Here is a 57,671-nt window from a genome sequence, read left to right as displayed (position 1 = left end):
CCCGTGTCCAGCTTCGCCGGCCTGACGCGCATGTGCGACGCGTGCGGCGCCAGCATTCCCGACTGGCTGAAGGCCCATTTCGACGGGCTGGACGACGATCCCGAAACCCGCAAGCTGCTGGCCGCCTCGGTCGCCGCCGAGACCTGCGCCCGCCTGCAGGAAGAAGGCTTCTCCGACTTCCACTTCTACACCCTGAACCGCGCCGACCTAGTCTATGCGATCTGCCGCGTCCTGGGCGTGCGTGAACAGAAGGCCGTGGCGTAAATGACCTCTCCCCTCACCCGCGCCCAACGCATCGCCGCCCTTCACCAGGCGGCCAAGGACCGGATTCTGGTCCTCGACGGCAGCTGGGGCGTGATGATCCAGCGTCGTGGCCTGACCGAGGCTGACTTCCGCGCCGACCGCTTCGTCGCCGCCAACGGCTATGACGAGAAGCACCAGATGAAGGGGAACAACGACATCCTCTGCATCACGCGGCCGGACATCATCTCGGACCTGCACGACCAGTATTACGCCGCGGGCGCCGACATCTCCGAGACCAACACCTTCTCCGGCACCACCATCGCTCAGGAGGACTACGCCCTGGACGCCCAGGCGGTGTGGGACATCAATCTGGAAGGGGCCAAACTGGCCCGCGCCGCCGCCGACCGCTGGACGGAGAAGGAGCCGCACAAGCCCCGTTTCGCCGCTGGCTCCATCGGCCCGCTGAACAAGATGCTGTCCATGTCGTCCGACGTGAACGACCCCGGCGCCCGCAGCGTGACCTTCGACCAGGTCTACGAGGCCTATCGCCATCAGGTGAAGGCGCTGAACGAGGGCGGGGTCGACCTCTATCTGATCGAGACCATCACCGACACGCTGAACTGCAAGGCGGCGATCAAGGCGATCAAGGATCTCGAGGACGAGGGCATGGACGCCCTGCCCATCTGGATCAGCGGCACCATCACCGACCGGTCGGGCCGCACCCTGTCGGGCCAGACGGCCGAGGCCTTCTGGAACAGCGTGCGCCACGCCAAGCCCTTCGCCGTGGGCTTCAACTGCGCCCTGGGCGCCGACCTGATGCGCCCCTTCATCGCCGAACTGAGCCGCGTCGCCGACACCCTGGTCGCCGCCTATCCCAACGCCGGCCTGCCCAACGCCATGGGCCAGTACGACGAGGAACCGCACGAGACCGCCCACTTCATCGAGGAATGGGCCGCCTCCGGCCTGGTCAACATCGTCGGCGGCTGCTGCGGCACCACGCCCGACCACATCAAACACGTCGCCGAGGAAGTCGCCCCGCTGAAGCCGCGCGAGATCCCTGAGCGCCCGGTGGCCCTGCGTCTGAGCGGGCTCGAACCGTTCGAGCTGGTGGCGTGATTGCGTCCGCGCCCGGATCATGCCCCATTGCTGCATCGCAGCATTGGGGGATGTGGCCATGAAGGGCAGCAGGCGTGAATTTCTGGCTCGGATCGCGGCGGTCGGCGGGACCGGCGCCCTCTATACGACCATGCGCATGCTTGGCCTGGTCGACGACGGCGTGGCCCATGCCCAGACGCCGGCTTTGGCCCCGGGATCCGGCGCCGGTCGTTCGGTCGTGATTTTGGGCGCCGGCCTGGCGGGCCTGAGCGCGGCTTACGAACTGGGCAAGGCCGGCTATTCGGTAAAGGTGCTGGAGGCCCGCGACCGCGTCGGCGGCCGCAACTGGTCGGTTCGAAACGGGGACCGGATCGCGCACCTGACCGGTCCGGACCAGATCTGCAGCTTCGACGACGGTCTCTACTTCAACGCGGGGGCGGGGCGGATCCCCAGCCACCACCAGGCGACCCTGGGCTATTGCCGGGAACTGGGCGTGGAGTTGGAGGTGATGGTCAATCAGTCCTTCTCGACGCGAATTCAATCCGACACGCTGAACGGCGGCAAGCCGCTGCAGATGCGTGAAGCCGCCTATGGCGTGCGAGGTCATGTCGCTTCTCTGCTGGCCAAGGCGGTCAGGAACGGCGGCGTCGACACGGCCCTGACCGGGGCCGACGTGGAACGGCTGGTCGACTCTCTCGTCGAATGGGGCGGCCTGGATCCCGATCTGGCCTTCACCCACGGCGACCGTCTCGGTTTCGAGATCGAACCGGCGGCAGGCGCCATATCCGGCAAGACCCGCGACGCCATGACCCTGGCGGCCCTGATGCATCCGCTGGCCTGGGGCGCGCCCGGCTTCACGGACGCCATGGACATGCAGGCGACCATGCTCCAACCCGTCGGGGGCATGGATCGCATCCCCGCAGCCTTCGCCGACCGACTGGGCGGCGCCGTCACCCTGAATGCGGAAGTAGTGCGACTGTCGCGTCGCGGCGACGGCGTGGAGATCGCCTGGCGGGACAAGCCCACGGGCGAGACCACGACGATCCGGGCAGACCATTGTCTCTGCACCATACCCTTCCCTGTGCTGAAGGATATCGCCAACGACTTCCCCGCCGCCAAGAAGGCGGCCATCGCCCGCACCAGCAACGGCGACGCCTTCAAGATCGCCTATCAGTCCCCACGTTTCTGGGAGACGGAGGCCCAGATCTACGGCGGGCTCAGCTTCTCGGACCGCGACACCTTCATGACCTGGTATCCGTCCGGCGGCTTCCACCGCCCGACCGGCGTGCTGGTCGCCGGCTACAGCTTCGGCCGCGGCGCGGTCGGCATGGGGGCGCGCTCCCTGGCCGAGCGTGACGACTACGCCCGACAATCGATCGAGCGGCTGCACCCCGGTCGTGGCGGCGCGATCAGCCGCCCCGTCTCGGTCAGCTGGGCGAATATTCCCTATTCAAAGGGGATAGCCGCTCATATGGCGGCGACCGACGCCGAGGCCTATGATCTGATGACCGCGCCGGAAGGGCCCTTCATCTTCGCCGGTGAACACCTGAGCCACGTCGGCGCCTGGCAACAGGGCGCATTCGTCAGCGCCTGGCGGGCCGTGGGCCAGATCGCCGAACAGACCCGCGCACGCGCGGCTTGAGTTGAAACCAGGAGCCTCACCGATGAAGACCGCTCTCGCCGCCCTTCCCCTCGTCGCCGTGCTGGCGTCCGCCCTGCCCGCCTCGTCGCAGGAGGTCGAACGCACCTATGCCTCGCCGCAAAGCATCATCGCCGCCACCTCGACAGTCCCCGCCGGATCGAAATTGGTCTTCCTGAGCGGCGCTCTGCCCGACGCCGCCGACCCAACCGCCGAACGCGGCACGATTGCCTATTACGGCGACACAGAAACCCAGACCGCCAGCGTCTTGTCCAAGATCGAAGCGACGCTGAAGGCCCAGGGGCTGGGCCTGGGCGACGTCGTCTCCATGACCGTCTATCTGGTCGGCGACCCGGCCAACGACGGCCGCATGGACTTCGCCGGAATGATGCGCGCCTACGGCAAGCATTTCGGCACGACCGATCAACCCCACCGTCCTTCGCGTTCGACCGTACAGGTCGCCGCCCTCGCCGCCCCCGGCTTCCTCGTCGAGATCGAGGTCACGGCGGCGAAGGCTCCGTCTTCCCAGTAAAGGCTGCCCCCTTGCGTCCCACCTTCATCAACGTCGGCGAACGAACCAACGTCACCGGCTCGGCCAAATTCCGCAAGCTGGTGGTCGAGGGCGACTATTCGGCCGCGCTGGACGTCGCCCGCCAGCAGGTCGAGGCCGGCGCCCAGGTCATCGACATCAACATGGACGAGGGCCTGCTGGACGGCGTCGTCGCCATGCGGACCTTCCTCAACCTGATCGCCGCCGAACCCGACATCGCCCGCGTGCCGGTGATGATCGACAGCTCCAAATGGGAGGTGATCGAGGCCGGGCTGAAGTGCGTTCAGGGCAAGCCCATCGTCAACTCCATCTCGATGAAGGAAGGCGAGCAGGCCTTCCGCGATCACGCGATCAAATGCCTGCGCTATGGCGCCGCCGTCGTGGTCATGGCCTTCGACGAGGTGGGCCAGGCCGACACCGCCGCCCGCAAGATCGAGATCTGCACCCGCGCCTATCGCATCCTGGTGGACGAGGTGGGCTTCCCGCCCGAGGACATCATCTTCGACCCCAATATCTTCGCCGTGGCGACGGGGATCGAGGAGCACGACAACTACGCCGTCGACTTCATCGAGGGCACGCGCGAGATCAAGCGCACCCTGCCCTATGCCCGCGTCTCGGGCGGGGTGTCGAACGTCTCGTTCAGCTTCCGCGGCAACGAGCCGGTGCGCCGGGCGATCCACAGCGTCTTCCTGTATCACGCCATCGCGGCGGGCATGGACATGGGCATCGTCAACGCCGGCGACCTGCCCGTCTACGACGACATCGACGCCGAACTGCGCGAGGCGGTCGAGGACGTGATCCTGAACCGGCCGCAGCGGACAAACGTCTCGAACACCGAGCGGCTGGTCGATATGGCCCCCCGCTACAAGGGCGAAAAGGGGCAGGCCCGCGTCGTCGATCTGAAATGGCGCGAACAGCCGGTCGCCGCCCGCATCGCCCACGCCCTGGTCCACGGCATCACCGAATTCATCGAGGCCGACACCGAGGAGGCCCGCCTGGGCGTCGAACGTCCGCTGCACGTCATCGAAGGCCCGCTGATGGACGGGATGAACGTGGTCGGCGACCTGTTCGGCTCGGGCAAGATGTTCCTGCCCCAGGTCGTGAAGTCCGCCCGGGTGATGAAACAGGCTGTCGCCTGGCTGGAACCCTTCATGGAGGCCGAGAAGGCCGGAAAGCCGCGCGAACAGGCCGGCCGGATCCTGATGGCCACGGTCAAGGGCGACGTCCACGACATCGGCAAGAACATCGTCGGCGTCGTGCTCCAGTGCAATAATTACGAGGTCATCGATCTCGGCGTCATGGTCCCGGCCGACCGGATCCTGGACGAGGCCAAGGCCCACAACGTCGACATCATCGGCCTGTCCGGCCTGATCACCCCGTCGCTGGACGAGATGGTCTTCGTCGGCGCCGAGATGGAGCGGCGCGGCTTCGACATCCCCCTGCTGATCGGGGGCGCCACCACCAGCCGCACCCATACGGCGGTCAAGATCGAGCCGGCCTATCGCCGGGGCTCGACCACCTATGTCGTCGACGCCAGCCGCGCGGTCAGCGTGGTCTCGGGGCTGCTGTCCAAGACCGACAGGGCCAGGAACGAGCAGGCGACCCGCGACGAATATGTCCGCATCCGCGAACAGTACGCCCGTGGTCAGGAGGTCAAGGCGCGCGCCACCCTGCCCCAGGCGCGCGACAACCGGTTCCGGATCGACCCGGCCCAGCCCATGCCCGGCAAGCCGGCCTTCATCGGCGTGCGCGCCTATGAGGCCTGGGATCTGCAGGATTTGGCCGACCACATCGACTGGACGCCCTTCTTCGCCAGCTGGGAGCTGATCGGCCGCTACCCGCTGATCCTGGAAGACGAGATCGTCGGCGAGGCCGCGCGCGACCTGTTCGAGGACGCCAAGGTCATGCTGAAGCGGATCATCGACGAGAAGTGGTTCACGGCCAAGGGCGTGGTCGGCTTCTGGCCCGCCCGCGCCGTCGGCGACGACGTCGCCGTCTTCGCCGACGAGAGCCGCGCCGAGGAGATCGCCCGCTTCCACACCCTGCGCCAGCAGATCAAGAAATCGAACGGCAAGCCGAACCTGGCCCTGTCCGACTTCGTCGCAGAAGAGGGCGAGGATTATATCGGCGCCTTCGCCGTCACAGCCGGCCACGGCGAACTGGAAGTCGCCAAACGGTTCAAGGACGCCGGCGACGACTATTCCGCCATCCTGGCCACGGCCCTGGCCGACCGCCTGGCCGAGGCCTTCGCCGAACGGCTGCACAAGGAGGTCCGCACCAGCCTGTGGGGCTACGCCGCCGACGAGGCGACCAGCGTCGACGCCCTGATCGCCGAACAGTACCAGGGCATCCGCCCCGCGCCCGGCTATCCGGCCCAGCCCGATCATACGGAAAAGGCCACCCTGTTCCGCCTGCTGCAGGCCGAGGACAACGCCGGCATGGCTCTGACCGAGAGCTTCGCCATGACGCCCCCGGCCTCGGTCTCGGGCCTCTATTTCGGCCATCCGGGCAGCCATTATTTCGGCGTCGGCAAGATCGACCTGGATCAGGTCGAGGACTACGCCCGTCGCAAGGGCTGGGACCTGGCCACGGCCGAACGCTGGCTGGCCCCGATCCTCAACTACGATCCCTACGCCCGCCAACGCGAAACGGCGGCCTGAGCGCGAGCCCGGACCGCCGTTCGAAACCCTCTGCCGCCGTGACGATCAGTTCGTCGCGGCGGGAGCCTCCAGGCCGACCTCGGCCGGAGTCGCCGGCGGGGTGGTGATATTGGCGCGGATCCGGCGGGCGGCGTGTTCGCAACGGCCCGGCAGACCATAGAATAGGCCGAAGGACTGGCTGCGCGCAGCCTCGTCCTGGCTGGCCAGAAGCGGCGCCCATTGCGCCTTGGCGGCGGCGGCGGCCTGTTGCGCGGCGGCCTTGGCGGCGGCGGTCTGACGCGGCTCGGCGGCGGCCAGAGCACTGCGGAAATCCTGGGCTTCGAGACGGCCCAGACGCACCAGTTCGACATCTTCCGGCGCGTGGTCGGTCAGGGTGTCGCCCAGATCGGCGTGACCGGTCACCAGGGCGTCGCACCAGGCCACCAGCGGATAATCCTGCGTCGGCGCGCCCCGCGGCAGCGGGTTCGCATAGGCGATCGCTTCGCGGACTTTCAGGGCATCTGCGGTCTCGGCGTTGCGGTTTCCGGTAACGATCGGACCGTCCTGATCCTGGGCCGAGGCGGAACCCGACGCGAACAGCGACAGGGCGGCGATACCGGAGACGAGGAGCTTCTGCATAATCTTCCTTGAGATGCGCCGCACGCGAGCGGCGATCATCAACGCTCGTCCGCCTCGATGGTTTTTCTACGGCGCCGCTTAAACGAAAAAGGCGGCGGAGCGTTGCTCCGCCGCCTCAGTCTTGTGTCGTTAACCAGCCTTAGAACTTGGCGGTCAGACCGACGTAGTAGCGACGACCCAAGACGTCATAGGTCGACGGGTCAGTGTTGGCCTGAACACCCGGCGAGTAGACGTTCGGCTGTTCGTCGGTGAGGTTGTTCACACCGGCGCGCAGCGAGACGTTGTCGTGGATGCTCCACGAACCGTTCAGGTCGAAGTAGTCGATGGCCGGCAGGGTGTCGGCGCCGTTGAAGATCTCCATCTCCCCGACGCGACGCCAACGGAGCCCGGCCCCGAAGGCGCCGTTGGACCAGTTGATCGTCGTCAGCGACTTCCATTCCGGGAAGGTGCGGCCGAACACGCTTGAAATCGTACCGGTGCGGTCCGTGAAGACGCCGCCAGCGACGACGTTGTCTTCATAGTTTTCCAGCCAGCTGACGATCGCATTGACATCGAGCGAACCCCACGCCGGAGCACCGGCATCGGCCAGATCGAAGCGCCAGTCGGCCTGGAAGTCGATGCCCGAGGTCTTCACCATACCGAGGTTGGCGTTGTTCTCGAACGTGTTGGTGATGTTGCCCGACAGCGGATCACGGCTGAACAGCTGGCAGTAGCTGTTGTTCGGATCGAACGTCGGGTTTTCACCGGTCGCGTTGAAGCAACCTTGCAGTTGTTGGTCGACCGTGATGGCGCCGATCGCGTCGGTGATTTCGATGTTATAGTAATCGACCGAGGTGGAGATGCCCGACAGCAGCGGTTGCGAGAACGGCGATTGCCAGACAACGCCGACCGACCAGCTGTCCGAGGTTTCTTCGAACAGATCCGGGTTGCCGCCGCTCACGCCTTGAACCTGCTCGTTCGAGTAGACGAAGGTCGCATAGTCTTCGGCACGAATGCCTTGAGCGACACACAGGGCTTGAATGGCCGCCGCGTTCGGATTGCCGGGCTGACGATAGCTACTGTTGACGTCACAGGGGTCACCCTCGATGCCGTCCGCCGAAGCCGCGCCGATGGCCGGGAAGCCGACGTTGACGGGCGAGAACAGTTCACCGATCGAGGGCGCGCGAACGGCGCGGTTGTAACCGCCGCGGACGCGCAGGCCGTCGATGATGGTCCAGTCCAGATCGGCGCGATAGGCGCTGGTGCCGCCCGTCAGATTGTAGTCAGCGTAACGATAGCCGACCGTCAGATCCAGAGCCTGGATGAAAGGCAGATCGGCGAGCAGCGGGATCAGGGCTTCACCGAACAGTTCGCGCGAACTCGTACCGCCCGACAGAGGCTGAGACGGGTTAAAGCCGGCGATTTCCGAACCACCGACATTGCCGCCGTCAGGCAAGCCGTCGGCGCCCAAGTGAGGCGTGACAGGGTTGATCTGAGCCAGCGAACCGTCGGCCTGGAAGTCGTAGTCGTCCTGGCGATATTGAACGCCGAAGGCGACGCGGACTTCACCAGCCGGCAGGTCGAAGGCCTTACCTTGCAGGGAGGCTTCAACGACGCGCTGTTCGGTGACCGTCTGGTTACGGGCCGAACGACCGATGAAGCTGACGCATTCGGCCGACAGGTTGGTCACACCGAACGGATCGAAGCCGCCAGCGCAGAGGCTAACGCCGCCGTCCGCAGCATCAAGCAACGCCTGGACGGAGGACCGCGAGACGTTGCCGCTCTGCGTGGTTACATTGCTGACCCGGCCGTAGGACGCATAGACGTCATAGGTCCAGGAGCTCTTCGGGACCTCTCCGCGGATACCCGTGGTCAGTTGGTACACATTGTACTCGTCCTTGGAGTGACGACCGCCCAGCGAGGTGAAGCGCTTGTTGAGCAAGAACGACGCATCCGGATCCGGGCGGGCGTTCAAGAAGGAACGTAGATCAGCGGTGATGAACGGGTTGGTCGACGGAACACGGAAGCCAGTGGCGTTCGCAGCCGGCGAAGCGGCCAGTTCGGAGTCGGCCACATACTGCGTGAACAGCGCGTTGACGTAAACTTCGGCGTTATCGTTGATGTGGTAATTGCCGCCGGCATAGGCGTTCCAGCGGTCAAGCGGCAGTTGCATATAGTTCAACGGGCCGGTGTTGAACGTGTAGTTCGCGCCCGGAGCCGTGTACTCGATGCCGGCACCTGCCGGGTTCTGGACATTGACCTTGCCGGTGTAGGCAAAGATCGAACCGTCGTCATTGAAACCAAGCTGGCCGCCCGGACCAACCGGGACGCCAAAGTAGGACGCCATGAAGGCTTCCGAAGGACGGTTTCCAGCATCCAGGATGGTCGACCCCAGCGGTGAGGTCGTGGACGCGCCGGAGACGGCCGCGAACGGACGCGCGGCGTTGAAGATCATCTCACGGGTCGAACGACCGACCGACAGGACCATATTGCCCTTGTCATCGGCGAAATTGCCACCGACGGTCAGGGAGTAGCTCTGGGTGACGCCGTCGTCGCGGTCAGTCTGACCATACTGAGCGTCGAACTGAATGCCTTCAAAATTCTCGTTGAGAATGAAGTTGGCCACACCGGCCAAAGCATCCGACCCATAGGCCGCGGACGCCCCGCCCGAGATGACTTCGATGTTTTTGATGAGCGCGGTTGGGATGATCGACACGTCAACGGCGCCGGACGCGTTCGACGGCACCAGACGGCGACCGTTCACCAGCACCAGCGTACGGTTGGTGCCCAGGTTGCGCAGGTTGATGTTGGCCTGACCGCCGTTGGACGGGTTGTTCGAGGTCGAGCCGATCGACGGCGTAAACTGCGGCAGATCGTTAAGCAGGCTCTCGATCGTCACCGCGCCGGTCTGTTGAAAATCGGCGGCGTCGGTGGTCACGACCGGGCTCGTCGAGCGGTAGTCTTGGCGCGCGATCCGCGAGCCGGTCACGACGATCTCACCGACTTCGGCAGGTTGGTCGGCCTCTTGTGCGAACGAAGGCGTCGCCGCCATCACCATGGCCGCGCCGCCGATAATGGTGGTCGCCAGCAGTCCGCGGCGATAGTTGATATTGCTCAAGGCTATTTCTCCCGTGAAGGACCGTAATCGTCGGAACGAGCAGTCCAATCAAAAGCCATCCCCGACCCAACGATCGGTTGCGGGGAAATCATACCAACGCTCTCTACAAGTCCAGCAAGAAGACCAAAACTCGACACAATGGAAACATCCCTGTCGCAAAGACGCCACACCAGCGTCGCTCAAGCCGACACGACAACCGCAATCAGCTCCGGCATTCCCTGCCAGCGTCCACGCTTTTACTGGAGATAATTATGGCTTCGCCATTCGCAATGCCTAGAATTTCCCCGTCAATTATTGTCGCTATGGGAGTTTTTTTTACCTCAAATACAGCCTCCTCTCAGGATCTTTCACCCGAACACAGAGAAGATCTTCTGACTACTTTGATTCAGTGTCGACAAATTGGTGAGGCTGAACAGCGCTTGGCCTGCTTCGATAGGGCCGCGAGTGAAATTGCGGGTGCGGGTGAGATTGCGATAGTGAGTCGGGAGGACATCACACGAGACCAACGCAGCCTCTTCGGTTTCAGCGCACCAATGATGAACCCATTCAATCGGGGCGGAAGAACTGAAGAACTGCAGTCGATCACCGCAACCTTGACGTCTGTACGTGATGGGGGACGCGGGGCTTGGGTGCTGACTCTGGACGATGGGTCTGTCTGGCGCGCTATCGACAGCACAACGCCGACCTTCTCCATTCGAAGGCAATATCCAGTCACTGTGCGTCGCGCCGCCATGGGCAGCTATATGATGAAGGTCGGCGACACCCCGCCTTTTCGAGTTCGCCGAGAGTAGCGCTACCGTTCGACCGCCACTCTGGCCGCATAAGGCGCCGGTTCCGGGGTGCAGGAGGCAGCGACCAGTTGCATCGCCATGAGACACAGCACCGCCGCCGCGATAGGCTGGAGCCGATTTGAGACAGCGAAGGCGATCGAACGGGCCATGGCGGACGCTCCGGAGAGGATTACCGAGAGGTTAAGGCAAGGCTTGAGCCAGTCCCGGAGCGGCCGGTCGTGATTCCTTTCGTGCGTGAGTTCGACTTCGCCTACGGGCGGCGGGATCAGGTCTCGCCGCTGATTCAGCGGGTGATCGCCGACAATCCGGGGCCGTTCACCTTCACGGGCACCGGGACCTATGTGGTCGGGCGGCCCGATGCGGGATCAAGCGTGGCGGTGATCGATCCCGGCCCGATGGACGCCGCCCATCTGGAAGCCCTGCTGAAGGCGGTCGAGGGGCGGACAGTGAGCCATGTACTGGTGACCCACACCCACCGGGACCACGCCCCCCTCGCCCGCCCCTTCGCCGAACAGACGCGGGCGAAGGTGCTGGCGGCGCGGCCGCCGATGCAGGAAGTCCATGCGTCCGGGGCGCTGGACGAGGATGAGGATGCGGACTTCTTCCCCGACGTCGTGCTGGCCGGAGGCGAGGTGATCGAGGGCGACGGCTGGACGATCGAGGCGGTGTTCACGCCGGGCCATGCGTCGAATCACATGGCCTTTGCGCTGATCGAGGAGAACGCCCTGTTCTGCGGCGATCACATCATGGGCTGGGCGACGACCGTCGTCGCGCCGCCGGACGGGAGCATGCGCGCCTATCTGGCCAGTCTGGAGGCGGTGATCGCGCGTGAGTTTCGGACATTGTGGCCGACACATGGAGCGCCGGTGACCGAGGTCGCGCCCTTCCTTGAAGCCTATCGGGCGCATCGGCTGGAACGGGAGGCGCAGGTGCTGGCGCGGCTGAAGGCCGGAGATCGGCGGGTCAGCGAGATGGTCCCGGTGCTTTATGCGGCGGTGGATCAGCGGCTGTGGCCGGCGGCGTCGCTGTCGGTGCTGGCGCACATGATCAAGCTGGTCGAGGACGGGGTCGCCACCTCGACCGGGTTCGATCTGGCGAGCGAGTTCAGCCTGGCCTAGCGGGCTTCGGCTTCCAGGGCCGTGACGATCTTGGCCATCAGGCGGCAGGTGGCGCCGCCATCGGGACGAGGATCACGGGCGGCGACGCGGATGTCGGTGCGGCCGGGACGGATGCGGATCACGGCGTCATAGGCGAAGCCGAACCAGGCGTCCTCGTGCACGCCCTCGACCTCAAAGGTGGCGGCGCGGACGACGGGGAAGCCGGAATCGACCAGGGCCGAAACGGCCTGCTGGGCCAGGACCTGGGTCGGGATCGAGCGGGCGCCAGGGCAGGTCTCGGGACCGGTCACGCCGGACGCGTCGCGATGGATCCGGGCGGCGCGGGTGAAGGTCGGCGGCTCGGCGACATTGGTCGAGACGTCGCGCGACGTCGGCTGGGCCAGACGCTGCCCCTGGAAGAGGAAGCCGCCCACCGTGCCCCCGGCGAGAACCAGGGCGATCAGGGCGAAGACGCCGCGCCGGCCCAGGTCGCGCAGGGCCAGCACCGTGACGACCAGGGCGGCGGCCAGGGCGACCCAGCCGAACGCCCGCGCCACGGTCCAGGTCAGCAGGTCGTGGGTGATCGCCCGGTCGACGCCGCCGAACAGGGTCGCCGCCATCGCCGCCACCACCAGGACCGGAGCGACCCCGGTCAGGGCGGTCAGCCAGGGGATGACGGCGGGGACAGGCTTCTTCGACGGCATCGAGGCTCCAGAGAGGATCAGGCGGCGGCAGGCTCCGGCAGACGGTAGTCCTTCATCCGTTCGCGCAGAAGCTTCTTGTCGATCTTGCCCGTGGCGCCCAGCGGAATCTCCTCCACCGCCACCACGTCGTCGGGCATCCACCATTTGGCGATCTTGCCCTGCAGGAAGTCGAGATGCTCCTGCTTGTCCAGGGCCTCGCCCTCTTTCAGCTTCAGCAGCAGGACCGGACGTTCGTCCCATTTGGCGTGGGCGGCGCCGATGACGGCGGCCAATTCGACCTTGGGATGGCCGACGGCGATATTCTCGATCTCGATCGAGCTGATCCACTCCCCGCCCGACTTGATGACGTCCTTGGAGCGGTCGGTGATCTGCATGAAGCCCAGCGCATCCACCGTGGCCACGTCGCCGGTGTCGAAGAAGCCGTCCCTGTCGAGGATCGAACCGTCTTCTCTGAAATAGGCGTTGGCCACGGTCGGGCCCTTGACCATCAGGTGACCGACCGCCTCGCCGTCGTGAGCCAGGGTCTGGCCGGCGTCGTCCTTTAGCGTCAGTTCGACGCCCAGCGGCGGGGTGCCCTGTTTGGTGCGATAGGGCAGTTGTTGCTCGAACGGCAGCTTGGCCAGTTCGGGCGTCATATTGGACAGGGTGCCGATGGGCGAGGTCTCGGTCATGCCCCAGCCCTGCAGCACCTCGATCCCATAGTCGTCGTGGAAGGCGCGGATCAGGCTTTCCGGCACGGCCGACCCGCCGATCAGGACGCGGTTGACGGTCGAGAGCTTCAGCCCGTTCTGGCGCATATGGGCCAGCAGCCCCTGCCAGACGGTGGGCACGGCGGCCGAGAAGGTGACCCCCTCGGTCTCCAGCAGCTCATAGAGGGACTCGCCGTCCATCTTGGCGCCCGGCATGACCAGTTTGCAGCCCGAGGCCGGGCCGACGAAGGCGATGCCCCAGGCGTTGGCGTGGAACATCGGCACGACCGGCAGGATGACGTCCGAGGTCTTGCCGCCGACGACCGAGGACTGCAGGGCCATGAAGGTGTGCAGGAAGTTGGAGCGGTGCGAATAGAGCACCCCCTTGGGGTTTCCGGTCGTGCCCGAGGTGTAGCAGAGGCCGCAGGCGGTCTTTTCCTCGAAGTCGCCCCAGAGGCAGTCGGCGGACTGTTCCGCCACGATCCGTTCATAGGATTCGGCGCGCGGCAGCCCGGTCTGCGGCATATGGACGTCATCGGTCATGATGACGATGCGCTCGACCTTGGGGATGTGCGGCAGGATGGCTTCCAGCAGCGGCACGAAGGTCAGGTCGACGAAGATGATCCGGTCTTCGGCGTGGTTGATGATGTAGACGAGCTGTTCCGGGAAGAGGCGCGGATTCAGGGTGTGGCAGACCGCCCCGATGCCCATGATGCCGTACCAGGTCTCGATGTGCTTGTCGGTGTTCCAGGCCAGGGTGGCGACGCGGTCGCCCGGCTTGATTCCCCAGGCCTTCAGGGCGTTGGAGACCCGTTTGCCCCGGTCGTGGATCTGGGCATAGGTGGTGCGGACGATCGGTCCCTCGACCGAGCGGGTGACCACCTCGCGCTCGCCGTGCCAATTCTTCGCATGGTCGAGGATCTTGTCGACCGTCAGCGGCCAGTCCTGCATCAAGCCCAGCATAATCGTTTCCTTGTCCCTTGGTTGCGTCTGCTTGATGCGACGCTTGGGACGGAGGCTATCATTGGTGAACGGCGATAAGCAATGTGACGCAGGGTCAGTTTCCGCGCGACGGATCGTCTCCGGTAGCGCTCTCCATCCGACCACACTAGAAGGCCGCTCATGGCTATATTGATCGCGATCACGGGGGGCTCCGGCTCCGGCAAGAGCACCCTGGCGGAGGCCCTGGTCTCGGCCCTGCCGCCGGGCAAGGCGGTGCTTGTGCGCGAGGACTCCTATTATCGCGACGCGGCCTCCCTGCCCGGCTTCGACGCGGCCACCTTCGACTTCGACGATGTGGCGGCGCGCGACCACGATCTGATGATCGCCGATCTGAAGGAACTGAAGGCCGGACGACCGGTGACGGCGCCCCTCTATTCCTTCATCCACCATGGCCGCGATCCGGGCGGCGAGCCGATCCCGGCCTCGGAGGTCGTGATCGTCGAGGGCACTCATGTCCTGTGCACCCCAGAACTGACCGCCCTGTTCGACATCCGCGTCTTCGTCGACACACCCTCGGACATCCGCTTCATCCGCCGCCTGCTGCGCGACCAGGCCGAACGCGGCCGTTCGGCCGACTCGGTCGTGGCGCAATATCTGGCGACGGTGCGGCCGGGCCACGAGCGGCTGACCGAGCCGTCGCGCACCCACGCCGACTTCATCGTCGCCGACGCCACGGCGGCCGTGCGGCTGGAGGATCCCCAGGCGGTCGTGCGTCTGGCCGCGCCGGTGCTGGCCCATCCATTGCTGCAGGATCTGCTGGCCTAGGACCACGGCTAGGGTTCGCCGATCGCTTCAGCCCGTCGCAGGGCCTCGAGACGCCCTTGCTCCCTGACTGCGGCGCGCTTCTCTTCAAAGACAGCGCAGACGGCAGAGGGTCTGTGTCATTCCGGTCTTATGGCCCCATTATGCGGGCCACGCGTTTCAACATGGCCCGATTACGCCGTTTGGCGGTCTTCTCCCCGGAAAAGGAGATGAACCATGAGCCGTTCCCATCTGGTGGCCGCGTCGCTGAAGCGGTCGGCCGAAAAACCGTCCAGCCTGAAGATGGCGCTGACCGTCATCGGCGCCCTGTTCGGGGCGCCGGTCCACAAGGGGCCGACGCAATGATGCAGGGTCATGTGGAGGGCGGCGCCGTCGATCCCGCTCCGCCCCGACGATACAGGGTCGTGCCGTGCGATGCCGGATGGGCCGTGGCGGTCAATGGGGCGGCGACACGCCCCCTGCCCGACTGCGTCGCGGCCGAACGGCTGGCGGCGCGGCTGCAGGCCGAGGCGGACCGGCTGGACCGGAACCAGCACAGGGGCCTGCGATGAACCCGCCGCCGGCCATGGAGATCCTGGTGGTCCAGCCTGCGGGCGGCCGCTGGCGCGTGACCTCAAGCGACGGCCTGTTCGAAGGGGTGTTCGTCGACGCACGCTCGGCCGTGCGATACGCGGAGGCCGAGGCGCATCCGGGGCATGTGGTGGTGACCAGGCGGGGCGCCTCACCACACGCGGAGAGGTAAAAGAAAAAGGGCCGGAGCGTCGCCGCTCCGGCCCTGATTTCGCTCGGCGAAGGCGACCGATCAGGCGGCGCCGTCAGCCTTTTTCTTCGAGGCTTCCGAATAGATCAGCAGGGGCTGGGCCTTGCCGTCGATGACCTCTGCGTTGACCACGACCTCTTCGACGCCCTCGAAGGTGGGCAGTTCGAACATGGTCTCCAGCAGGATGCCTTCCAGGATCGAGCGCAGGCCGCGCGCGCCGGTCTTGCGCGTGATGGCCTTCTTGGCGACGGCGATCAGGGCGTCGTCGGTGAAGGTCAGTTCGACATTCTCCATCTCGAACAGACGCTTGTACTGTTTGACCAGGGCGTTCTTGGGCTCGGTCAGGATGGTGACCAGGGCCGTCTCGTCCAGATCCTCCAGCGTCGCCAGCACGGGCAGACGGCCGATGAACTCGGGGATCAGGCCGAACCGCATCAGATCGTCGGGCTCGACGCCCTTGAGGATGTCGCCGGTGCGGCGCTCGTCGATCTCCTTGACCTGGGCGCCGAAGCCGATCGAGGCGCCGGCCCCGCGCGCCGAGATCACCTTCTCCAGGCCGGCGAAGGCGCCGCCCACGATGAAGAGGATGTTGGCCGTGTCGACCTGCAGGAACTCCTGCTGCGGATGCTTGCGGCCGCCTTGCGGGGGCACGGAGGCGACGGTGCCTTCCATGATCTTCAGCAGGGCCTGCTGCACGCCCTCGCCCGAGACGTCGCGGGTGATCGAGGGGTTGTCCGACTTGCGGCTGATCTTGTCGATTTCGTCGATGTAGACGATGCCGCGCTGGGCGCGTTCGACATTGTAGTCCGAGGCCTGGAGCAGCTTCAGGATGATGTTCTCGACGTCTTCGCCCACATAACCGGCTTCGGTCAGGGTGGTGGCGTCGGCCATGGTGAAGGGCACGTCGATGATGCGGGCCAAGGTCTGGGCCAGCAGCGTCTTGCCGGAGCCGGTCGGCCCGATCAGCATGATGTTCGACTTGGCCAGCTCGACGTCGTTGTTCTTCGTCGCGTGGTTCAGGCGCTTGTAATGGTTGTGCACGGCGACCGAGAGCACCTTCTTGGCGTGCGACTGGCCGATGACGTAATCGTCCAGGACGTCGCGGATCTCCTTCGGCGTAGGCACGCCGTCAGTGGTCTTCTTGAAACCGATCTTGTGCTCTTCACGGATGATGTCCATGCAGAGTTCGACGCATTCATCGCAGATGAAGACGGTCGGGCCCGCAATGAGTTTGCGGACCTCGTGCTGGCTCTTTCCGCAGAACGAGCAGTACAGGGTGCTTTTGGCGTCGGAACCGGCTGCTTTGGTCATAGACCCTTATCTCACTCCCGCGGAGCGGACCGAAATGGCCCGAGACGCGCTTCCCTCACGATGATTCCAGCACTCTGGATGCGAAGGTCTTCAAAAAATGACAATCACCCATCCCACGTTCAACGACAACCCCGAAGGCAGGAGGGGATTGTTGCAGGGCGTGGATGGATCAGTGTCGACGGGGATCAAGGCGAATGTCTGACATGGGTAGTCTGCAGGAAATGCGCCAGTCCCCGGACGGTTTGCGTCCCATCGTGGCCTTCGACTTCGACGGCACCCTGACGATTCGCGACAGTTTCACCGAATTCCTGCGCTGGCGGGCCGGACCGGGGGCGTGGGCCCTTGGCCTGGTGAAGATGGCGCCGGCGGTTGCGGCCTATGCACGGGACCGAGACAGGGGGCGGATCAAGGCGGCCTCGGTGAAGGAGTTCCTGCGCGGCGTCCCGCGCGAGACCCTGGAGGCCGATGCGACGCGCTTCGCCGACCAAATCTGGGCCCGATTCATGAGGCCCGACGCGCTGGAGACCTGGAACGCCTGGGGCGGGCGCGGCGCCCATCGCGTAATCGTGACCGCCTCGCCCGAGACGACAGTGGCACCCTTCGCCCGGAAACTGGGCGCCGAGGCCCTGCTGGGCACCCAGATGGCGTTCGATTCGCAGGATCGGGTGACAGGCGCCTTCGCCGGGCTCAACTGTCGCGGCGAGGAGAAGGTGCGCCGGCTGAAGTCGACCTATGGCGAAAACATGGTCCTGACCGCCGCATACGGCGACACCTCGGGCGACACCGAGATGCTGGCCATGGCGCAGGAGCCGGGCTTCCGGGTCTTCACCCAGAGGCCGTAGGATCAGTTGCCGTCGGCGTCGACGTCGAAGACCATGGCCTTGCCGCGCGAGGTCGGGTCCCAGCCCGCCTCCATGGCCGAGGCCACGGCGTTGCGGACGGCGTCGACATTGACCCGCTGCTTCTCGACGTCCGGCCGGCCGTTGGGGCGCAGCGGGGGCGGAAACTGGACGATGGCCTCGCGCTTGAAATCGACGTTGCGCAGGGAGACGGCCATGCCCTCCCACTCCTTGCCGCCCTTGGGCTGGGGCTGGCGACGGATTTCCCAGGCGTAGGTCTCGCCGTCGACCTCGACCGTGCCGCTTGGATCTCGTGTGAACTGCATGGCGACCTGATAGCACAAAAGAAAAAGGGCGCACCGTCGGCGCGCCCTTTTCCGTTCGATCTTGGATCAGACCTAGTTGCCGGGCGTCTTCACGCCGTCGGCGTCGGCCTGTTCGCGGCGGTCGTAGACGTGGTCGACGATGCCCCAGTCCTTGGCCTCTTCGGCCGACATGAAGTGGTCGCGATCCAGGGTCTTCTCGACCTCCTCGTAGGTGCGGCCGGTATGGTGGACGTAGATCTCGTTCAGACGGCGCTTGGTGTAGCGGATGTCAGCGGCGTGCAGTTCGATGTCCGAGGCCTGGCCGCGGAAGCCGCCCGAGGGCTGGTGCACCATGACGCGGGCGTTCGGCAGGGCGATGCGCTGGCCCGCGGCGCCGGCCGTCAGGATCAGCGAACCGGCCGAGGCCGCCATGCCCATGACCACGGTCGAGACCGGGCTCTTGATGTATTGCATGGTGTCGTAGATCGCGAGCGCCGAGGTCACCTGACCGCCGGGGCTGTTGATGTACATGGAGATTTCCTTCTTGGGGTTCTCCGATTCCAGGAACAGCAGCTGGGCGCAGATCAGCGAAGCCATGCCGTCTTCGAACGGACCGGTCAGGAATATGATCCGCTCGCGTAGCAGGCGCGAGAAGATGTCGAAGGAACGTTCGCCGCGGCTGGATTGCTCCACCACCATCGGGACTAGGTTGGATTGCAGATAGTCGATCGGATCGCGCATGAAGGCCTTCTCGGATGCGATGGCGACGATTCAGCTTCGTGCGCCTGTTACCCTGCATATCGCGTCCGCAGCCACTCTATGCAAGGCGATGAAGCGATATGCGGAAATGCTCAGTCATCGTTGTCTTGACGATCATCGCGCTCCCCAACCATTCCTCGAACAATGTCGCGGGCCTGCTGAGACGAACGAGCTCGATCACGATTGGCATGATACAAGGAAGCCAGATAATCACGGTCCCACTGCGTCAGTCCGGCCAATTTGTCGGCCTGGGGTGAAAACAGATTGAGCACGCTGTCGTAATCGCTTGGGTCGGCGTCAGGTTCGACCTGGGCAAGGGCGATCATGGCCACATAGTCGCTCAGGGCGCCGAACCCGACCATGCCGATCTTGCTGACGTCCACAATGATGATGACGCGCGCGAGATCATCGCGAATATTGGACCGAAGACGCGAGGCATCACGAACTGCGATGGTCGGCGGATCTTCGTTATCGAGTCTGACTGCCACTTCTCCGGTATCCACACTGACTGGCAGACTGACATGCCACCAACGCACTGGCGCATCCGTCGTCTGGAATCGCCGTAAGGCACTGGAACCCAAGTCGGTATTGCTGCGTGCGGGCCTAAAACCTCGAGGATTGTCATCAACCAGCGCCGTCGCCAAGGCCCTCGCGTCCGCGGCAGCAACGATCATGATGTCCGGACGACAACCGGGTTCGCCGACCCCCAAACCCACGTCCACAGCCGCCCTGGCTACACGGTCCACCATGAACTGTGCATAGCGAGAATTCATGTTAGCGACGCCGACACAGATCGTTCTGTCCCAACGCGCCAACCCACGCCCACGCGGTGAGGCCGCGATGTCGTCGATGAAAGACTGCACCTGCGGCTCAAGTCGGCGCCCGGTCACTGTGACATCACCAAGTTCCGCAGGTCCTTGCTGAATCACAGTAGACGCGTCAGTCCCCTCTTGGAGAGAGGAAAAAAGCGATGCGGAAAAAGCGAGCGGCACCAGAATGGAAATCAGCAAGCTCATCGCAACCCGCGTTTGTCAGATCTAGAATCAGAAAAGGGCCCGCCAAGACGGACCCTTCCCCAAATATCAGTCAACAGAAGAATGAACAGTTACGCTTCCGTAAGGCGGAGCCTTACGCCTCGTCTTCTTCCTTCAGCAGCTCTTCCTTGGTGATCGGCGTGTCGGTCACGTCGGCGACGCCGACGATCAGGTCGACGACCTTCTCTTCATAGATCGGCGCGCGCATCTGGGCGGCGGCGTTCGGGTTCTGGCGGTAGAAGTTCAGGACGGCCTGTTCCTGGCCCGGATAGTTGCGGGCTTCCTGCAGGATGGCGGCGTTCAGCTCCTGGTCGGTGACCTGGACGTTGTTGGCGCGGCCGATCTCGGCCAGGACCAGACCCAGGCGCACGCGGCGCTCGGCGATCTTGCGGTATTCGGCCTTCAGGTCCTCGTCCGACTTGGCGGCGTCTTCTTCCGGCAGGCGGCCGGCGGCCTTGTCGGCCTCGACCTGTTGCCAGATGCCGTCGAACTCGGCGTCCACCATCTTCGGCGGCAGCGGGAAGTCGTGGGCCTCGTCCAGCTGGTCCAGCAGGGCGCGCTTCAGCTTGAAGCGGGCGGCGCCGGCGTATTGCTGGTCCAGGTTGGACTTCAGCAGCTCCTTCAGCTTGTCCAGCGACTCCAGACCGATGCGCTGGGCGAAGTCTTCGTCGACCTTGGATTCGGCCTCGGCCTTGATGGCCTTCACCTTGACGTCGAACGTGGCCAGCTTACCGGCCAGGTGGGCGGCCTGATAGTTCTCGGGGAAGGTGACCTCGATGGTCTTTTCCTCGCCGACCTTGGCGCCGGTCAGTTGTTCTTCGAAGCCGGGGATGAAGCGGCCCGAGCCGATCACCAGGTCCGCGTCCTCGGCGGCGCCGCCGTCGAAGGGCTCGCCGTCCAGCTTGCCCAGGAAGTCGATCGTCAGTTGGTCGCCCTCGGCGGCCTTGACGGTCTTGCCCTTCTTGTCTTCGTAGGTCTTGGCCTGACCGGCCAGTTCCGTCAGGGCTTCGTCCAGATCGGCGTCCGAGGCTTCGTAGGTCGGGCGGTCCAGCTTCAGGGTCTTGGGATCGACCGGGGTGAAGTCCGGCATGATTTCCAGCGACATTTCGTAAGCCAGGTCTTCCTGACCGGCGATGACCTTGTCCATGTCGGAGGTCAGTTTCATCTCGGCCGGGGCGGCCGGACGGATCTTGGCCTCGTCCAGGGCCTTCTGGCTGGTCTCGTTCAGTTCGGCGTTGATGATCTCGCCCATGAACTCGCGGCCGAAGGTCTTCTTGACGTGGGCGACCGGCACCTTGCCCGGACGGAAGCCCTTCAGCTTCACCTGCGGGGCGACTTCCTTGACGCGGGCTTCGAGCTTCTCGTTCAGCTCCGCGACGGGAATGGTGACCGCGATCACGCGGCTGAGGCCTTCGTTCGACTTTTCGACGACTTGCATGGCGGAGATTCTGACGCTCTGTGGCGCATGGGCCTTTGGGACGGCCGGCGCGGAATGGATAAAGCAAGAAGGCCGCCCCGTTGGGAGCGGCGCCTCGAAGCCCGCCCTTATGTCGAGAAGGGCCCCAAAGGTCAACGCGGGCGTCGTCGCGACCGGTGGTTTCGCAGCCGAGGCAGGCTTATGTTGGCCGGATGAGCCAGCCCGCCTCCCCCATCGGCGTCTTCGTCACGCCCGTCACCCCGCTGCAGCAGAACTGCACCACCGTCTGGTGCACGGCCACCAACAGGGCCGCTGTCATCGATCCGGGCGGCTCGGTCGATGCGATTCTGGGCGAGATCGCGCGGCGCGGTCTGATCCTGGATCAGATCTGGATCACCCACGGCCATCTGGACCACGCCGGCGGCGCGGCCGAGATGCAGGAGAAGACGGGCGTCCAGATCACCGGCCCGCAGAAGGCCGATCAGTTCTGGATCGACCGGATCGTCGAGAGCGGCAAGATGTACGGCCTGCCCGACGCCCGCCCCTTCACGCCCGACCGCTGGCTGGAGGACGGGGATACGGTCGAGCTGGGCGAGACGACTTGGGAGGTGCGCCACTGTCCGGGGCATACGCCGGGCCATGTGATCTTCTTCAACCGGGCGGCGCGGTTCGCTCAGGTCGGGGACGTGCTGTTCAAGGGCTCGGTCGGACGCACCGATTTCCCGATGAGCGATCCCCCGGCGCTGATCCGCGCCGTGGTCGAGAAACTGTGGCCGCTAGGCGACGACGTGACCTTCGTGCCGGGACACGGGCCGATCTCGACCTTCGGAGAAGAGCGGCGGACGAATCCGTTCGTGTCGGACGCGGCCTTGCAGCGGGTGCCGATCCGGCGGGAGCCGGTGGGGCCAGCCTAAACCTTCCTTCTCCCGTGGGTTGAGAGGGTCAGGACTAACGCCGCATCAGCATCCCGATGATGACACCGATACCCAAGGCGTAGAGAGTGGTCTTGATCGGGTGGTCCTGGATGCCTTCCTGAGCCCGATGCAGACGACCCGAGACTTTTTCGCGGATCAAGCCGGCGTCCTCACGCACCGCCTGACGCACGGACGGGGTGTAGCCGAAGCTGCGTGCTTCGCCCTCTGCGAGGATGGCGTCGGCCTGGCGGTCCAGACGCTGGGTCAGATCGTCGTCTTCCAGGACGATGTCGTCGGGCGAAGGCGGGGCGATAGGTGTCTGGGTCATGATGGTCTCCGGGTTCGGACGATCAACCCGGCGCAGGGCCGCCGGGTTCCCGCGCCCGTTTCAGCAACGTCGCGCGGCATGAGGCGTTGATCCTGAACGAAGGAGAGACGTCCATGACCTATATCGAACCCACCCCGCCCGGCACGCCCCAGCCAGAGGTTCCGCCCGCCCAGGCGCCCCAACCCGACATAGACCCGTCAGGCGCCCCCGACGAAGTTCCACCGATGGAACCCGGCGGCGGCGGCGAAGGTGATTCCCGCCCCTATGGCGAATCGTGAAGTCAATGAACGAAGACGTTCAGACCCGTGACAGTAAAAACGCGGTTCCATCCGGAACCGTCACCGAGTCACCGGGTTCACTTCAGCAAGCGCAACGGCGAAACTGAAAGGAACACCGATGGACAGCCAGCCCACGCGACCCTCAGGCGTTTCCAAGCGAGGCTTCGCCTCCATGGATCCGGAACGTCAACGCGAGATCGCCCGCAAGGGCGGCGCCAGCGTCCCCAGCGAGAAGAGAAGCTTCTCGCAGGACCGCAGTCTTGCCGCACAGGCCGGCCGCAAGGGCGGCGAGGCCTCGCACGGATCGAAGAGGGATCCGAGCACAGAGACGGAATAGGTCTCGGCTTCGACAAGAGATTTTGGGCGGCGCGTCGAAGGATGCGTCGCTTTTTTTCTATAACCCTCACTTTGGCATGTTCCGTCACCCTCAGGCTTGTCTCGAGGGCCCACGCCAACCGCTTGGCTCACCCGCGCCTCATTCCACGTCCTGTCTAAGAATTTCGACGCAAGCGTCAGCGGACAGGCAGGCCCTCGGGACAAGCCCGAGGGTGACGATCTGGAGAGTCAGGCTCGCAGCAAGGCCAGGGCCACGCCGGGTTCCGGCGAGACGTCGAAACGGACTACCGACCACCCTGAAGCCGCAGCCGTCGCCTGGACCGATTCCGGCGTGAACTTGCGCGAGCTTTCGGTGTGGATCGTCTCGCCCGGCAGGAAGCCGAAGGCGCGTTCGCCGATGTGGACCGTCATTGGCGCCGTCGCCTCCAGATGCATCTCCATGCGCGACCGGTCGGCGCTCCAGACGGCGCGGTGGGCGAAGGCGTGGGGGTCGAAGTCGGCGTCCAGTTCGGCATTGGCGCGGACCAGAAGGTTGCGATTGAAGGCGGCCGTGACGCCCTGGGCGTCGTCATAGGCCGCGACCAGGGTCGCGGGATCCTTGACCAGATCCACCCCCAGGATGAACAGCGCGCCCTCTCCCAGCATGCGGCGCGCGGCGGTCAGGAAGCGGACGGCCTCTTCCGGTTCGAGGTTGCCGATGGTCGATCCCGGGAAGAAGCCAATCCGGCGACCACGCGGCAGATCGGCCGGCAGGGGCGCCAGATGTTCGAAATCACCCAGAACCGGCTGGACCCGCAGCCCCGGATAATCGGCGCGGATCCGGTCGGCGGCGTCCAGAAGCGCGCTCTCGCTGATGTCGAGGGGAACATAGGCGCCCAGGTCCGGGAGGGCGTCGAGCAGGATACGGGTCTTTTCGCTGGCGCCCGAGCCGAACTCGACCAGGACGGCGTCGGGGCCGAAGTCGGCGGTCAGGGCCTCGGCCCGGTCGCGCAGCAGGGCCGTCTCCTGCCGGGTCGGGTAGTATTCGGGCAAGGCGGTGATCGCCTCGAACAGGCGTGAGCCCTCGGCGTCGTAGAACCATTTGGGCGGCACGGCCTTGCGGTCTCGCGACAGGCCCTCGACCAGGTCGTGACGGAAGGCGGCGGTCGCCGGGTCGTCCTGTGATGCGGCGACGCGCGGAGCGTCCTCGGCCAGTCTCAGTCCCATGAAGGCCCACCTCTGCTGGGGGTAGAAGAAATTGCGATAGGTGATGCGGGCATGGCCCGGCGGGGTGGCGAAGGCGCCGCCGCGCAGCACCATCTGGTTGGCCATGAACTTGCCGTTGTACTCGGCGGCCGTGCCCGGCGTCGGAGCGAAACCGGGGTATGGGGCGTAGGGGCTGGCCGTCCACTGCCAGACCTCGCCCGACAGGTTGGAGAAGGCGTCCGGGGTCGTGGCGGCGGCGTATTCCCACTCGGCCTCGGTGGGCAGGCGTTTGCCGGACCAGCGCGCGAAGGCTTCGGCCTCATAGAAACTGACGTGGCGCACCGGAGCGGCGGGGTCGACCGGAATACGGCCCGTCAAGCTCATCGTCGTCCAGCCCTCGGGATCACGGCGCCAGTACAGGGGCGCGGTCCAGGCCTCGGTCTTCACCGTCGCCCAGCCGTCCGACAGCCACAGATCGGGACGGACGTAGCCGCCGTCGTCGATGAAACGGATCCAGTCGCCGTTGGTGGTCAGGTCGGCGTGGAGGGCGAACGGCTCCAGCCAGACCTTATGGACCGGCCCTTCGTTGTCGAAGGCGAAGCCCTGACCGGCATGGCCGACCTCGACCAGACCGCCGTCGAAGGCGACCGCACCGCCCATGGCTGGCTCAACGGGACGCGCTCGGGGCTCGACGGTGTAGGCGGGGGGATCCAGCGGCGAGACGGCCATCAGGTTCAGCATGTCCATCAGGAACAGCTCCTGATGCTGCTGGTCGTGATTCAGGCCCAGTTCAAAGAGATAGCGCTCCAGCCCGCCGGTGGGCTGCTGAGCCAGCCAGGCCGTCATCCTGCGGTCGATCTCGCGGCGATAGGCCAGAACATCCTCGACCGAGGGTCGGGTCATCAGGCCACGCTTCGGACGCGGCACCCGTTCGCCCAGGGCCTCATAGTAGGAGTTGAACAACTGCTGGAACCGGAGGTCCACCGGCTGGTAGTCCGGGTCTGCGGCCAGGATCAGGGCTTCGAAGAACCAGCTGGTGTGGGCCAGGTGCCATTTGCCAGGGCTGCAGTCGGCCATGGACTGGGCCGACAAATCCTCGGCCGACAAACCCTCGGCCAGACTTGGCATGGCGGCGCGGACGGCGCGGAACCGCGCCACATCGGAGGCAGCCCGGCTGTCGGGCTGGAATCGCGCATTCATCTCGGCCGCCCCGCGTCAGTCCTGATGCCCCGACCGGGCGTCGTCTCGTTCATGCGAAACGAACGTGACGCCCGGATCAGGGTTCCCAAGGAGTTGGGAAGCGTCGCCGGGATTTCAACGCACGGGTTTGCCGCCGTGCCTGGCGTATTCCAGTCGAGCGATGGTGCGGTTGTGCACCTCGTCAGGCCCGTCGGCGATGCGCAGGGTGCGGACGCCGGCGTAAAGCTCGGCCAGAGGCGTATCGCCCGAGACCCCGGCGCCGCCGAAGGCCTGGATGGCGTCGTCGATGATCTGCAGCGCCATGCGCGGAGCGGCGACCTTGATCTGGGCGATCTCGGAGCGGGCGTTCTTCGCCCCCGCCTCGTCCATCATCCAGGCGGCCTTCAGCACCAGCAGGCGGCACATCTCGATATTGGTGCGGGCGTCGGCGACGCGCTGCTCCCACACCGAATGTTCTGCCAGCTGTTTCTTGAAGGCGGTGCGGCTCAGCAGGCGCGCGACCATCAGCTCCAGCGCCCGTTCAGCCGCCCCGATCACCCGCATACAGTGGTGGATGCGGCCAGGACCCAGGCGCCCTTGCGCGATCTCGAACCCCCTGCCTTCGCCGGCGATCAGGTTCTCGACCGGCACGCGGACGTTCTCGAGCACCACCTCGGCGTGACCGATGGGCTTTTCGTCATAGCCGAAGACCGACAGCATCCGCTCCACCCGGAAGCCGGGCGTGTCGACAGGAACGATGACCTGGGACTGCTGGGCGTGGGCGGCGGCGTCGAAGTCGGTCTTGCCCATGACGATGGTCATGGCGACGTTCGGGTGGCCCATGTTGGTCGACCACCATTTGCGGCCGTTGATGACGTAATGGTCGCCGTCGCGCTCGATCCGGGTCTGGATATTTGTGGCGTCGGACGAGGCCACCTCGGGCTCGGTCATCAGGAAGGCCGAGCGGATCTCGCCCGCCATCAGGGGTTTGAGCCAGCGATCCTGCTGCGCGGCGTCGCCGTACATATGCAGGACTTCCATATTGCCGGTGTCGGGGGCGTTGCAGTTGAACACCTCGGCCGACCACAGATGGCGGCCCATCATCTCGGCCAGGGGGGCGTATTCCAGATTGGTCAGGCCGGCGCCGTGTTCACCTGGAAGGAACATGTTCCACAAACCGGCCTCGCGGGCGGCGGCCTTCATCGCCTCCATGACGGGGGGCTGGCGGGTCGAATCCTCGCGCACCTGGGCGAAATATTCAGCCTCTCGCGGGACCACCTGCTCGGCCAGGAAGCGGCCGACGCGGGCGTGCCAGTCCAGGGCCCGGTCCGAATGCTTGAAGTCCATGTCGTTTCCTCTTCCCGTTCGCACCTCTGACGGGCGCTGATACGAAAACGGCGCGGCCCCGAGGGAAGCCGCGCCGCAATCAACTCTTGCTCAGCTCGCCATCAGCGCTTCAGCAGCGGGGCCAGCTTCTGGGCGATCATCATGTCGCCGGCGATCTTCAGCTTGCCCTGCATGAAGGCCATCATCGGGTCCAGCTTGCCTTCCGACAGGGCCATGAAGTCGTCCCACTTGATCGAGACGGTGGCGTCGGCGGGCTTGTCCTCGTTGGTGACCGTGTTCGGCGTCGAGGCGCCGTCGATGAAGATCTTGCCTTCGTCGCCGAGGTCGAGCTTGACGGTCTTGCCGAGACCGGAGTTGTCGCCGACGGCGCCGCGGATGTGTTCAGTGACTTGAGCCAGATCAGGCATGGGGGCGTCTCCCTATAGGACGTTGTGAACTACGGGTTAGCCCGCATCGGCAAGGGCGCCAAGATCACGTCGGGTAAAGCTTAGGTCACTTATCGTCGGTGTTGCGCGCCCATAGGCTGGCGGCGCCCAGGGCGATCATGAAGAAGGCGAAGGCCGCGACCATGGCGGCGATGAAGGGAACGGCGTCTGCGGGCATCGGAAAATCTCCTGAGCCCGTGTCATCGCGCCGCAAGGAGGGCCGCGCCTTGATCCGCATCAAACCGTCAGCTGTCCGGATCACCATCCCGGAACCGCCATTTCATCACCAGAACGGCCGAAGCCATGACCAGGGAGCAGCTGTTGGCCACGGCGACCGGCCAGGCCTGGGTCATCCAGCCGTAGGCGACCCACAGGACGAAACAGGTCACGGTCAGGGAATAGGTCTTCAGGCTGACGGACGAGGCGTCGCGTTCCTTCCAGATCTTCAACGCCTGGGGTGCAAAACTGGTGATCGAGCAGAGGGCGGCGGCGGAGCCGACGATATTGGCGGCGAGATCGCTCACTTGATCGCACGCGACGGCCGCGCCCTCTTCGGCTGTTCCGTCTCGACGTCCTCGGCCCGCGCCGCCGGCCTGCCCTTGATCGGCCCGGCGGGCTTGCCGGCGTGGACGGCCAGGGCCCGCTTCTCGACCTCGGCCAGGATGGCGTCCAGTTCGTGTTCGGTCAGGTGTTCGATGCCGATGAAACGGGCGTCGGCCTTCTTCACCGCATAGATCAGCTCGTCCAGCTTGGCGTGCATGGCGCAGGCGTCGCGGTTCTGGGTGTTCTGGATCAGGAAGACCATCAGGAAGGTGACGATGGTGGTCCCGGTGTTGATCACCAGCTGCCAGGTCTCGCCGAAGCCGAACAAGGGGCCGCTGACCGCCCAAAGCAGCACCACCGCCAGGCAGCCGACGAAGGTCCAGGGATTGCCCGCCCATTTCGCTGTGCGGTTGGCGAAACGGATGAACAGCTTTTCCATCGAAGGTCCCTAACGGACGGGCGGCGGCCTGCGCGCCTGCGTCGCCTGTTCGAAAGCGTAGCCGAGCGAAAGGATGCGCGCGTCGTCCCACTGGCCGCCAATGAAGCTGAGCCCCACAGGCATGCCCCGGTCGAAGCCCATGGGCACGGTCAGGTGCGGATATCCGGCGACGGCGGCGAGGCGGCTGGCCGAGCCCTGCATGTCGTCGTCATCCTTGGGGTCGTTGGTCCAGGCGCGCGAGGTGGTCGGGGCGATCAGGGCGACCAGGCCGTTCTCGCGCATCAGCCTGTCGATCCCCTCGGGGCCGGCCAGGCGCAGGGACGCAGCGCGGGCCTCCAGATAATCGGGATCGTCCAGGCCGGGCTTGGTCTGGGCCTGTTCGAACGTGTCCTGGCCGAACAGGACGGTCTCGCGCGGCTCGGCGGCGTTGAAGGCGATGACCTCGGCCAGGGTGCGGGTCGGGACCTGAGCCGGGTCGGTCGAGGCCAGATAGGCGTTCAGATCGTGCTTCAGTTCATACAGCAGCACCTGGAATTCGGCCGCGCCTATTGTTCGCCCGTCCGGCCCTTCCGGCAGGTCGACCAGGACGGCGCCGGCGTCGCGCAGGGCCTGCAGGTTCTGGTCGAACACGGCCTGGGTCTCGGGCGAATAGCCCTTGAGGAAGCGCATCACCCCGATCCGGGCGCCGCGCAGAGATCCGGCGTCCAAGGCGGCGGCGTAGTCGGTCTTGCGGGCATCGGCCTCGACTGTGGCCGGATCGGCGGGATCGGAGCCGGCCATGACGGTCAGGACGCGGGCGGCGTCGGTCACGGTCGCCGCCATCGGCCCGGCCGTGTCCTGGGAATGGCTGATCGGGACGATGTGGGTGCGCGACACCAGGCCGACCGTGGGCTTGAACCCGACCACGCCGTTGACCGAGGCCGGACAGGTGATGGAGCCGTCCGTCTCGGTGCCGATCGCCACGGGCGCCAGGCCCAGGGCCACCGCCGCCCCGCTGCCGGACGAGGAGCCGCAGGGGGTGCGGGCGGGATCATAGGGATTGAGCGTCTGGCCGCCGACCGCGCTCCAGCCGCTGATCGAGTCCGACGACCGGATATTGGCCCATTCCGACAGATTGGTCTTGCCCACGATCACGGCGCCGGCGGCCCGCAGCCGGGCCACCAGAGGCGCGTCGCGGCCGGGGGCGTTGGCGGCCAGGGCCAGGGAGCCGGCCGTGGTCGGCATGTCGGCCGTCTCGATATTGTCCTTCAGCAGGATCGGCATTCCGGCGACGCCGGAGCCGGACCATCGCCCTGCCCGCTGCGCGTCGGCCGACCAACGGATCACCGCATTGGCCGTATCCGGCGGCGGTAATGCGGACGTGGCGCAGGCGGACAGACCCGCGCACACAAGAGCGGCGAGCACGCCGACCAGGGTTTCCTTGTTCGACATGCCCGTCCCCTCAGTTTTCGATCAGTCGGCCGTGTGCGACCGCAAACCGATGGTGCGGTCCAGGAAGTCCAGATAGGTGCGCCACAGGTGCAGTTGGCGCGGATTGCCGCGCACCCCGTGACGTTGGCCCGGATAGAGCATGGTCTCGAACGGGACGCTCTTCTCCTGCAGGGCGTTCAGGACGCGGGTCGTGTTCTCGAAGATGACGTTGTCGTCGGCCATGCCGTGCAGCAGCAGCAGACGGCCGGTCATATTGTCGAGGCGCGAGACCAGATCCGAGGCGGCGTAGCCTTCCGGGTTGTCCTGCGGCGTGGACATGTAGCGTTCGGTATAGGCCGTGTCGTACAGGCTCCATTCCGTCGGCGGGGCGCCGGCCAGGGCGGCGGCCAACCCCATCTTCGGCTCGGTCAGCATGGCCAGGCTCATGAAGCCGCCGTAGCTCCAGCCCATCACCGCGATCCGGGCGTCGTCCACATAGGGCAGGCTGCGCAGATAGTCGGCGGCCAGAACCTGATCCTCGACTTCGACCGTGCCCATGTGGCGATACAGGGCGTTCTTGAAGGCGCGGCTGCGATAGCCCTCGCCGCGATTGTCCATGCGGAAGACGATGTAGCCGGCCTCGGTCAGCAACTGGTCCGTCGCCGCGCCCCAGGCCCGTTTGACCCCGCCGCCCGACGGACCGCCATAGACCTGCATCACCACCGGATAGGTCTTGGACGGATCGAAGCCCGGCGGCGTCTTCATCTGCCAGACCAGGGTCTCGCCGTGGCTCTGCAGCGTGCCGAAGGTCGGCTGGGGCTGGCGCGAGACGTAAGGTTGGAACGGGTGATCGGCGTCCAGGGCGTTCTGTTCGATCCAGCGGACACGGGTTCCGTCCATCCGGTACAGGGCCGACTGCGGCGGGGTGGTCGGGTCCGAATAGTTGCCGACATAGGCCGTGCCCGTGCCGTTGACCGACACCGACCACCAGCCGCCCTCGGGCGTGATGGCCGCAGGCGTCGTGGTTTCGTTCAGTCCGACGCGGAACAGCTGCTGCTCGATCGGCAGTTCCTTGCCGTCGCGCATCGAGGCGGTGAAATAGACCTCGCCCGCGCTCTCGCTGACGCCTTCCAGGGCCAGGACCGGATAGTCCCCTTGGGTGATCGGGCAGATCAGCTTGCCGTCGCGGCCGTACAGATACAGGTGACGCCAGCCGCTGTCCTCGTTCGACCACAGGAACCGGCCGTCGGACAGGGTGCGGAAGTCGTTGTTCAGACTGACCCAGGCCTCGCCCTTCTGCGTCAGGATCACCCGCGAGGCGCCGGTGGCGGGATCGACCGCCAGCAGGTCCAGGGTCTTCTGGTCGCGCGACAGGCGTTGGACATACAAAGTCTGGGCGTCAGCCGACCAGTTGACGCGCGCCAGATAGATGTCGGTGTTGGTTCCCAGATCGACCTTGACCCGGCGATCCGCGCCCAGATCCTGGACATAGAGTTCGACGACGGCGTTGGGACGGCCGGCGCGGGGGTAGCGTTGCTCGATCACCGCAGCCCCGCCGCCGGTGATGTCGAGGCGCGGGATCACATCGACCGGGCTTTCGTCGACCCTGGCCAGGGCGATGCGTTTCTCGTCCGGGCTCCACCAGTAGCCGGTGTCGCGGTCCAGTTCTTCCTGGGCGATGAATTCGGCCGTGGCCCAGGTGATCAGGCCGTCGCCATCCGTGGTGACCGCGCGCTCGCGGCCCGAGGCCAGGTCGTAGATCACCAGATCCTGGTCGCGCACATAGGAGACGAAATTGCCCTGGGGCGAGACCTTGGCGTCAATCTCGTCGGCGGCCGTCTCGGTCAGGCGGCGCACCTTGCCGTCGGCGCGGTTGGCCAGGAAGATGTCGCCCTCCAGCGGGGCCAGGATGTAGCGGCCCTGCTGATCCCAGGAATAGTCGACCACGCCGCGGGCGCTGATCCGCATCCGCTCGCGCCGGGCCTTTTCAGCCTCGGACAATTCGCCGGCGTCGGGGACCAGGGCGCGGGCGTCGATCAGCTTGTAGGGTTCGCCCGCGCCGGTCGGGGCGGCCCACAGGTCCTGGACCTGCACATCGTCCTCGCGGCCACGCAGGAAGGCGACCAGTTCGCCGTCCGGCGACAGGCTGACCCCCTTGGCGGTCGGACCGGCCAGGGCGGGGTCGGCGAAGACCCGTTCCACCGTCAGGATGTTGGAGGGCGTCTCCTGGGCCATGGCTGAACCGGCCGACAGGAGGATGGTCGAAGCAAGGAGAACTGTGCGCATGGGCGGCGAAGCTAGCGACGCTTCTGCAAGCCGTCACGAGGAAATGTCGTGGCTGAACGGACGGCTTTTTCTTCCCTGCGAAGGGTTCTCAGCTTAGAGAGGCCGCACGATGACAGACGCCGCCCTCTCCCCCGCTCCCGTCAAGGCCAGCCCGTTCAACGAACTGGAGGTTCTGTGGGTCCGCCACTGGACCGACAGCCTGTTCAGCTTCGGCGTCAAACGGCCCGAGGATTTCCGTTTCCGCTCGGGTGAGTTCGTGATGATCGGCCTGCCGGGGGAAGACGGCGGCAAGCCGGTGCTGCGCGCCTATTCGATCGCCAGCCCCAACTGGGCCGAGGAACTGGAGTTCTTCTCGATCAAGGTCGCAGACGGCCCCCTGACCTCGCGCCTGCAGAAGATCCAGGCCGGAGACACGGTTCTGATGGGCAAGAAGCCGACCGGCACCCTGGTTCTGGACGCCCTGACCGGGGGCGAGCGGCTGTTCCTGATCGGCACCGGCACGGGCCTGGCGCCCTGGCTGAGCGTGGCGCGCGATCCCGACACCTATTCCCGCTTCGGCCATGTCTATGTGATCCACACGGTGCGCAGCGTCGCCGACCTGGCCTATCGCGACTTCTTCACCCGCGAAATCCACGAGGATCCGCTGATCGGCGAAGAGGCTGCGGCCCAGCTGACCTATTATCCGACCGTGACGCGGGAAGAGTTCGAGACGCCGGGCCGGATCACCGACCGGATCAAGTCAGGTGACTTCTTCCGCGACCTGGGCCTGCCGGAAGGCTTCGACCCGGCCAAGGACCGCGCCATGCTGTGCGGCTCCATGGCCATGATCAAGGAAGCGGGCGAATTGCTGGAGACCTATGGGCTGAAGGAAGGCTCGAACGCCGAGCCGGCCGACTATGTGCTGGAGCGGGCCTTCGTCGGCTGAGGCTTGGCTTCGTCCGTTCGACGAGCTAACCCGACGGCCATGCACCACCCTGCCCTAGTCGCCGTCGATTCCCGGGTCGATCCCGCCGAATGCCGCTCCATGACCGAGGTCCGTCAGGGCGTCGACGCCCTGGACCGCGCCCTGGTGGCCCTGCTGGCCGAACGTCAGCGCTACATGGACGCCGCCGCCCGCATCAAGCCGGACCGCGACGCCGTCTTCGACCAGGCCCGCATCGACGACGTGGTGGCCAAGGTCCTGGTCGCCGCCGAAGCCCACCACCTGTCGCCCGACATCGCCGAACCGGTCTGGCGCCTGCTGATCGACCGCTGCATCGCCCACGAGTTCGCGACCTACGACCGGACTCGGAGCTAGGCTCTAAGGCCTCTCAGCATCAGTTCGTGCCGATAGGCGGCCACGTCGGTCAGGGCAGCCTCAAGGGCCGTCCTGACCCGTTCCAGCGCCGGGACCGCCAGCCCCTGTTCCACGGCCTCCGCCTCGGCGCAGATCGACGCCAGTTCGCGGGCGCCTATGCCCGCCGCCGCGCCGCGGATGGTGTGGACCCCGTCCCGCCAGCCCTCGACCTTCGGGTTCAGCAGGGCTGACCAGAGAGCGGCCTGTTCGACGAACAGGCCCAGCACCTCTTCCGAAATACCTGCGTCGTCGCCGGTCATGCCTTCCAGCACCGAGAAGTCGACGACGCCGGACAGGTCGCGGCGGGCCATCAGGCGGCCTCTTCCTCGCCCTTGGCCAGGCGGGAGTTCTTCGACGACCACAGCAGATAGATGGCCACGCCGACGATGTTCCAGATCACGAAGCCGATCTGGGTGATCGGTTTCAGGCTGAGGAAGAAGACGATGCAGCCGATCACGCTGATCGCGCCGACGACGGGCCACAGCGGAGCCTTGAAGACGCGCTTGCGGCCCGGCTCGCGGATCCGCAGCACGATCAGGCTGACGCCGACCGAGCAGAAGGCCGCCAGCGTCCCGGCGTTGGCCAGGGAGGCCAGTTCATCCAGCGGCAGCAGGCCGGCCAGGATGGCGACGACAATCGCGGTGAAGATGGTCACCACGGCGGGCACGCCGCGCGACGACACCTTGGCCAGGCGGCGCGGCAGCAGGCCGTCGCGGGCCATGCCCAGGAAGATGCGGCTCTGGCCGAACAGGAAGGCCAGCAGCACGGTCGGCAGGGCGATCACGGCGGCGGCGGCGATCCACTGGGCCGCCGTCCCCTGCCCCATCTGGCGCAGGATCAGGGCCAGGGGCTCCGGGCTTTCGGCGAAGTCGGCTACCGGCCGGGCGCCGATGGCGGCGGCCGCGACCACCAGGTACAGGGCCGTGCAGATCAGCATCGAACCGACGATGCCGATGGCCAGATCACGCTCGGGCTTCTTGGTCTCCTCCGCCGCCGTCGAGATGGCGTCGAAGCCGTAGAAGGCGAAGAAGATGATGGCCGCCGCCGCCATCACCCCCGTCTGGACGAAGGGGGCGCCGAAACCATTGGGCATGAAGGGGGTGAAATGCTCGGGCTTGAAGGCCGGCAGAGCAATGGCGACGAAGACGACCAGGGCGGCGATCTTGATCAGCACCAGAACGGCGTTCAGGGTCGCGCTCTCCTTAGTGCCCAGCAGCAGCAGACCGGTCACCACCCCGATGATGGCCACGGCCGGCAGGTTGATGATCCCGCCCGCATGCGGCCCGGCTATCAGGGCCGTCGGGAGATCGATCCCCAGACCGGACAGAAAGCCGACGGCATAACCGGACCAGCCCACGGCCACGGCGCTGACCACCAGCGAATATTCCAGGATCAGGCTCCAGCCCACGATCCAGGCGATGGCCTCGCCCAGGACGGCGTAGGAATAGGTGTAGGCGCTGCCCGCCGCCGGCATCATGGTCGACAGTTCGGCATAGGCCAGGGCGGCGCAGGCGCAGACCAGACCGGCCAACCCGAAGCTGATCAGCACCGCCGGCCCCGCCAGCCCCGCCCCCACCCCGATCAGGGTCAGGATGCCGGTGCCGACGATGGCGCCGACGCCCAGGGCCAGCAGGTGCGGCCAGCTGAGTGTCGGTTTCAGACGCGGCCCGTCATGCGGCGCCAGCATGGCGTCGATCGAACGACGCCGGTTCCAGAAGGCCATGATGCTTACTCCCCCGCCGCTTGCCGCAGCCTGATTCCGCCCTGACCATAGACCGTCAAAGAAAGTTCGCGAAAGCACTTGCCAACCCCCGAACGGCTGGGTAGTAGGAGCGCCCTTCGGGACGGCAACCGCCGCCGAAGAAAAGACGATCGGTCGGGTGATTAGCTCAGTTGGTAGAGCAGCTGACTCTTAATCAGCGGGTCCACAGTTCGAACCTGTGATCACCCACCATCGTACTTTCCTATTTCGAAATGCGCCAACAGACGGGACGCCCCTGTCCAGGCACGTGCGTGACCAGCGCCGTTGGACAGGGCGAAGACCGACGTGAAAAGGCCCCGGTGAACACCGGGGCCTTTCGTGATTCCGCAGGCGCTTGGCGGCGGATCGATCAGCAGGACGCCGGGACCTTGCCTTCGACCGCCCAGTTCACCGCCGCGTCGAACAGCTTGTGGCCTTCGGGGGTCAGGTTGTCGAACGAGCCGTTGTCCATGCCGATGAAGACACGACGAGCCGGGGCGTCGAACGTTCCGTCCATGGTCGCGCCGGTCTCATAGGCGTAGAGCATGGCCTTTTCCGGCTCGCCGGGGCGGGTCATGATGATGTCGGCGCCCAGGCCGGGCGTGCCCCAGCCGGCAGGCTGGCGCGCAGCGGTCCAGACGATGGCGCCGGAGGGCAGGCCCGCAGACATCGGATGGGGCGCGCGCACCATCCAGCCGTAGTGACCTGTCTCGACCTCGCCGAACTGCACGTCGCGGTGCAGGCCCGTGAAGCGAAGGTCGTCCTGGAGGTCGTTCTCCCAGGTCAGCAGCGGCTGTTTCATGTCGCGCAGCCGGTCGATCGCGGCCCGATCGGCGGTGAACTGGTTCGAGCGCACAGTGGACGACAGGATCACCAGATCGAAGCCGCAGGTCGACGGCATGGCCGACAGGCCCTCGGTCGTGGTGACGTCGAAGCCTTCCTGACGCAGGTGGGCGAGAACGGCCGGGTCGCTGGACCCGCCGGGGACTTCGGACCGCATGACCATGAGGACGCGAGGCCCGGCCATGGCCGAGGACGCCATGCCGATGGCCAGGACGGCGGCCAGGGCGACGGCCGGGGCGACGGAACGTTTGAGATTTTTCAGCATGGGACGGCTCCGATCAGAATTGGCCGCTCAGGCCGATCAGGAAGGTTCGACCGGCCGCAGGCGAGATCTGATAGCGCGACACGGAAGAGTCGATGTAGTCGTCGTCGGCGATGTTCTTGATGCTGAGCGTGACGCGCGCCTTGTCGGACACGCGATACCAGACCGAGGCGTCGAACCGCTCGTAACCGCCGATGCTGAAGCTGTTGGTCAGATCGCCGTAGCGGTCGCTGGCCAGGTAGACCCCCGCGCCGACGCCGAAGCCCTGCAGCGCCCCGGCCTGCGGTTCCCAGGCGCCCCACAGACTGCCGCTCCACAGCGGCACATTGCCCAGACGCGCGCCGACCTCGAAGTCCGTCGAGGACAGGACTTCGCTGTCCGTATAGGCGACGTTGCCGATCACCCGCAGGCTGTCGGTGATCTGGCCCGCCACGTCCAGTTCCACGCCGCGCGCGCGCTGCTCGCCCGCATCGAGGTTGAAGCCGGGGTTGTTCACGTCCTGCTGGGCGACGTGGGCGCGGGTCAGTTGATAGGCGGCGCTGGTCAGGGACAGCCGGCCGTCGAACAGCTCCGCCTTCACCCCGACCTCATACTGTTCGCCCGTCTCGGCTGGGATCGGCGCGCCGGTCAGGGTCGGTTCCGGCTTGGCCTGGAACGATTTGGTGTAGTCGGCGAACAGGGAGACGTTGGGGATAGGCTTGAACACCAGGCCGACGCGCGGCGACCAGGCCTTTTCGTCCGACTCGTAGGCGGTCACGCCGGCGTCGCTCTGCTGGGCGTGGTCATAGCGCACGCCGACCAGAAGATTCAGACGCTCGCCTATGTCGATCTGGTCCTGCAGATAGAAGGCGGGCGATTTGGCGTTCACCTCACGGTCAGGCCGGAGGACAAAGCCCGTCGGGCGGGCGCCATAGATCGGGTTGTCGATGTCGATCGCCGCCAGCGGACTGTTGGCGAAGGTCCGGAGACGATAGGATTCGCTGTACTCCAGCCCCGCCACCACCGTGTGATCGATGGAGCCGGTCGCGAACCGGGCCACGGCGTCCAGCTGGAAATTATAGCTGTGGTTCTCTTCGTCCTGCTGCACGGCCGTGCGGCTGACGGTGCGGGCGCCGGTCGTCTCATCCACGTTGATGCGGGTGTAGTTGATCCCGAACAGCGAAAGCTCGCCTTGATCGTAATGGCCGACATGGCGGACCGTCAGCCAGTTGGTCAGATCGTGTTCGACCCGATAGTTGAACTCGTAACGCTGCGACTCGAAATCCGCGAACTTCTCGCCCAGGAACCGGTCGCGCGGCAGGCTCACCTCCAGATTGCCGGCGGCGTCGGGCGTGGCCACGATCCCGCGGTCGACCGGGCTGGTCTGACGCAACCAGGTCAGGCTGGCCAGGGCGCGGGTCCTGTCAGTGGGCTGCCACGAGATCGACGGCGCCAGGAACTGTCGGTTGAACGGAACCTGGGTGTCGCGGAAGGTGTCGCTGCGCTGGATCGCGCCGATCAGGCGATAGGCCAGCCCCTGATCGGCCAGCAGCGGGCCGGTGAAGTCCAGTTCGCCGCGCCAGAAGTCGTCGCTGCCCGTCTGGACCGTATAGTTCTGCTCGGCGACCAGCTTGGGCTTCTTGGTCACCATATTGATCAGGCCGCCGGGATCGCCCCGGCCATAGAGGACCGAGGCCGGCCCTTTCAGCACCTCGATCCGCTCGATATTGGCCAGGTCGCGGTAGCTGTCGTTGGTCTCGACCGCCGGGCTCAGCATGACGCTGTCGACGGCGTAGTAGGAAGAGCGGAAAGCCCGGATGGTGAAACTGTCCGACCGATTGCCCGCCGAGGTGCCGGCCTGGATTCCGCTGACGTTCATCAGGGCCGAAGTCATGTCGGTGATCTGCTGTTCGTCGATGACCGCGCGCGACACGACCTGGTCGACTGGGGCGTGTCCATCAGGTCCGCGCCCGTGCGGGTCGCTGTGGTGGTGCGGTGCACGGCGTAGCCGTCGTTGGCCTGTCCCAGGACGACGATCTCGGAAAGCTCCTGCGTGTCAGCCGCGCTCGCCGTCCGCTGCGGGGTCTCGACCTCGGCGGCCAGTGCGCCGCCCGCCATCGTCAGGGGAAGAAGGATCGCCAGGCTGCTGACGGTGAGACGGGCTTGGGCTTTGAACGACATGAGGCGACTCCACTAGCGTAGCCTTGGGGAAGGCGCAGGCTCGTTAGTGTGTTTGATAATCGCTTGCAACACACCCTGCCGCATTGCAGCAATTTTTGGCCCGTTCTGTTGCGAGCGCGAAGCAGGAGCGGTAGGCACGGCGACTGTTGCTGATCGCGTGCCCGTCACGTCAACGGCGTGAACGAGGCGTGCGATGCTCCGACAGGTCCTGTTCCAGATTCACTGGTTCCTCGGCGTCACCGCCGGTCTGGTCCTGGCCGTCATGGGCCTGACCGGGGCGATGATGAGCTTCGAGGACGAGATCATGGGCGCCCTGACCGCCCGAGCCTATGAGCAGCCGGCCGGAAGCGTGACGCCCCTGTCGCCCGATCACCTGATCGCACGGATCGCCGAACAGCGCCATGGGGACCGCATCCAGCGGCTGATCATCGGCGCCGAGCCCACCCTTCCCTACCAGGTTCGTATTCAGGGCGAGAAGGGTCGCGAGGACAGGCTGGTCGATCCCGGGACGGGCGAACTTCTGGGTCACCGCCCCGGCGCGCCCTTCTTCGAGACCGTGCGCCGCGTCCACAGGTTTCTGGCCCTGCCCGGAAATGGAAACGGCTGGGGTCGCCAGATCACCGGCGTCGCCGCCCTGTCCCTGATCTTCTTCGCCCTGTCCGGCCTCTATCTGCGCTGGCCGCGCCGGCCGCTGGACTGGCGCAACTGGCTGGTGCTGGACCTCAGCCGCACGGGCCGCAACCTGTATCGCACCCTGCACGCGGTGATCGGCGGCTGGATCTTCATCCTGTATCTGGTCTCGGCCCTGACCGGACTTTGGTGGTCCTACAGCTGGTACCAGGACGGCGTTCGCTACATGCTGACTGGCGAAAGGCCGGAGGCGGAACGCGCCGCCCCGGCCGGCGGCGGAAAGCCCCGTCCGCCGGTCTCGATCGACGCCGCCTGGACCACCTTGCAGCGCACGATCGGCCAAGACTACGCGGCCGTCACGGTGACGCCGCCCGCGCCGGGCAAGCCGGTCCGGTTCGCCGTCCTGCCCCGGGGCGCGCGCCACGACCGGATGACCGATGTCTATGACATCGACCAGAAGACGGCGACGGTGAAGAAGCGGGACCTCTATGCCGATCGTCCGATCGGCAAGGTGGTGGTCACCTCCATGCTGCCGATCCACAAGGGCTCCTTCTTCGGTCTGCCCGGCCGGATCATCATTCTGCTGTCGTCCTTGACCATGCCGTTGTTCACCGTGACCGGTCTGCTGCTCTATCTCGGCCGTCGTCGACGCAAGTCGGAAACGCGCCGCGTCATGGCCGAAACCGCCACGCCTGACGCCGCGATCGCCGACGGCCGCCTGCTGGTCGCCTACGCCAGCCAGACCGGCACGGCGGAACGGATCGCGCGTCGGACCGCCGCAGCCTTTGCTGCGGAGCCCGCCCTGCTCAAACCCCTGTCCGCCGTCACCGACGCCGACCTGAGGCGGGCCGAGCGCGCCCTGTTCATCATCGCCAGCTATGGCGAAGGCGAACCGCCGGACGCCGCCCGGGCCTTCGCACGACGCATGAGGACGCGGCCGGCCTCCATGCCCGACTATGCCGTCCTCGCCCTCGGCGACCGGGAATATCCAGACTTCTGCGCCTTCGGTCACCGCTTCGATCAATGGGCCCACGGCGGCGGCGGCCGTCGGCTGTTCGACGTCGTGGAGATGGACGGCGACGACGTCGACGCCCAACGCCAGTGGCAGCAGCAGATCACGAGCCTGGGGGCGGACGCGGACACGCCCGACTGGGCGCCTGCGCCCTTCTTCCCCTGGCGTCTGGTGGAGCGCAGACCCCTCAATCCCGGCGGCCCCGGCGCCCTGGCCTTCCATATCGGCCTTGCGCCCCTGGATGGCGAAACCCCGATCTGGCGCGCGGGCGATATCGCCGAGGTGTCACCCCGCCATGATCCCGGACGGGTCTCGGCCTGGCTCCAGGCCGCCGGCCATGACGGCGAGGTTCGGGTCGGAGACCGGTCGCTCTCGGCGCACCTCGCCGACAATCTGCTGCCGGACCCCGACGCCGCGCGCAACCAGGCGGCTGGCGATATCGTCGCCGCCCTGCGCCCCCTGCCCCATCGTGAATATTCGATCGCCTCGCTTCCCGACGACGGCCGCCTCGAACTGCTGGTTCGCCAGACGGCTCGGCCCGACGGCGGCCTGGGTCTGGGCTATGGATCGGGTTGGTTGACGGCCATTGCCGCGATTCAGGCCACGATCCGGATTCGCATCCGGGCCAATCCCAATTTCCATGCGCCTGACGACGCCGCCTCCCTCATCCTGATCGGCAACGGCACCGGTCTGGCGGGCCTGCGCGCCCACCTGCGCGACCGAGCGCGGCGCGGCCTCAGGGGCGACTGGCTGATGTTCGGCGAACGCAGCCCGGATCATGACGCCTTCCACGACGCGGAGCTCCAGGCCTGGCTCCGAACAGGCGTGCTCGATCGGCTGGACCGGGCCTGGTCGCGCGCCGCAGACCAGGTCCGTTATGTCCAGGATCTGATCCCGCCCCAGGCCGAACTGCTGCGACGTCGGGTGGACGCCGGGGCCGCCATCCTGGTGTGCGGAAGCCTGGAGGGCATGGCGGCGGGTGTCGACAAGGCCCTGCGCGACGCCTTGGGCGACGACCGGATCGAAGCCCTTATCGAGGCCGGCCGATACCGGCGCGACATCTATTGAAGCGAGCCCCAAGGCCTATCGGTCGCGCCTAGGCTTCGTCGCCGTCCGGACGATAGGCGTCAAGGTTCAGGACGCGCAGTTCGACGCCGCGCGCGGAGGTCGCCTCTTCACGAAACAGGTGGTCGAGGTTCTGCAGCGGGCGTCCCGGCTTGCGCATGCGAATTGCCGTGTGCAGCAGGTCCGCCAGATCGAGCGTCTGCTCGCAGGACATCATGGTCGTGGCCAAGAGCAGCTCGCTGCGCAGGGCCAGAAAGGCGGCGTTCGGCATGGAACGGCCGGGCGGATGCTTGCTTCCCATCACTCCTCCAATCACGGCGACTTGACGCGCCTTAAAGAGCGGGGAGACGACCCAGGGGCCTTGGAGGATGTCCGACGGCCGCCTCCCCTCGAAGCAGCGCCATCCACGGGGGAGTGGTTGGCGGCGCCAGCCTCGATGACACCTTCAACCGGGACGTGTCCGCCGTCATCCGGAGCGCCCCTCAGTACCAATCCGGGCGGCGCGTTCAGACTTTGTAAACCACGTCAGGCGGCGTCAGCAGCCAGTTTGAGCAGGTCGGCGAGGGTGCGGACGCCCAGCCTGTCCATCAATTGGGCGCGGTAGGTCTCGACCGTTCGCGGACTCAGCGACAGCGACTGGGCGATGGTCTTGTTGGTGCCGCCACGCGCCAGACCGTCCAGAACCTCGCGCTCGCGCCGACTCAGTTCGGCGATCTTGTTCCGGGCGCCTGACGGGCCTCGCGACGATTCCCGCGATCGGGGGCCGTCGGACGGCAGGGCGGCGCGGGCCGCCTGGACGATGGCTTCCGGCGGCGTACTCGCCGGCAGAACATTGGCTGCGCCCAGCTTCATCAGTTGGACGACCTCGTTGAGCTGATGATCGAACGACCCGACCGCGATCCACGGAAGACGGGCGCTGCTCACCCCCAGGACGCCGGCCGCCTTGATCAGGCTGCCCAGCTCCCTGTCCGAAGCCAGGACCACCACGCCAGGCACCAGGTCGTCCGACAATTTCGCGAACGCGGCGACGTCGTCGAAGCTGCGAACCTTGAAACTGCTTCGGGTGAAGGCGTGAGTCAGGCGGTTTTGCGCGGCCGCATCGGCGTCGATCAGATAGACCCGCGGATCGGTGTCGCTGGTCACGTCCACCAGCAGGCCGCCGATCCGGGCGATCACGCCACCCGGACCGCGAATCGGAAACGCCGTCGCGTGGAACCAGCGCAGTCCGCCGTCCGCCGTCGGGGCCCGGAACTTGCCCTGCATCGTTTCGCCGGCGGCGATGAGGTCCAGCGCGCCGGCCATCTGCGCCTGATCGTCCGGATGGACCAGTTGAACCCATTCGTCCCACGAGACCGACTCGCCCGACGCCGGCAGCGCCCAGGCGGAGCGGAAATGCGGGTTCAGGCCCTGGACACGACGGCTGGCGACGTCGGCGGTCCACATCATGGTGGTCTCCGCTCCGGAGAACTCGCGGACGAGCTCGTCCCGATCCGTGACGCCCTCTGCGGCGACGCGCCAGTCCTCGATATCCACCGCCGAACCGCACCAGCCGATGAACCGGCCGTCGCCCTCCCATATCTGCTGCGCGCGTATCAGGAACCAGCGATAGTCGCCCAAGGCCCCCTTCAGTCTGGCCTGACCTTCGAACGGCTTGCGCGTTTCGCGACAGGCCGCCTCGATCTCCGCCAGCGACGCCGCCTCGTCGGGATGGAAACAGTCCTGGAGGCGCATCTGCTCGAGTCCGTCCTCGCCCAGGAAGGTCTGAAGCTCCTGGTTGACCCAGGTCAGCCGCCCCCAGGCGTCGCACCGCCAAAGCATGGCCGGGGCCATGTCGGTGACGACACGCAGCGCGGCTTCGCGCGACCACAGCGCCTGTTCCGCCAGGAAACGCCGAGTCGTCTCATAGACCACGCCCAGAACCCCGCCCGGCGCGCCTTCGGCCAGGAGGATCGGGGAATAGGAAAACGACCACCAGGTCTCCTCCAGCTGCGCATTGCGCAGCAGGGGAATCTCCAGATCCTCGAAATAGCTCGCGTTCCCGACCCGTGCGCGCTGGAGTATCGGCTCCACCAAGGCCCACGCTTCGGGAAAGACCACTTGCATGGGCTGGCCCTGACAGGCGCCCTTCCCCCTCAGCACGGCGTCGTAGGCGTCGTTGTGGAAAAGCAGATGCTCCGGGCCCCACGTCAGGCACATCGGAAAGCGGGAGTTGAGCACGAGGTTCAGGCTGGAGACGAGCACCTCGTCCCAGCCCGCCATCGGACCCAGCGGAGTCTCCTCCCAGGCCCTCGCGCGAATATAGTCAGCCGCTCGACCACTGGCGCGCAGGCGAGCGACGCCTCCATCCAGCGTTTCGAGCCATGAGGCGTCTTCCGCCCCTGCCGCCCGAACCTCCTCCAAGGTCCTCTCCAATCTCCCCACGGTTGTAACTGGAACCCCCAACCAATAGTTGTCAAACAAATATTCCCACATCTTGGACCTGAACTTTCCGTCCAGTCCGGAATTGGAGAACGAAGTTACGCTAAACGGGCCTTTACCAACGGCTTGAGCAGATAGCTCAGCACGGTCTTGCGCCCGGACTGGACATCCACCTCGGCCACCATGCCCGGCCGGATCGGAAGGCGCTGGCCGTTACGCTGCAGATAGGCGCGGTCGGTGCGGACCAAGACACTGTAATAGGACACCTTTCCTCGCGGCGTATCCTCCTCCAGCGTGTCCTCGCTGATCTGTTCGACCCGGGCGGGAAGATCCCCGTAGACCGTGTAGTCATAGGCCGTGATCTTGACCCGCGCCGGCATGCCTGGACGAAGGAAGGCGACGTCGCGCGGCAGGATGCGCGCCTCGACCAGAAGCTGATCGTCCAGCGGCGTCAGTTGCATGATCGCCTCGCCCGGCTGCACCACGCCGCCGCGCGTGGTGACCAGGATGTCGTTCACACGGGCGCGGACCGGGGCGACCAGACGGGTGCGGTCCAGCTGGTCCTGTCGCTGGTTGAAGATCTGCGACTGGGCCGCCAGTTCGGCCTTCTTGGAGGCCAGTTCGGCATAGGCCTCCTGCATATAGGTGTTTCGCACCTCGGTCTGGCGACCTGTCAGTTCGGCGATCTCCTTGCCCAGGCGCAGGGCCTCGACCTCGCTGACGACTCCGCGCGCGGCCAGGGGCTCGACCATGGTCAGTTGACGCCGCGCATAGGCGGTTTCCTGGGTCAGCGCGGACAGGGTCGCGTTCAGGTTCTGCCGGCGGGCGCGAAACAGAGCCTGTTCCGAGGCGATCACCGGATCGCGGGCGGGGATGCTGGCGGGGAAGTCGATCGAGGGCGCGCCGAGAACCTCGGCCTCCAGCCGGGCGATGGCGGCGGTCAGCGCCGTCACCTGGGTCCCGGATTCCAGAGTGGAGGACTCGAACCGCTTGTCGTCCAGCTGCGCCAGGGGCTGGCCCGCCTGGACGATGTCGCCCTCGCGCACGAACAGGTCGCGCAGAATGCCGCCTTCCAGGCTCTGGATCACCTGAAGGCGGCTGCTGGGCACCACCCTGCCCTCGCCGCGCGCGACCTCGTCCACCGTCGCCCACGAGGACCACAGGACGAAGACCGCGATCAGGGCGATACAGACCCACAGGACAGGGCGCGCGAGCGGATGAGCCTCGCCGTCGCGGCCGTCGGCCAGGGCGCGGCGCAGCCGCCGTTCGATCTTCAGCGTGTCAGCCATGGACCTTCCTCACCACCGGAGTTTCGCCTGAAGCCGCAGCCAGGGCCTCGTTCGGGCCGTCGCCGACCAGGCGACCGCCGGACAGGGCCAGGACCCGTTCGGCCAGGCCGAGCACCGCCCGCCTGTGGGTCGCGACCACCACCGTCCGGCCGGCCGACCAGGACGACAGGAAGTCCACGACCCGCCGCTCGTTCGCCTGGTCATAGGCCGAGGTCGGTTCGTCCATCAGCACGATGCGGGGATCCTGAAGCACCAGCCGCGCCACGGCGATGGCCTGGCGCTGTCCGCCGGAAACGCTCTGGGGGCCGACCAGGGGCAGATCCAGACCGCGCGGATGGGCCCGGACAAAGCCGCCCAACCCCACGGCGTCCAGCGCCTCCAGCAGTTCGGCGTCGGCGTGACGCCCGCCGTCCAGGGTCAGATTATCGCGCAAGGAGCCGTGGAACAGGGCCGAGTCCTGGGGCAGATAGCCGATGGCCCGGCGCCGGTCGGCGGGCTCGATCTGCGGCAGGCTGACGTCATCCAGCAGGATCCGCCCCGCCGTGGGGTCGCCGATGCCCGACAAAACCCGCAGCAGGGTCGACTTGCCCGCGCCGTTGCCGCCGATCAGGGCGACCCGTTCGCCCGGCGCGATCGTCAGGCGCGGAATGACCAGGATCGGGGCGGCGTCCGGCGCAGGCCGGACCTCCAGCCCCTGGATCTCGAAGCCGCCGCGAATATCGGGACGGCGAGTGAACTGACGGTCCGCCGGCCGTTCGACCGGCGCGCTCATCAGCTGATCCAGCCCCTCGAGCGCGATCTTGATATGCTGCCAGCGGGCCAGGATGCCGGTGAACTGGGCCGTCGGCGAGATGGCGCGCGACAGCAGCAGCGAACAGGCCACCAGGGCGCCGGTGGTCATATTGCCGGCGGCGATCTGATAGACGCCGATCACCACCGCCCCGACATAGGCCAGTTGCTGGGCCGCCCCCGCCGAATAGCTGAGGGTGGTCGAGATCGACCGCGTCCGCGCGCCGGAATCGGCCAGTTGCGCCGACAGCATGTCCCACAGACGCAGGTTCCGTCCTTCGGACCGGGTCGCCTTGACCGCTTCCAGATTGTCGACGGTCTCCAGAAGAAGTCCCTGTTTGACCGCACCTTCCCTGAGGTTGGCGCGCGACAGCTCGCCCAGCTTCTTCTGCAGCAGCCAGGCGGGGACCAGCATCAGCAGCACGGCCGCCAGGGGCGCCAGGGCGACGGGACCGCCCAGAAGCGCGATCACCCCGATGAAGACGAAGATGAAGGGGGCGTCGCTGATGGCGGCGACGGTCGAGGCGGTGAAGAATTCGCGGATCGACTCGAACTCGCGCACCTGGCTGCTGAAGGCGCCGGTCGAGCCGGGCTTGGCCGACAGACGGATGGCCATCACCTGCTCGAACAGGCGTGACGACAGTTTCAGGTCCAGCTTCTTGCCCGCCACGTCCAGCAGATGGGCGCGCAACAGCCGCAGCAGCAACTCGGCCACCACGGCCAGGATCACCCCGCTGGCCAGCACCCACAGGGTGTTGAAGTTCGAGGTCGGCACCACCCGGTCGTAAACCTGCATGGCGAACAGCGAGGAGGCTATGGCCAGCAGGTTGGCGAAACCTGCGGACACCCCGACCTCGATGAAGGCCGGCCAGTATTCCGCCACCGCACCACGCAGCCAGTGACGCGGGGTCTCGCGCCCATAAGCGCCGGCGCGGTCGTCGCCCTCGTACAGGGGCCGGGCGAAGACGATCAGCCCGGCGTGTTCGCCCCGCAGACGGTCTAGCGACACCCGCTCCTGCCCGCCCCCGGTCTCGGGCGTCAGGATCACCGCATGATCGCCGTCGCGCGCCGTCAGCACCCGCGTCTCGCCGTCGCGCATCAGCAGCAGGGCCGGAAACAGCCCGGGCGGCGCCTCGTCGACCGACATGGGCACGGCGCGGGCCGACAGGCCGGCGCGACGCATCGCCTTGCGCACCTGGTCCAGCGGCAGGCGGCCGTCCGCCAACGGCAGGCCGTCGGCCAGTTGGGCCGAGGACGCCGGGCGCCCCAGTTCGGCGGCAAGGAGACTGAGCCCCTCCAGCAGAGGATCGGCGCGTCTTTCGGCGGCGGTAGGTGCGAAATCCTGGCTCATCGGCCGATCTCCGTCGGCGACTGCATATCGTCGCCGGACATGGCAGGGATCAGAAGGCCCAGTTGGGCCGCGGCGCGGTACTGAAGCCGCAGGCGATCGATGGTCAGTTCGATCACCTGGCGCTCGGCCTCGAAATTCTCGGTTTCCATGATGACCAGGTCCTGGATGTCGCGTCGCCCGACCAGGAACTGTTCGCGATAGACGTCGCGCACGGCGCCGGACTGTTCAGCCTGGTCGGACAGGGCCCCGATCCGCCCGTCCAGGGCGCCGTCCTGGGCGGCCAGGGACTCGACGATCCGGCGCAGATCACGCGCCACGGATTCCGCCCCCAGAGCGATGGCGGCGCGACGTTGCTCTTCCAATTCCGGGCGTTGAAGGGCCGCGAGCCCCTGCTGAGAATTGAATCGCAGACGCAGGGCGACGGCGCTGTCGTCCACCAGACGCCCGCCGATCTCGCGTCGCTGAAGGGAGCCTTCGACGGCGACGCGGGGAAAGCGGGCCGCCTTCGCCTCACGAATCCCGGCGTCGGCGGCGCGAACCGCCAGGGCGGCCCGGCGGTAGAGGGGCGACGTGGCGATGGCCGCCTCCAGGTCGCCCTCCTCTCGCACCCGGTCCAGGAAGCGGGGAGGATCGGGCAGGCGCACGCCGTTCGGCGCCTCGTCCACGAGCAGGGCGTAGTGATCCGTCGCATCGGCCAGTTCGCCGGTCAGCCGCGCCTGATTGCCCTGTGCCGTGGCGACGGCCAGGGCGACGCGACCGGTTTCGGCCTGGTCGGAGTAGCGGCTCTCGACCCGGGTCCTGGCCATCTCGGCCAGGGCCGTCAGATGTTCCAGATGGGTTTCGACGACGGACAGCTGGGCGCGCTTGCTGGCGATATCGAGATAGACCTCGACGATCTCCAGGGCGACATCGTCGCGCACCACCTCGAGATTGGCCTGCTGCTGGGCCAGGAGGGCCCGTTTCTGGTCGATCTGGCTGCCGGTCTGGCCAAAGTCGTACACCGTCTGGGACAGGGTCAGATCATAACCGACCCCGGCCGCCGCCGGTCCCGTCGAGGCGCCGAAGGTGGGCAGATAGCCGTTACGCGCGATCTGGGCCTCGGTCGCCGCCATGGCCACCTCGGCCTCGGCGCCCCGGACCTCGGGATGGCGCAGCACGCCGCGCAGCACCGCCTCCTCCAGAGACGCGCCGGCCCAGGCCGGAGACCCGGCCAGTATCAATCCTGCCAATCCTCCGGCGGACAAGGTCCGCCGGAGCCTCTCCCCCCAGAATGTCATGCGTGCACCAGGCTGGCCTCCTCGTCGAAGATCGGGGTCGGCGCGACGGCGCCGATGTCGAGAGGCGTGATGTCCCCGCCGAAGCTGGCGAAGGCGGTGCCGGAGGGCGCAAGCGCGTCCGGCTGCTGATCCGGGATGTACAGATCACCGCCGTCCTCGACGAAGATCGAGATCGCCTCATGCCCGGTCATGACCTCGTCCACGTCGACGCTCATGGCCATGTCGCCGGTGCTGCTCCACTGATCGACCAGCGGACCGCCGACGCCGACGCCGAAGGCCTCGTGCATCGGCACGGCGACCACGTCCTCGCCGCCCGACCGGGCCATCAGGCCATGGTCGATACCGTCGTCCGCCTCGACCGCCTGGATCGAGAAGGCGGAAGACGTCGGAGACGCCCCGGCCTCGTCCAGGCTGTTCAGCAGATTGACGCTGAGAACGGACCCGACCACGGTCGAACCGCTCAGGCCCTGCAGGTCCGTGGCCGTAATGGTCAGGGCGTTCAGGACGTTGGCGCTCAGCAGATTGCTGCTCAGCAGGCCGCCGGTGGTCTCGGTCAGATGGACGGTGGCCAGGAACTGGTTGATCTGGGCGTTGTCCAGGGCACCGCCGTTCAGGGCCGTGACCACGATGGACGCCGAGGGCGCAAGGACGCCGAGCGTGCCCGCAGACTGGTTGACCTGGACACTGTAGCCGTAGGTCGCCGCGAGTGCGGCCGAATAGCCGAACGTCAGGGGCGTCAGGTTCAGGGCCAGGGTCGGCGAATAGGTGACCGCGACCTGGCTCATATTGCCGTTGGCGTCCGCCGCCAGAAGATCCTGCTCGCCCAGGTTCAGACCCGCCAGCCCCAGACTTCCGAGCAGCAGGCCGGCCTGAGCCTCGACCACCGGCGCCACATTGACCGGAGCCGCACCGGGCACGACGCCCGAGTCGTTGATCGTCAGGGTCGTGGAGCCGGTGTCGCCGTCACGATCGACCGCCGAGCCGCTGATGACCAGAGGAGTCTGCGCAGGCGGCACGGTGGGCAGTTGATCGACGATCAGCTTGCCCTGCGACAGCAGGTTCGAAAGGATCGCCTGATCGGAGCCGAAGCCGGTCGTCAGATTGACGCCCTGCACCAGGATCCGCTGGTCCGTCTGACCCGCGTTCCCCGCGCCGAAACCGCCGACATAGCCGCCCGTGGTGCTGATGTGGATCAGCGTGCCCGAACCGGTCTGTTCGAAGTGGATGTAGTTGGTCAGGTTGCCGGGCGTATTGCCGACCCGCCCCTCGCCCACCAGCAGGTTCGAAAGATCCAGCAGATCGCCGCCCAGGGTGACGCTGGCCGTGTTGAAGTCGGTGATCGTATCCAGGGCCGGCAAGGCCGTCGTGCCCTGATCGCCCGATTCCCAGCGGAAGACGTCCTGCCCGGCGCCGCCGGTCAGAGTGTCGTTGCCGGTTCCGCCGATCAGCAGGTCATTGCCGGTCCCGCCGTTCAGCAGATCGTTGCCCGCCCCGCCGCGCAGCAGGTCGTTGCCCGCCCCGCCGTTCAAGGTGTCATTGCCGGCATAGCCGTAAAGACGATCGGACTGCTGGGTGCTGGCGTTGTCGGCGCCGTTCAGGGTGTCGGATCCCGAAGTGCCGCCCGGGGTGATCTGCGGAGACACCGCGCCGATGTTCAAGCTGAGCAGATTGGTCGCGGACGCCGTGCTGGGGCTGCCGCTGCCGTCGCTGGCCGTGATGGTGAAGGTCGGCGCGACTTCCAGAATGATGCCCGTCCTGACGAAGGTCACGGTGCCGAGCAGTTCGTTGAGCTTCAGATTGTCGATGGTTCCGCTGGTCGAGGTGATGGTCAGCGCCGGGGAGAAGGCGCTGTTGTTGCTGGTGACGACCAGACCAAGCTCCTGGGCGAGCTGGGTGTTGTAGCTGAAGGCTCGCGTGCCGAGCGACACGGCGATGCCCGGCGAATAGCTCAGGGACACGGACTGGATATTGTTGTTGGCGTCGGAGGCCGTGAAGATCTGGCCCGACCCCAGTTGGATGAGCCCCAGGGCGTTGGCCTCCAGAAGGCCCAGCAAGGCGCCCCCGCCGGACGCGCTGACCTGGGGTGCGACCTGCGCCCCCGGCCCCGAGGACACGCCAGTGACCTCGACGCGATAGGCGCCGGTGGTCAGATCGACGCTGACGGCCTCTCCCCGCAGCGTCGTGGCGGAGACCACGGCGCCATTGACCGAATAGGCGACGATATTGGCGGAGCTTCCGCCGGTCGCCACCGCGCCGGTCGTGGCGTTGTAGGTGAAGACACGGCCGTCGATGGTGACGGAAGACAGATTGCCGCCGTCGGCGCCGAAACTCTGCACCAGACTGCCGACCAGAACGCCCGGCTGTCCGGGGTTCAGGGTGACGGGCGCCGCCATCTGCGGCACGCCGTCGACGATGTTGAGCGCGATGGAGCCGATTGCAGATCCGGTGCTGTCGGTCACCACCACGCCGATCGGCGCCACGAGGGTGTCCGCCCCCTGGGCCGGGTGGTCGATCGAGTCCAGCAGGGAGACGGCGTAGTCACCCTGGGCGTTGACAGTGGCCCGAACGACCTCGCGACCGCCCGCCGAACCGATCAGGGTTCCGTTCACGTCGGTCGTCCAGGTCACGGCGACGCCGCGGGAGGTCAGCGGCGTCGTCGGCGCCTGAAGCGCGACTGTGACGGGTCCAGTGGCTCCGGTGACGGGAATGACGCCGGTGGCGACGACACCGATCGCGACCTCGGACACCGAGGCGGAGATGGTCGCCGCTGACAGCGCTGTGGCGTCAACGCTGAAGCCGACGCCGGTCGAGGGCGCGGACGCGTTCCCGGCGGGATCGCGGATGACGGCGGCGACACTGTAGCTGCCGTCCACGAGTCCCGAGCCGAGACTGACGGTGACCTGGCCGGCGTTGACCTGGGCCTGGTCCAGGACGACGCTGAACGGGAAGACCACCCCGCCCGTCGTGACATTGAGCGTGACGGTGTCGCCCGCCCGTGCGCCCGGGGTCAGACCGACGACGGCGTTGACGCCGGCCGCCAGCTCGGTCGGGGAGATCAGGCCGTCCGCCGCCGCCGCGATGGTCAGTGTGGGCGCGTCGGTTCCCGCAGCACCACCCGGGCTGGTCAGATCCGCCGTGTAGGCGCGGCTGGCGGTGATCGTGCCGATATTGCCCGCCGCATCGCTGGCGGCCAGGGACACCTGCACCGCGCCGCCGGCCAGGGCCGTGCCCGGCAGGTTGACTGTCCAGCTTCCGTTCGCCGCGACCGTCGTGGCGATGGTCGTGGCGCCGGCCGTCACCGTAATGGCGTCACCGGCCCGGAACTCGCCCGTCACCTGGCCGCTGACCGCGACCGGTGCGCGGGATTCCGTCAGATTGACGATGTCGTCGCCCGCGATGGCGGCGATGCTGATGCTGGTCGTGGCTCCGCTGGGCGGCGTCACGTCGATGGCTGGAAGGGTCGTCGAACCGGAAAGGTTTCCGGCCACATCGACCGCGACGACCGACCCGGCTAGGCCCGCCGGAACCGCACCGCCGGCGAAGGCCGCGGCCGGAATGGTCCATTGCCCGTTGGCGGCGACCTGAGCCGTGATCGGCTGACCGGAGGCGCCGACGATGGGCGCCCCCCCGGCGTCCACCAGCCGGATGGTCGCGCCGACCTCTCCGCCGCCCGCGAGGCCCGCAGCCCCTGCGGAAGTGATCACGGGCGCAGCCGGGGCGACCAGATCGACAGCAAAGGGATGATCGACGGTGACGGTCGCGGTGTTGCCGGCCGCGTCGGTGGTGGTCACTCGGACCATCGCATCGGCGGACGCGGCAAGGTCGGCGCCGGAGAAGCTCACGCTCCAGCCGCCGCCTGCGCCCACGGTGGTGGACTGGACCGCGCCATTGGCCAGGGTGACCACGACCGCGTCGCCGACGTTATACTCGCCGCTGACCGAGCCCGTGACGGCCTGGGACGCGGCCGCCTCGGCGATGTTGAGGATGTTGTCGGCGGTCACGGCGTTCACCGTCACCGACAGATTGACCGCCGCATCGACCGGTCCGACGGCGGACACCGCCGAGTTGCCGGCTGCGTCCGTGGCCTGGATCGACCCGGTGAAACCGTTCAGCGAGGCGGCGATGGCGCCGGCCGGGATCGACCAGACGCCCGCCGGATTGGCGACCACCGTCGCGACCGGATGACCGTCGGCGGCGCGCAGCACGATGGTCGCACCGCCCTCCGCCACGCCGCTCAGTCCCGTTCCGTTGGCGATCTGTACCTGGGGCGCAGGCGTCGAGAGATCGACGGCATAGGCCTGAACGTCGGTCACGGTGACCATATTGCCGGCGGTGTCCTGGGTCGTGACCGAGGCGGTCACGCTGACCGCTGCGGCCAGGGCCGAGCCCGGGAAGGTGACCGACCAGCCGCCGCCGGCTGCGATCTGGGCCGTCTGGAAGACGCCGGTGGACAGTTCGACCCGCACGGTGTCGCCGGGCGTGAACTCGCCGCTCGCGGTACCGCTGACGGTGACGGACGCCTGGGCGGCCTCCGCGCCGTTGAGGATATTGTCCGCCGTGACGGCGTTGACCATCAGGGTCAGGTTGACCGAGCCGTCGATGGGGCCGACCGCCGTCGATGCGGTGTTGCCCGCCCCGTCCGTCGCGATGACGGAGCCGCTGAAATTGTCGAGCCCCGACGGAATTCTGGACGCCGGGATGGACCAGGTGTTGTTGGCCCCCACGACGACCGTCACGGGCGCGCCGGCGCCGTCAACCACCGGCGAACCCCCGGCGTTGATCAGGGCGATGGTCGCCCCTGCCTCTCCGGTGCCCGAAAGAAGCGCGCCGTTGGCGGCGGTGATCACCGGCGCCGGCGTGACGCCGTCGACGGGACCGACCAGGCCGATGGCGGTGTTGCCCGCAATATCCGTCGCCTGTGTCCAGCCGGTGAAGCCGTTCAGGCCGCCAGGAACGGCGGCCGCCGGGATCGACCAGACGCCGGCCCCGTCAGCCGTGACGACGATGGGCGCATTGTTCGCGCCCAACACCGGCGTGCCGTTCGTATTCAGCAGGGCGATGCTGGCGCCGGCTTCCGCCACGCCGGTCAGGCCGACGCCGTTGGCCGTGACCAGGGTAGGCGACGCCGTAACGCCGTCAATCGGGCCGACGCCCGTCGCCGAGGTATTGCCCGCCGGATCCGTCGACCGGACTGATCCTGTGAAGCCGTTCAGCCCGCCGGAAATCCCGGCTGCGGGAAGGGTCCACTGTCCATTGGCGCCCACGACGGCCGTGACCACCGCGCCCGCGCTCGTCGTCACCGGATTGCCGGCGGCGTTGATCAGGGTCACGGTGGCGCCCGCCTCGCCGGTCCCGGTCAGCCCGACGCCGTTCGCGGAGACGATGGCCGGCGCGACCGGCGGCGTCACATCGACGGCATAGGCCTGACTGTCCGTCACGGAGATGGGATTGCCCGAGGTGTCGCTCGTGTCGATCGACACCGACACCGCAGTCGAGGCCGCAAGATCGGCTCCCGGGAAGCTGGTCGTCCAGTTGCCGTCCGCATCCAGCGTGACGGTCCGTGTAGCGCCATTGGTCAGGGTCACGACCAGTTGGGCGCCGCCGATGAAATCGCCGAACACCGACCCGGACACGACCACTGACGCCGAGCCGGCCTCCGCCAGATTGATGAGGTTGTCCGCCGTCACCGCGTCGATGTTGATCGACAACGTGGCCGTCGCATCAATGGGACCGACCGGGGCAGAGGCCGTATTGCCCGCCGGATCGGTCGCCTGGACCGAGCCTGAGAACCCGTCCAGGCTGATTGCAACCGAAGCCGCTGGAATGGTCCAGACGCCGTTGTTGTCCGCCGTCGCCGTGACCGGTCCGCCGGGGCCTGTCACCGCGGCGCCGTTCTGATCCAGCAGGGCGATGGTCGCCCCGGCTTCCGCCGTACCCTGGATTCCCGTTCCATTGGCCCCGGTGATGACCGGCGCCGACGTCAATCCGTCCACTGGCCCAACGGTCGAGACCGCCGTGTTGCCCGCACCGTCCGTGGCCCGCACCAGGCCCGAGAAGCCGTCCAGGCCATTGGGAACGGCTGACGCCGGCACGCTCCAGGCCCCGTTCAGCGCTACAGTGACCGTCACCGGCGCGCCCGCGCCGTCGGTCACCGGACTGCCGTCGGCGTTCAGCAGCGCCAGGCTGGCCCCGGCTTCCGCAGATCCTGACAGGCCCAGACCGTTCGCCGTCGTAATCGTCGGCGCCGGGGTGGCGCCGTCGATCGGTCCCACCGGAACACTGGCGGGATTGCCGGCGGCGTCGACGGTCGTGATGCTTCCGTTAAAGGCGTCGAGACCGCCCGACACCGTCGAGGCGGGGAAGCTCCAGGCGCCGCTCGGGTCGGCCGTCACCGAGGCGACCTGCACGCCCGCTGCATTGAGCAGGCTGACGACGACGCCGCCTTCGGCGATGCCGGACAGGGCCACGCCGTTCGCCTGTGTGATGAGAACGGGATTGCCGGCCAGATCGACGGTGAAGCCGTGGCTCGTGCTCACAGTGACCGGAGCGCCGAGGTTGTCCGTTGCGGCGATCGAGGCGGTGATGAAGGTGGATGCGCCCAGCGCGGCGCCGCTGACCTGCGTCGAGAAGCCGCCGCCGGCCTGGAGGGTGGTGGTGAAGACCACGCCGCTCGAGGTGGTCAGGGTCACCAGCTGTCCCACGGTGTAGCCGCCAAAGGCCGCGCCGGAGATGGTCACGAGGCCCTGCGACTCCGCCAGATTGACGATATTGTCCGCCGTCACCGCATCGACGAACAGAGAGGTCGAGACCGCGCCGTTGATCGGGCCGACGGCGGCGGCGGCCGAGTTTCCTGCGATGTCGGTCGCAGTGACCGAGCCGGTGAAGCCGTCCAGGCCGCCCGGGACGGACCCCACAGGGAAGCTCCAGCGCCCATCGGCGTCGGCGACGGCGACCAGGGGCGCATTATCAGCGCCAACGACCGGATTGCCGGCGGCGTTGACGAGGGCGACCGTGGCGCCGATTTCGGCCGTGCCGGAAATCCCCGAACCGTCCGCAGCCAGAATGACCGGTGTCGGCGTCGAGCCGTCGACGGGCCCCACGCTGGCCGTCGCGACATTCCCCGCAGCGTCGGTTGCGCGGACGGAACCCGTGAAGCCGTCCAGCCCGCCCGGGACGGACTGGGCCGGAATGGTCCAGGTTCCCCCGACGTCGGCCGTGACCGAGATCGGCGCGCCATTCGCGCCCAGAACCGGATTTCCGCTCGCATCCAGCAGGACGAGGACGGCCCCGGCCTCGGCGGTCCCGTCGAGCTCGGAACCGTTTGCGGTCATGAGGATCGGCGCCGGGGTCGAGCCGTCGATCGGCCCCAGCCCGACCGTCGTCGGGTTGCCCGGAGGATCGGTCACGACCACCGAACCGATGAAGCCGTCCAGCGACACCGGAACGTCTCCGGCCGGAATCGTCCAACGACCGTCAGAACCGGACACGACACTGGCGATGGGATTCCCCGCATTGTCCAGCAGGGTGACGGTCGCGCCGGCCTCAGCCGTACCCGCCACGCCGGCGCCGTTGGCGCTGGTGATGACAGGCGCAGGCGGCGGCGTCAGATCGACCGTATAGGTCTGGCTGTCGGTCACGGGGGTCGGGTTGCCGCCCCCGTCCGTCGTGCTGACCGCGATCGAGGTCGAGGCCGCCAGATCCGCGCCGGAGAAGGCCGCGGCCCAGGTGCCGTCCGCATTGATCTGGACGGTCTGGCTCGCCCCGTTCGACAGGGTCACCACGACTGCCGCGCCGGCAATGAAGTTTCCGAAGACCGACCCGGTCACCGGCACAGAGGTCGCCAGGGACTCGACCAGATTGACGACATTGTCCGCCGTCACGGCGTCGATATTGATCGACAGGGTCACCGTGCCGTCGATCGGCCCGACGTCGGTCGAGGCCGAATTGCCGGCCACATCGGTCGCGCGGACCGCGCCGTTGAATCCATCCAGCCCCAAGGGAACGGCGGACGCCGGAATGGTCCAGACGCCGTTCGCGCCCGCGACGGCCGTTATCGGGGCGCCGCCTGCGCCCGGGACTGGAACGCCGTTCTCGTCCAGCAGGGTGATGGTGGCGCCGATTTCGGCCGTACCCTGAATTCCGGTTCCATTGGCGCCGGTGATGACCGGGGCCGTGGTCGAACCGTCGATGGGCCCCACCGTGGTACTCGCGGTGTTGCCCGCGCCGTCCGTGGCGCGGACCGAACCGGTGAAGCCGTCCAGGCCGTTGGCCAGGGCAGACCCCGGGATGCTCCAGGTCCCGCCGACGCCGACCGTAGTCGTGACAGGCGCGCCCGCACCGTTCAGCACAGGGCTGCCGTCGGAATTCAGCAGGGCGATGGTCGCGCCGACCTCGCCCGTGCCCGACAGACCCAGGCCGTTCGCCGTTGTGATACCCGGCAGGTCCGTGACCGTGTCGACGATGAAGTTCACCGCCTGGGACGGCGCGGACACATTGCCCTGGTCGTCCTGAATCTGGGCCGAGATCGTATAGGGGCCGTCGGCGATGCCGGCGGGGATCACGATTTCGGCGACGCCGGCCTGAACCTCGCCGACCGTGATGACATATTCCAGCGTCTGGCCGTCCGGCCCGGTGACGCTCAACACCAGCGTATCGCCCGCGCGGGTTCCCGGCGTCAGGGTGACGCGCACCTGCACGCCGTCGCTCAGCTCGGCGGCGTTCACGCCGCCTGCGGCTTCACCTACCAGGATGACCGGGGCGTCCAGTCCATCCGGACCGCCCGGCAGGCTCACGCCCGGCGCGGCGGCGTCCGTGCCCGGCGACACGTTGCCGGCGGGATCCGTCTGGACGACGGTGACCGTCGTTCCATCCGCCAGAGGCGGAGACACGGGCACGGTGAACGACCCGTCCTCTCCGACCGGTCCGGTCGCCAGGACGGAGCCGTCGGCGCCGCGAACCGAAACCGTCGCCCCCGGCTCGCCTGCGCCGGTCACGGTCGCGCCATCCTCGCTGACGATGACGTTCGTCGGCGCCGACGGCGCCGTGGTGTCCGGCGCCGTCGCCGTCGCATCGGGCGACGTGTTTCCGGCCGGATCGCTTTGCGAGACGGTCAGGGTCTCGCCATTGGTCGGGGCGGGCGACAGAGGAATGGAGAAGGTCCCGTCCGGATTCACTGTTCCGGTCCCCAGGACCGCGCCGTCAGGCCCCTTGACCGTGACCGTGGCCCCCGGCTCGCCGCTGCCGGTCGCCGATCCGCCGTCCACGACGATATTGGTCGGCGCCGTCGGCGCGGTGCTGTCCGGCGCAGTCACGGTGGTGACCGGCGACACGTTTCCGGCCGGATCGCTTTGCGAGAAGGTCAGGGTCTCGCCATTGGTGGGGGCGGGCGACAGAGGAATGGAGAAGGTGCCGTCCGGATTCACTGTTCCGGTCCCCAGGACCGCGCCGTCAGGCCCC

General features: G+C 67.0%; 46 protein-coding genes and 1 tRNA gene (1 of these 47 running past the window's edge). 19 read left to right on the top strand and 28 right to left on the bottom strand.

What is annotated here, in order from left to right; genetic code table 11:
• The 5 genes in view from metF to metH are tightly spaced (at most 58 nt apart) and all read left to right on the top strand, a layout consistent with a single transcriptional unit that may run on beyond the window.
• On the top strand, positions 1-264 hold the 3' portion of the coding sequence (gene metF / locus ACIQ1T_RS15425) for a methylenetetrahydrofolate reductase [NAD(P)H] (RefSeq protein WP_395945433.1). Its footprint begins 678 nt before the window's first position; 264 of the gene's 942 nt are visible here — the last part of the coding sequence; its start codon lies off the left edge, out of view; it ends in the stop codon at positions 262-264.
• Complete coding sequence (locus ACIQ1T_RS15420; protein WP_395945432.1) at positions 265-1,359, top strand: homocysteine S-methyltransferase family protein; 1,095 nt, start codon at positions 265-267, stop codon at positions 1,357-1,359.
• 58 nt (positions 1,360-1,417) lie between these two features.
• Complete coding sequence (locus tag ACIQ1T_RS15415; protein ID WP_395945431.1) at positions 1,418-2,980, top strand: flavin monoamine oxidase family protein; 1,563 nt, start codon at positions 1,418-1,420, stop codon at positions 2,978-2,980.
• Between the two features lie 22 nt (positions 2,981-3,002).
• A complete protein-coding gene (locus tag ACIQ1T_RS15410) occupies positions 3,003-3,509 on the top strand; it encodes a RidA family protein (RefSeq protein WP_395945430.1) in 507 nt (168 codons plus the stop codon).
• A gap of 11 nt (positions 3,510-3,520) precedes the next feature.
• Positions 3,521-6,187, top strand: a complete 2,667-nt coding sequence (gene metH, locus ACIQ1T_RS15405; RefSeq protein WP_395945429.1) for a methionine synthase — start codon at positions 3,521-3,523, stop codon at positions 6,185-6,187.
• A 45-nt stretch (positions 6,188-6,232) separates the two neighbouring features.
• On the opposite strand, the gene ACIQ1T_RS15400 is transcribed toward metH, so the two are convergent.
• Entirely contained in the window at positions 6,233-6,805 is a 573-nt protein-coding gene (locus tag ACIQ1T_RS15400) for a hypothetical protein (RefSeq protein ID WP_395945428.1), read from the bottom strand.
• 139 nt (positions 6,806-6,944) lie between these two features.
• The gene (locus ACIQ1T_RS15395; protein ID WP_395945427.1) at positions 6,945-9,902 is read right to left on the bottom strand and encodes a TonB-dependent receptor domain-containing protein; all 2,958 of its coding nucleotides are present in this window, start codon (positions 9,900-9,902) and stop codon (positions 6,945-6,947) included.
• A gap of 251 nt (positions 9,903-10,153) precedes the next feature.
• Between ACIQ1T_RS15395 and ACIQ1T_RS15390 the strand changes: the two genes are divergently transcribed.
• Positions 10,154-10,693 carry a hypothetical protein gene (locus tag ACIQ1T_RS15390; protein ID WP_395945426.1) on the top strand — a complete coding sequence of 180 codons (540 nt, stop codon included), beginning with the start codon at positions 10,154-10,156 and terminating at the stop codon, positions 10,691-10,693.
• A gap of 218 nt (positions 10,694-10,911) precedes the next feature.
• Complete coding sequence (locus ACIQ1T_RS15385) at positions 10,912-11,811, top strand: MBL fold metallo-hydrolase (RefSeq protein WP_395945425.1); 900 nt, start codon at positions 10,912-10,914, stop codon at positions 11,809-11,811.
• Here the strand turns inward: ACIQ1T_RS15385 and ACIQ1T_RS15380 are convergent.
• Together ACIQ1T_RS15380 and ACIQ1T_RS15375 are read right to left on the bottom strand one after the other, a co-directional pair.
• Positions 11,808-12,494 carry a DUF1499 domain-containing protein gene (locus ACIQ1T_RS15380; protein ID WP_395945424.1) on the bottom strand — a complete coding sequence of 229 codons (687 nt, stop codon included), beginning with the start codon at positions 12,492-12,494 and terminating at the stop codon, positions 11,808-11,810. The genes ACIQ1T_RS15385 and ACIQ1T_RS15380 overlap by 4 nt on opposite strands.
• A gap of 17 nt (positions 12,495-12,511) precedes the next feature.
• Positions 12,512-14,146: a long-chain-fatty-acid--CoA ligase gene (locus ACIQ1T_RS15375; protein ID WP_395945423.1), complete on the bottom strand. Its 1,635-nt coding sequence runs from the start codon at positions 14,144-14,146 to the stop codon at positions 12,512-12,514.
• Between the two features lie 159 nt (positions 14,147-14,305).
• On the opposite strand from ACIQ1T_RS15375, the gene udk reads away from it, so the two are divergent.
• The 4 genes from udk to ACIQ1T_RS15355 all read left to right on the top strand — a co-directional run bounded on the left by udk (position 14,306) and on the right by ACIQ1T_RS15355 (position 15,689).
• Complete coding sequence (udk, locus tag ACIQ1T_RS15370; RefSeq protein WP_395945422.1) at positions 14,306-14,950, top strand: uridine kinase; 645 nt, start codon at positions 14,306-14,308, stop codon at positions 14,948-14,950.
• Between the two features lie 213 nt (positions 14,951-15,163).
• Positions 15,164-15,292, top strand: coding sequence for a hypothetical protein (locus tag ACIQ1T_RS15365; protein WP_395945421.1), 129 nt, complete (start codon positions 15,164-15,166; stop codon positions 15,290-15,292).
• Positions 15,289-15,498, top strand: coding sequence for a hypothetical protein (locus ACIQ1T_RS15360; protein ID WP_395945420.1), 210 nt, complete (start codon positions 15,289-15,291; stop codon positions 15,496-15,498). Before ACIQ1T_RS15365 ends, ACIQ1T_RS15360 begins: the two co-directional genes overlap by 4 nt.
• Complete coding sequence (locus ACIQ1T_RS15355) at positions 15,495-15,689, top strand: hypothetical protein (protein ID WP_395945419.1); 195 nt, start codon at positions 15,495-15,497, stop codon at positions 15,687-15,689. Before ACIQ1T_RS15360 ends, ACIQ1T_RS15355 begins: the two co-directional genes overlap by 4 nt.
• 60 nt (positions 15,690-15,749) lie before the next feature.
• Here the strand turns inward: ACIQ1T_RS15355 and clpX are convergent, their stop codons facing one another.
• The gene (clpX, locus tag ACIQ1T_RS15350) at positions 15,750-17,018 is read right to left on the bottom strand and encodes an ATP-dependent Clp protease ATP-binding subunit ClpX (protein ID WP_008260240.1); all 1,269 of its coding nucleotides are present in this window, start codon (positions 17,016-17,018) and stop codon (positions 15,750-15,752) included.
• Between the two features lie 194 nt (positions 17,019-17,212).
• On the opposite strand from clpX, the gene ACIQ1T_RS15345 reads away from it, so the two are divergent.
• Complete coding sequence (locus tag ACIQ1T_RS15345) at positions 17,213-17,860, top strand: HAD-IB family hydrolase (protein ID WP_395945418.1); 648 nt, start codon at positions 17,213-17,215, stop codon at positions 17,858-17,860.
• A 2-nt stretch (positions 17,861-17,862) separates the two neighbouring features.
• Here the strand turns inward: ACIQ1T_RS15345 and ACIQ1T_RS15340 are convergent, their stop codons facing one another.
• From ACIQ1T_RS15340 to tig, 4 genes are all read right to left on the bottom strand, one after another.
• On the bottom strand, positions 17,863-18,183 hold the full coding sequence (locus ACIQ1T_RS15340) for a hypothetical protein (RefSeq protein ID WP_395945417.1): 321 nt from the start codon (positions 18,181-18,183) through the stop codon (positions 17,863-17,865).
• A gap of 72 nt (positions 18,184-18,255) precedes the next feature.
• Positions 18,256-18,903, bottom strand: a complete 648-nt coding sequence (locus ACIQ1T_RS15335; protein WP_395945416.1) for an ATP-dependent Clp protease proteolytic subunit — start codon at positions 18,901-18,903, stop codon at positions 18,256-18,258.
• Between the two features lie 110 nt (positions 18,904-19,013).
• Positions 19,014-19,937: a hypothetical protein gene (locus tag ACIQ1T_RS15330; protein ID WP_395945415.1), complete on the bottom strand. Its 924-nt coding sequence runs from the start codon at positions 19,935-19,937 to the stop codon at positions 19,014-19,016.
• A 112-nt stretch (positions 19,938-20,049) separates the two neighbouring features.
• A complete protein-coding gene (gene tig, locus ACIQ1T_RS15325; RefSeq protein WP_395945414.1) occupies positions 20,050-21,393 on the bottom strand; it encodes a trigger factor in 1,344 nt (447 codons plus the stop codon).
• Between the two features lie 191 nt (positions 21,394-21,584).
• Between tig and ACIQ1T_RS15320 the strand changes: the two genes are divergently transcribed.
• Positions 21,585-22,286, top strand: coding sequence for an MBL fold metallo-hydrolase (locus ACIQ1T_RS15320; protein WP_395945413.1), 702 nt, complete (start codon positions 21,585-21,587; stop codon positions 22,284-22,286).
• 34 nt (positions 22,287-22,320) lie between these two features.
• On the opposite strand, the gene ACIQ1T_RS15315 is transcribed toward ACIQ1T_RS15320, so the two are convergent.
• Positions 22,321-22,614 carry a hypothetical protein gene (locus ACIQ1T_RS15315; protein WP_395945412.1) on the bottom strand — a complete coding sequence of 98 codons (294 nt, stop codon included), beginning with the start codon at positions 22,612-22,614 and terminating at the stop codon, positions 22,321-22,323.
• Positions 22,615-22,727: 113 nt separating this feature from the next.
• Between ACIQ1T_RS15315 and ACIQ1T_RS15310 the strand changes: the two genes are divergently transcribed.
• Both ACIQ1T_RS15310 and ACIQ1T_RS15305 read left to right on the top strand, forming a co-directional pair.
• Positions 22,728-22,892: a hypothetical protein gene (locus tag ACIQ1T_RS15310; RefSeq protein ID WP_395945411.1), complete on the top strand. Its 165-nt coding sequence runs from the start codon at positions 22,728-22,730 to the stop codon at positions 22,890-22,892.
• A 118-nt stretch (positions 22,893-23,010) separates the two neighbouring features.
• Positions 23,011-23,229 carry a general stress protein gene (locus ACIQ1T_RS15305; protein ID WP_395945410.1) on the top strand — a complete coding sequence of 73 codons (219 nt, stop codon included), beginning with the start codon at positions 23,011-23,013 and terminating at the stop codon, positions 23,227-23,229.
• Positions 23,230-23,456: 227 nt separating this feature from the next.
• Here ACIQ1T_RS15305 and egtB read toward each other — a convergent pair whose 3' ends face one another.
• From egtB to ACIQ1T_RS15270, 7 genes are all read right to left on the bottom strand, one after another.
• Positions 23,457-25,613, bottom strand: a complete 2,157-nt coding sequence (gene egtB / locus ACIQ1T_RS15300; protein ID WP_395945409.1) for an ergothioneine biosynthesis protein EgtB — start codon at positions 25,611-25,613, stop codon at positions 23,457-23,459.
• Between the two features lie 114 nt (positions 25,614-25,727).
• Positions 25,728-26,939 carry an acyl-CoA dehydrogenase family protein gene (locus tag ACIQ1T_RS15295; protein WP_395945408.1) on the bottom strand — a complete coding sequence of 404 codons (1,212 nt, stop codon included), beginning with the start codon at positions 26,937-26,939 and terminating at the stop codon, positions 25,728-25,730.
• A 101-nt stretch (positions 26,940-27,040) separates the two neighbouring features.
• Entirely contained in the window at positions 27,041-27,346 is a 306-nt protein-coding gene (locus tag ACIQ1T_RS15290) for an SCP2 sterol-binding domain-containing protein (protein WP_295191351.1), read from the bottom strand.
• A gap of 263 nt (positions 27,347-27,609) precedes the next feature.
• On the bottom strand, positions 27,610-27,888 hold the full coding sequence (locus ACIQ1T_RS15285) for a SemiSWEET family sugar transporter (protein WP_395945407.1): 279 nt from the start codon (positions 27,886-27,888) through the stop codon (positions 27,610-27,612).
• On the bottom strand, positions 27,885-28,346 hold the full coding sequence (locus ACIQ1T_RS15280) for a low affinity iron permease family protein (protein WP_395945406.1): 462 nt from the start codon (positions 28,344-28,346) through the stop codon (positions 27,885-27,887). Before ACIQ1T_RS15280 ends, ACIQ1T_RS15285 begins: the two co-directional genes overlap by 4 nt.
• A 9-nt stretch (positions 28,347-28,355) precedes the next feature.
• Complete coding sequence (locus tag ACIQ1T_RS15275) at positions 28,356-29,777, bottom strand: amidase (protein ID WP_395945405.1); 1,422 nt, start codon at positions 29,775-29,777, stop codon at positions 28,356-28,358.
• A 21-nt stretch (positions 29,778-29,798) separates the two neighbouring features.
• Entirely contained in the window at positions 29,799-32,042 is a 2,244-nt protein-coding gene (locus ACIQ1T_RS15270; RefSeq protein ID WP_395945404.1) for a S9 family peptidase, read from the bottom strand.
• Between the two features lie 109 nt (positions 32,043-32,151).
• Here ACIQ1T_RS15270 and ACIQ1T_RS15265 point away from each other — a divergent pair, with 109 nt between their 5' ends.
• Together ACIQ1T_RS15265 and ACIQ1T_RS15260 are read left to right on the top strand one after the other, a co-directional pair.
• Entirely contained in the window at positions 32,152-32,967 is an 816-nt protein-coding gene (locus ACIQ1T_RS15265) for a ferredoxin--NADP reductase (protein ID WP_395945403.1), read from the top strand.
• A gap of 39 nt (positions 32,968-33,006) precedes the next feature.
• The gene (locus tag ACIQ1T_RS15260; RefSeq protein WP_395945402.1) at positions 33,007-33,339 is read left to right on the top strand and encodes a chorismate mutase; all 333 of its coding nucleotides are present in this window, start codon (positions 33,007-33,009) and stop codon (positions 33,337-33,339) included.
• Here the strand turns inward: ACIQ1T_RS15260 and ACIQ1T_RS15255 are convergent.
• Both ACIQ1T_RS15255 and ACIQ1T_RS15250 read right to left on the bottom strand, forming a co-directional pair.
• Entirely contained in the window at positions 33,336-33,689 is a 354-nt protein-coding gene (locus tag ACIQ1T_RS15255) for an Hpt domain-containing protein (protein WP_395945401.1), read from the bottom strand. The two genes, ACIQ1T_RS15260 and ACIQ1T_RS15255, sit on opposite strands and share 4 nt — an antisense overlap.
• Complete coding sequence (locus tag ACIQ1T_RS15250) at positions 33,689-35,101, bottom strand: amino acid permease (protein ID WP_395945400.1); 1,413 nt, start codon at positions 35,099-35,101, stop codon at positions 33,689-33,691. The genes ACIQ1T_RS15255 and ACIQ1T_RS15250 overlap by 1 nt, the downstream gene beginning before the upstream one ends.
• Positions 35,102-35,256: 155 nt before the next feature.
• On the opposite strand from ACIQ1T_RS15250, the gene ACIQ1T_RS15245 reads away from it, so the two are divergent.
• Positions 35,257-35,332 (top strand) — tRNA-Lys (locus ACIQ1T_RS15245).
• A gap of 157 nt (positions 35,333-35,489) precedes the next feature.
• Here ACIQ1T_RS15245 and ACIQ1T_RS15240 read toward each other — a convergent pair.
• Genes ACIQ1T_RS15240 through ACIQ1T_RS15230 form a run of 3 tightly spaced genes read right to left on the bottom strand, consistent with a single transcriptional unit; the run spans position 35,490 to position 38,384 of the window.
• A complete protein-coding gene (locus ACIQ1T_RS15240; RefSeq protein ID WP_395945399.1) occupies positions 35,490-36,227 on the bottom strand; it encodes a hypothetical protein in 738 nt (245 codons plus the stop codon).
• A 13-nt stretch (positions 36,228-36,240) separates the two neighbouring features.
• Positions 36,241-38,136: a TonB-dependent siderophore receptor gene (locus ACIQ1T_RS15235; RefSeq protein ID WP_395945398.1), complete on the bottom strand. Its 1,896-nt coding sequence runs from the start codon at positions 38,134-38,136 to the stop codon at positions 36,241-36,243.
• A complete protein-coding gene (locus tag ACIQ1T_RS15230) occupies positions 38,094-38,384 on the bottom strand; it encodes a hypothetical protein (protein ID WP_395945397.1) in 291 nt (96 codons plus the stop codon). The genes ACIQ1T_RS15235 and ACIQ1T_RS15230 overlap by 43 nt, the downstream gene beginning before the upstream one ends.
• A gap of 193 nt (positions 38,385-38,577) precedes the next feature.
• Between ACIQ1T_RS15230 and ACIQ1T_RS15225 the strand changes: the two genes are divergently transcribed.
• Positions 38,578-41,094: a PepSY domain-containing protein gene (locus tag ACIQ1T_RS15225; RefSeq protein WP_395945396.1), complete on the top strand. Its 2,517-nt coding sequence runs from the start codon at positions 38,578-38,580 to the stop codon at positions 41,092-41,094.
• 28 nt (positions 41,095-41,122) lie between these two features.
• On the opposite strand, the gene ACIQ1T_RS15220 is transcribed toward ACIQ1T_RS15225, so the two are convergent.
• The 6 genes from ACIQ1T_RS15220 to ACIQ1T_RS15195 form a co-directional block, all read right to left on the bottom strand.
• The gene (locus ACIQ1T_RS15220; protein WP_395945395.1) at positions 41,123-41,392 is read right to left on the bottom strand and encodes a hypothetical protein; all 270 of its coding nucleotides are present in this window, start codon (positions 41,390-41,392) and stop codon (positions 41,123-41,125) included.
• A 224-nt stretch (positions 41,393-41,616) separates the two neighbouring features.
• Positions 41,617-43,350: a PAS domain-containing protein gene (locus ACIQ1T_RS15215; RefSeq protein ID WP_395945394.1), complete on the bottom strand. Its 1,734-nt coding sequence runs from the start codon at positions 43,348-43,350 to the stop codon at positions 41,617-41,619.
• 257 nt (positions 43,351-43,607) lie between these two features.
• The gene (locus tag ACIQ1T_RS15210; protein WP_395945393.1) at positions 43,608-44,798 is read right to left on the bottom strand and encodes an HlyD family efflux transporter periplasmic adaptor subunit; all 1,191 of its coding nucleotides are present in this window, start codon (positions 44,796-44,798) and stop codon (positions 43,608-43,610) included.
• Positions 44,791-46,938 (bottom strand): type I secretion system permease/ATPase, encoded by a 2,148-nt coding sequence (locus ACIQ1T_RS15205; protein ID WP_395945392.1) that lies wholly within the window; start codon positions 46,936-46,938, stop codon positions 44,791-44,793. Before ACIQ1T_RS15205 ends, ACIQ1T_RS15210 begins: the two co-directional genes overlap by 8 nt.
• Positions 46,935-48,158, bottom strand: a complete 1,224-nt coding sequence (locus ACIQ1T_RS15200) for a TolC family protein (protein WP_395945391.1) — start codon at positions 48,156-48,158, stop codon at positions 46,935-46,937. Before ACIQ1T_RS15200 ends, ACIQ1T_RS15205 begins: the two co-directional genes overlap by 4 nt.
• A 53-nt stretch (positions 48,159-48,211) precedes the next feature.
• A partial coding sequence (locus tag ACIQ1T_RS15195) for an Ig-like domain-containing protein (RefSeq protein WP_395945390.1) occupies positions 48,212-57,671 on the bottom strand: 9,460 nt, incomplete at its 5' end.

It is taken from the genome of Brevundimonas sp., assembly GCF_044336875.1.
Lineage (GTDB): Bacteria > Pseudomonadota > Alphaproteobacteria > Caulobacterales > Caulobacteraceae > Brevundimonas.
The sequence above is the reverse complement of the archived record's forward strand: the minus strand, read 5'-3'. Positions and strand labels throughout refer to the sequence as shown.

What these genes read in the sequence shown, in the direction of transcription:
- ACIQ1T_RS15420 (WP_395945432.1), top strand. Translation starts at nt 265, where the DNA reads ATGACCTCTCCCCTCACCCGCGCCCAACGCATCGCCGCCCTTCACCAG.
- ACIQ1T_RS15415 (WP_395945431.1), top strand. Translation starts at nt 1,418, where the DNA reads ATGAAGGGCAGCAGGCGTGAATTTCTGGCTCGGATCGCGGCGGTCGGC.
- ACIQ1T_RS15410 (WP_395945430.1), top strand. Translation starts at nt 3,003, where the DNA reads ATGAAGACCGCTCTCGCCGCCCTTCCCCTCGTCGCCGTGCTGGCGTCC.
- ACIQ1T_RS15400 (WP_395945428.1), bottom strand. Translation starts at nt 6,805, where the DNA reads ATGCAGAAGCTCCTCGTCTCCGGTATCGCCGCCCTGTCGCTGTTCGCG.
- ACIQ1T_RS15390 (WP_395945426.1), top strand. Translation starts at nt 10,154, where the DNA reads ATGGCTTCGCCATTCGCAATGCCTAGAATTTCCCCGTCAATTATTGTC.
- ACIQ1T_RS15380 (WP_395945424.1), bottom strand. Translation starts at nt 12,494, where the DNA reads ATGCCGTCGAAGAAGCCTGTCCCCGCCGTCATCCCCTGGCTGACCGCC.
- ACIQ1T_RS15375 (WP_395945423.1), bottom strand. Translation starts at nt 14,146, where the DNA reads ATGCTGGGCTTGATGCAGGACTGGCCGCTGACGGTCGACAAGATCCTC.
- udk (WP_395945422.1), top strand. Translation starts at nt 14,306, where the DNA reads ATGGCTATATTGATCGCGATCACGGGGGGCTCCGGCTCCGGCAAGAGC.
- ACIQ1T_RS15365 (WP_395945421.1), top strand. Translation starts at nt 15,164, where the DNA reads ATGAGCCGTTCCCATCTGGTGGCCGCGTCGCTGAAGCGGTCGGCCGAA.
- ACIQ1T_RS15360 (WP_395945420.1), top strand. Translation starts at nt 15,289, where the DNA reads ATGATGCAGGGTCATGTGGAGGGCGGCGCCGTCGATCCCGCTCCGCCC.
- ACIQ1T_RS15355 (WP_395945419.1), top strand. Translation starts at nt 15,495, where the DNA reads ATGAACCCGCCGCCGGCCATGGAGATCCTGGTGGTCCAGCCTGCGGGC.
- clpX (WP_008260240.1), bottom strand. Translation starts at nt 17,018, where the DNA reads ATGACCAAAGCAGCCGGTTCCGACGCCAAAAGCACCCTGTACTGCTCG.
- ACIQ1T_RS15345 (WP_395945418.1), top strand. Translation starts at nt 17,213, where the DNA reads ATGTCTGACATGGGTAGTCTGCAGGAAATGCGCCAGTCCCCGGACGGT.
- ACIQ1T_RS15340 (WP_395945417.1), bottom strand. Translation starts at nt 18,183, where the DNA reads ATGCAGTTCACACGAGATCCAAGCGGCACGGTCGAGGTCGACGGCGAG.
- ACIQ1T_RS15335 (WP_395945416.1), bottom strand. Translation starts at nt 18,903, where the DNA reads ATGCGCGATCCGATCGACTATCTGCAATCCAACCTAGTCCCGATGGTG.
- ACIQ1T_RS15330 (WP_395945415.1), bottom strand. Translation starts at nt 19,937, where the DNA reads ATGAGCTTGCTGATTTCCATTCTGGTGCCGCTCGCTTTTTCCGCATCG.
- tig (WP_395945414.1), bottom strand. Translation starts at nt 21,393, where the DNA reads ATGCAAGTCGTCGAAAAGTCGAACGAAGGCCTCAGCCGCGTGATCGCG.
- ACIQ1T_RS15320 (WP_395945413.1), top strand. Translation starts at nt 21,585, where the DNA reads ATGAGCCAGCCCGCCTCCCCCATCGGCGTCTTCGTCACGCCCGTCACC.
- ACIQ1T_RS15315 (WP_395945412.1), bottom strand. Translation starts at nt 22,614, where the DNA reads ATGACCCAGACACCTATCGCCCCGCCTTCGCCCGACGACATCGTCCTG.
- ACIQ1T_RS15310 (WP_395945411.1), top strand. Translation starts at nt 22,728, where the DNA reads ATGACCTATATCGAACCCACCCCGCCCGGCACGCCCCAGCCAGAGGTT.
- ACIQ1T_RS15305 (WP_395945410.1), top strand. Translation starts at nt 23,011, where the DNA reads ATGGACAGCCAGCCCACGCGACCCTCAGGCGTTTCCAAGCGAGGCTTC.
- egtB (WP_395945409.1), bottom strand. Translation starts at nt 25,613, where the DNA reads ATGAATGCGCGATTCCAGCCCGACAGCCGGGCTGCCTCCGATGTGGCG.
- ACIQ1T_RS15295 (WP_395945408.1), bottom strand. Translation starts at nt 26,939, where the DNA reads ATGGACTTCAAGCATTCGGACCGGGCCCTGGACTGGCACGCCCGCGTC.
- ACIQ1T_RS15290 (WP_295191351.1), bottom strand. Translation starts at nt 27,346, where the DNA reads ATGCCTGATCTGGCTCAAGTCACTGAACACATCCGCGGCGCCGTCGGC.
- ACIQ1T_RS15280 (WP_395945406.1), bottom strand. Translation starts at nt 28,346, where the DNA reads ATGGAAAAGCTGTTCATCCGTTTCGCCAACCGCACAGCGAAATGGGCG.
- ACIQ1T_RS15275 (WP_395945405.1), bottom strand. Translation starts at nt 29,777, where the DNA reads ATGTCGAACAAGGAAACCCTGGTCGGCGTGCTCGCCGCTCTTGTGTGC.
- ACIQ1T_RS15270 (WP_395945404.1), bottom strand. Translation starts at nt 32,042, where the DNA reads ATGCGCACAGTTCTCCTTGCTTCGACCATCCTCCTGTCGGCCGGTTCA.
- ACIQ1T_RS15265 (WP_395945403.1), top strand. Translation starts at nt 32,152, where the DNA reads ATGACAGACGCCGCCCTCTCCCCCGCTCCCGTCAAGGCCAGCCCGTTC.
- ACIQ1T_RS15260 (WP_395945402.1), top strand. Translation starts at nt 33,007, where the DNA reads ATGCACCACCCTGCCCTAGTCGCCGTCGATTCCCGGGTCGATCCCGCC.
- ACIQ1T_RS15255 (WP_395945401.1), bottom strand. Translation starts at nt 33,689, where the DNA reads ATGGCCCGCCGCGACCTGTCCGGCGTCGTCGACTTCTCGGTGCTGGAA.
- ACIQ1T_RS15250 (WP_395945400.1), bottom strand. Translation starts at nt 35,101, where the DNA reads ATGGCCTTCTGGAACCGGCGTCGTTCGATCGACGCCATGCTGGCGCCG.
- ACIQ1T_RS15240 (WP_395945399.1), bottom strand. Translation starts at nt 36,227, where the DNA reads ATGCTGAAAAATCTCAAACGTTCCGTCGCCCCGGCCGTCGCCCTGGCC.
- ACIQ1T_RS15230 (WP_395945397.1), bottom strand. Translation starts at nt 38,384, where the DNA reads ATGTCGTTCAAAGCCCAAGCCCGTCTCACCGTCAGCAGCCTGGCGATC.
- ACIQ1T_RS15225 (WP_395945396.1), top strand. Translation starts at nt 38,578, where the DNA reads ATGCTCCGACAGGTCCTGTTCCAGATTCACTGGTTCCTCGGCGTCACC.
- ACIQ1T_RS15220 (WP_395945395.1), bottom strand. Translation starts at nt 41,392, where the DNA reads ATGGGAAGCAAGCATCCGCCCGGCCGTTCCATGCCGAACGCCGCCTTT.
- ACIQ1T_RS15215 (WP_395945394.1), bottom strand. Translation starts at nt 43,350, where the DNA reads ATGGCGGGCTGGGACGAGGTGCTCGTCTCCAGCCTGAACCTCGTGCTC.
- ACIQ1T_RS15210 (WP_395945393.1), bottom strand. Translation starts at nt 44,798, where the DNA reads ATGGCTGACACGCTGAAGATCGAACGGCGGCTGCGCCGCGCCCTGGCC.
- ACIQ1T_RS15205 (WP_395945392.1), bottom strand. Translation starts at nt 46,938, where the DNA reads ATGAGCCAGGATTTCGCACCTACCGCCGCCGAAAGACGCGCCGATCCT.